The organism is Streptomyces sp. NPDC012935 (assembly GCF_042900345.1).
Classification (GTDB): domain Bacteria; phylum Actinomycetota; class Actinomycetes; order Streptomycetales; family Streptomycetaceae; genus Streptomyces.
In genome coordinates this window covers 1-56,973 of the sequence record NZ_JBIBBC010000001.1, presented here as the reverse complement: position 1 = coordinate 56,973, position 56,973 = coordinate 1, and the positions used below count along the sequence as shown (strand labels likewise).

Below are 56,973 nucleotides of genomic sequence, written 5' to 3'. Positions count from 1 at the left end.
GTGCCGAGCAGGCTGCCCGGGAGGGACAAGGTGCGCCAGTCCGTGCTCAAGGGAGCGGACCGCTATCTGGCCACCCTGAAGTCACAGGCGTACGGCATGCCCTACGACCCGCCCGAGAACCTCTACGACTGGGGATCCAACCACCAGATCCTGCACAACGCCGTCGTCGTCGCGACCGCCTACGACATCACGGGTGACTCGAAGTACCGCGACGGCGCCGTGCAGAGCATGGACTATCTGTTCGGCCGCAACGCGTTGAACATCTCGTACGTGACCGGCTACGGCGAGGTCAACTCCCGTAACCAGCACGCCCGTTGGTACGCCCGTCAGCTCGACCCGAGCCAGCCGAACCCGCCGGTCGGCACACTCGCAGGCGGGCCGAACTCGAGCATCCAGGACCCCTACGCACAGAGCAGACTCCAGGGCTGCGTCGGTCAGTTCTGCTACATCGACGACATCCAGTCCTGGTCCACGAACGAGCACACGATCAACTGGAACTCCGCCCTGGCCCGGATGGCCTCCTTCGTGGCCGGCCAGGCCTAGACCGACGCGAGAGCCGTGAGCCCGCCGCCGCACCTCGCGGCGGCGGGCTCACGGCAGTGGCCGGCGGCTGTTACCGGGTGATGTTCTTGATCGGGAGTTCCTTGGTCACGCCGGACATGTAGTAGTCCTTGGGCGCCGAGAAGAGCACGAACTCGTTGTCGTAGCCGCGGACCGTGGTGTTGATCGTGAAGTTGCCGTCGGCGTCCGTGGTGGCCTGCGCGTTGTACTCGGTCTCGAAGTACTGCCGCAGGAACACCCGGGTGCCCTCGACCGGGCCGTGCCCGGCGGGCCAGGCGACCTTGCCGGTGACGGTCAGGCGCGTACCGGCGTGCACGATGATGTTGCTGACCCGGTAGGACAGGGAGCTCGCGACGGGCTGGACGCTCACCTCCGCGTCCGCGAACGCCATCTGGCCGTCGGTGGGGTTGTCCGTGTCGTACATGGCACGGAACATCACCTCGTGGCGGGGGTTGAGGTAGGGGCTCGGCCGGCCGTCCCAGCGGTCCGCGGGCACGTCCTCCAGCTTGAAGCGCCCCTCGGAGTCCGTACGGACGGTGCCCAGGCTGCGGGTCTCCCATTCCGTCGGGTCGATGGGGTCGCCCCACGGGTTCCAGGTCCTGAACAGTACGGACTGCTCGAGCTGGACCGGGTGGTTCGCGGCGGGCGTCCCGTCCGGACCGGTCAGGGTCCCGGTCAGGTCGACCGTGCGGTGGTCGAAGTCGGTGGTGTCGGTGCTGGTGGTGAGGGTCACCGTGTAGTCCCGGTCCGCCGAGTGGGCGGACGGTACGACCACCGCGCTCGCAAGCACGGTGAGGGCCGCCACGGCGATCGGTCGAGCGGCCAGTAAGCGCATACGCACGTGAACTCCGTTGTGGTGAGGCGTGATGTCGTGCCGGGAGCATGCGGGGGTGTGTGCCGGCATGGGTGTGACACCCGGGACATCACCGGAGGTTGTATGGCATTTCAGATATACATCGCCGGTAAACCCGGAGTTCGGTGGCAGGTCACCTACTGGTTCCTTCGCGGCTCGTGCTCCACGAGTTGGCCAGGCCGCTCGTGGGCGGTCAGCGTGTGCAGTGCGGCCTGGTCCAGTGGCTGGTGCACCTCGACGTACTCGCCGTGCGGGAGCCGCTTGATCACGCCGGTCTCCCGGCCATGCAACACCCGTTCCCGGTCCTGGAGTTGCAGCCCCAGGCAGATGCGCCGGGAGACGATGAACACGAGTACCGGGACGGTCAGCGCCGCGATCCGGATCGCCCAGGTCACCGCGTTGATCGACAGATGGAGCCGGGTCGCCACGATGTCGTTGCCGCCGCCGGCCAGGAGGATCAGATAGAGGCTGATCCAGGCCGCGCCGATGCCCGTGCGGACGGGGCGGTTGCGGGGGCGGTCGAGGAGGTGGTGCTCGCGCTTGTCGCCGCTGATCCACGCCTCCAGGAAGGGATACACGCCGATGAACACGAGCAGCAGGGGGAAGACCACGACCGGGATCAGCACGCCGAGGACGAGCGTGTGGCCCCACAAAGTGATCTCCCAGCCCGGCATGATGCGGACCAGCCCCTCGGCGAAGCCCAGGTACCAGTCGGGCTGCGCGCCGGTGGAGACCTGGTCCGCGCGGTAGGGGCCGTACGACCAGACCGGGTTGATCGACGCCACCGCCGCGATCACGGTGAGAGCACCGAAGACCAGGAAGAAGAAGCCGCCCGCCTTCGCCAGGTACACCGGCATGAACGGGGCGCCGACGACGTTGCGTTCGGTGCGCCCGGGACCCGCGAACTGCGTGTGCTTGTGGTACACGACCAGCAGGACGTGCGCCACGACCAGCGCCGCCATGATGCCGGGGATCACGAGGATGTGCAGCGAGTAGAACCGGGCCACGATGTCATGGCCCGGGAACTCCCCGCCGAACAGGAACATCGACAGATACGTCCCGACGATCGGCACGGACAACAGCGCCCCGTTCACGAACCGCAGCCCCGTCCCCGACAGCAGGTCGTCCGGCAGCGAATAGCCGAACAGGCCCTCGAACAGGCCCAGGAACAGCAGGCTCCAGCCGAACAGCCAGTTGATCTCCCGCGGCTTGCGGAACGACCCCGTGAAGAAGTGCCGCATCATGTGCGTGAGCATCCCGGCGACGAAGACCAGCGCCGCCCAGTGGTGCAGCTGCCGCATCAGCAGCCCGCCCCGCACGTCGAAGCTGATGTCCAGCGTGGACGCGTACGCCTCGGACATGCGGACGCCGTTCAGCGGCAGGTAACTGCCGTGGTACGTCACCTCGTTCATCGACGGATGGAAGAAGAGGGTGAGGTACACGCCCGTCAGGATCAGGACGACGAAGCTGTAGAGGCAGATCTCACCGAGCAGGAAGGACCAGTGGTCCGGGAAGACCTTGCGCAGGTACTTCCGGCCGAGCGAGTGGATGCCGAGCCGCCCGTCGAACCAGTCCGCCACCCGCTCGCCCCTGCCGGGCAGCTCCCGGGCGCTCACGCGTCCTCCCGGTGCACATGCGTCAGCTTGTCGGGGTTGCTCACCACGTAGACGCCGGACACCCGGTCGCCGTCGGGTGTGAGATCCAGGACCAGGACGGCGTACGGCTCCTCGCCCTCGAACAGCACCACCGCGTCGTCGCCGTTGACGCGCCGGTAGCGCAGCTCCAGGCTGCCGCCCCCACCGCCCCGGCGCGCATACGAGCCGAACAGCCGGACCGCCTTGTCCCGGCCGTGCACCGGACGCAGCCCCGCCGGCTTCCGCTTGCCGCCCGCGTCCGTCCACACCGTCACGTCCGGCGCGAGGATCTCCATCAGCGCGGCGAGGTCCCCGCCCACCGCGGCCCGCACGAACCGTTCCGTCGCCTCCCGTCGCACCCGTGGATGCGCCTCGTACAGCGGCCGCCGCGCATGCACGTGCCCTCGCGCCCGATGGGCCAGCTGCCGTACGGCCGCCGGGCTGCGGTCGATGATCTGCGCGATCTCCGTGTGCGGGTATCCGAACACCTCGTGCAGCACGAACACCGCGCGTTCCAGCGGTGTCAGCGACTCCAGGACGACCAGCATCGCCAGCGACACGGACTCGGTGCGCAGGGCAGGATCGTCGGCGCCGTCCTCCTCGCCTGCCGCGACCAGCGGCTCGGGCAGCCACGAGCCGACGTACGTCTCCTGGCGGCGGCTGATCGCCGCCCGCCGCGTCAGCGCGTGGTTGACGGCGATCCGCACGAGGTACGCCCGCGGATTGTCGACCCCGTCGAGCGGCGAGCCCTCGTTGCGCGCCGTCCACGACAGCCAGGTCTCCTGCAGCACGTCCTCGGTGTCGGCGACGCTGCCGAGCATGTTGTAGACGACGCCGAACATCAGCTCGCGATGCTCGACGAAGACGCCGGTCGCGTCGTCGGTGACGGGTACGGGGGTGTCGGACATACGTGGGCCTCCCAGTGCGCGCTCACTACTGCGAGGTCCGGCGGGGGCCGGAATGTGACATCCCACGGTCGAATGTGACCCAGGTCTCGGTCGCGTGGCGGGCAGCGCGTAACGGACCGGGGGTTCCACCCCTGCCTGGTACCGGCGTAGATCACACCTGACCTGCGGGAATTTACGGGTAAGTACCCGAGCGGTACCGTGAACGCATGCCAGCTCTCAATGTGGAGTTCAGCGACCGCGAGCTAGAGGACCTGCGGCAGATCGCCAAGGAACGCGGTACGTCGATGAAGGCGCTCGTGCGGGAGGCCGCCGCGGCCGACATAGCGCGGCACCGGGCGCTGCAGGAGGGCGCCGAGGCCTTCCGCCGGTTCTTCGCGTCGCACGCCGACGAATTCGCGGCCGCCTTCCCCGACGACGAACCGTCCGCCAAGGGCGCGGGACGGGCCGCCTGAGCGATGGCACCCGTCATTCATATCGACGTGCCCTGGCTGCTCCAGCGGCACGAAGAGGTCCTGCCGGACCAGCCCACGGTCAACGACTTCTCCGCGCTGGTCGCCGCCGTCGCCCGCCATCGCGTGGATCCGCCCCGCCTGGGCGTCGACTCAGACCCGGCCTGGCGGGCCGCGGCCCTGCTGCACACCCTCGCCCTGCTCAAGCCGCTTCCCTCGGCCAACGCCCGCTTCGCCTGTGCGTCCGCGGTGGCCTACATGTTCGTCAGCGGCGTCGGCATCGACCCGCCCTACGGCGCCCTGGTGGACCTCGCGCGTGACCTGATCTCCGGCAAGGCCGACGTGTACGGCGCCGCCGACCGGCTGCGCTCCTGGCAGATCTGAGGCCGGCCGGTCCCCGTTCTCCCCGCCGCCGGGGGCCGCCGACCGAGGGCGGGGAGAACGGGGTCGGCGGCCCCGTGGCGCACAGGAGAGCCTCCCCCAGGTCGCGGCTTCGCTCGAACCGGGGGACCCCCACCCCGCGCGGGGCCTTCCGAGAGGGCCGCTCCCAGTGGACTACGCCGGCGTGCGCGCCGGGGAGCGCGCGTGGTGCTCCGGCGCGTGCAGGAGATTCACACGGGGCGCATGGAATGTCGAAAGCTCACGCAGGTGCGGCCAGTTGCCGATGTTTCTGACTTTCTTTCAAAGGGGCGGATGTTGCCCGAGTGCCTTGTTGGCCATCCGTGCGCTGTGCAAGGGTGAACCACCCGTGGGGGTGGAAAAGGCCGGGGCTCATACGTTCCGTGGGGAACCGGAGCGGGTGGGCTCTGGTGAATTCCCGCTCCTCGCGCAGGTGCCGAAGAGGTACACACCAAGTCGCTCGGTCCTTTTCGGCGATCAGAACTTCTCAGTCATGAGCGTGGGAAGGAATCCGTTCAGTGCCCACCCCCCACCCCCCTCGCCCTCCTTACCCGCCGCCCGGCGGGGTTCCGGAGGAATCCGACGAAGGTCTCGCCGGCCGGCTCCGGGGCCGTCCGGACGGCGAGGCCGCACCCTTGGTCGCGCTGCTGATGGCGCGGCACTGGCAACCGGCCCACGAGTACGCGGTGATCTGCCTCGCCTCCCCGGGCACCACCGCCGACATGGTCACCGCCGCCGCCTTCCACCAGGTTCTCGACCGCCTGGCGCTGGGTGAGCCGGCCACCGCACTGCGACCTCGGCTCCTCGTCGCCGTCCGGGACGTGGTGCGGCAGTGGTCGGCCGACGAGCGAATAGCGAGCGTTCTGCCGGCGCTGGGGAAACCCGCCGGCGGCCGCGGTATGCGTACCGCGAAGTCCATGACGCCCGAAAATCGCAAGCTCGCCGATCGGTCATTCCAGGCACTTCCGGGACTTGCCCGATGTCTGCTCTGGCATAGCGAGGTGGAGGCCGAGCCGGTAAGCGTGCCCGCCGGTCTGTTGGGCATGGATACCGTTACCGCCTCGGCCGCGCTCGAACAGGCGCGTGATAAATTCCGCGAAGGTTGTGTACATGCTCATCGAGAACTCGCGCCGACGAAGGATTGCCGGTTCTACAACCGCCTCCTCGACGTCCCGATTCGCCGGGGCGGGGCCTTGCTGCCGGATGTCCAGCAGCATCTGGCGGAGTGCCGCTACTGCCGTAACGCGGCCGAACAACTGAGCCATTTCGAGGGCGGGCTGGGCGTACTCATCGCCGAGGCGGTGCTCGGCTGGGGCGCGCGCCGCTATCTCGACACCAGACCGGGGCGCGCCAAGTCCGACGGACCCCGCGCACGCGGCTCCGCCCGGCACGGCGCCGGACGACGGGGTCTCCTGTCGCGGATCCCCGCGCAGGTGCGCAGGCCGCCCGGTGGACCGCGTGCCTCGCGGACGCTGCTCACGGGAGTGGGCCTGGCCTCTGCCGGGCTGATCGCGATCATGCTCGCCGCGGGTCTGCTGTCCGACGACGACGGGGTCGACCCGGCCGCCTCTGCCACCGGCGGCGGCACCGCATCCCCGCCGCCCCCGACCGTGTCCTCCGCGCCGCCCGGCACGGCCCAACTCCCCAACGCCCCGCGGCAGACCAGGTTGCGCAACGCCGACGCCGACCTGTGCCTCGACATCCGGGGTGAGCCGAAGGAGGGGGCCGGGACCAGGTTGGCCGACTGCTCGGCCGACGACACCCAGCAGTGGACGTACGAGAAGGACGGCCGGCTGCGCAGCGTGGCGGACCCCGACCTGTGCCTGGACTCTCACGTGGACGCCGGCGTGGTGATCCTCGGCAAGTGCGCCGACGAGGATTCCGAGCGGGCCGACGACGTGCGCTACGACCTCACCGTCCGGGGCGAGTTGCTGCCCCGCTGGGACGAGCAGCTCGCCCTCGCGGCCACGACGGCGGACGACGGCGCCGAGATCGTCGTCAAGGTCCGCGAGGGTACCGGCGCCCAGCGCTGGCTCACCGATCCGGCGACATCGGCGAGCCCCGGATCGCTGTCGGGCGAGCAGGCCGGGACGCCTGCGGCGCGGTCGGTGCGCATGGGGGAGGAGAAGGCGTAGACACCTGGGGGCGGCCCCGAGCCCCCAGGTGCCCGCGAGGCCGGCCTAGTTCACGACATCCCGCGGTGTGCCGCCCGAGAGGAAGTCCGTCACGTTCTGGACGGCGGCCAGGGCGATGCGGATGAGGGTTTCGCGGGTGACGCCGCCGACGTGGGGGGAGAGCACCACGTTCGGGGCGCGGAGCAGGCGCAGGGCCGGGGTGGGCGGTTCGGGGTCGAAGACGTCGATGCCCGCTCCGGCCACGGCGCCCTTCTCCAGCGCGTCCGCGAGGGCGTCCTGGTCGATCAGGGCGCCCCGCGCGGTGTTGATCACGAACGCCGTCGGTTTGAGAAGCGCCAGCCGCTCGGCGTTCAGCAGGAGCCGGGTCTCGGCGGTGAGCGGGGTGTGCAGGGAGACGTAGTCGGAGGTGCTCAGCAGTTCGGCGAGCGGGACGTGGCGAGCGCCGCCGAACTCGGCCTCCGTCTCGGGCGGCAGTCGGCGGCGTCCGGCGTAGACCACGCTCATGTCGAACGCGGCGGCGCGGCGCGCGACTTGCCGGCCGATCTGGCCCAGGCCCACGATGCCGAGCGTCTTGCCGGACAGTTCGGTCAGCGAGTGCTGGAGCCGGGGGAGTGCCCAGTCGGCCTCGACGAGCGCGGTGTGGGCGGGCACGATCTGCTTGGCCAGCGCGAGCATGAGGGCGAAGGTCTGCTCGGCCACGTTCTGCGCCTCGGCGCCGCTGGAGCCGATGTTGCACACCCGCACGCTCCGCTCGCGCGCCGCCTCCACGTCGACGTAGTCGAAGCCGTGGCTCGCGCACTGCACGAGCTGCAACTTGGGTGCGGCGGCGAGGTGTTCGCCGGTCACCGGGGCCAGGGCGGTGATGACGACGTGTGCCGAGCGCAGCGCTGCCGGGTCCTCGTCGGCCGCCTCGACGACGGTGACCCTCGCTCCCTCGGGGAAGAGGGTGGCCAGTCCGGCCCCGATGTCCCGCCCGCCCACGTGGGGCGAGATGACGGCGAGGACGTTCTTCGTGAGGGTCATGCGGTTTCCTCGATGAGGTCGGCGGGGCCGATCGTGGCGGGCGTCGCGTGCCCGGACAGGGCGAGGGTGAGGTCGAGTTCGGCCAGCAGACAGCGGATGACGTGCTCGACGCCCGCCTGTCCGTCGAGGCCGAGCCCGTACGCGTACGGCCGTCCGACGAGCACCGCCCGCGCGCCGAGCGCGAGGGCCTTGAAGATGTCGTCGCCGGTGCGCACGCCGCTGTCGAACAACACGGCCAGCCGGTCACCGACTGCCAACACCACCCGGGGAAGAGCGTCGGCCGCCCCGACGGAGCCGGCGACCTGGCGGCCGCCGTGGTTGGAGACGACGACGCCGTCCATCCCGGCGTCGGCCGCCGCGCGGGCGTCGTCCGGATGCACCACGCCCTTCAGGACGATCGGGCCGTCCCAGTTCTCCCGCAGGAACGCCAGGTCCGGCCAGGTCTTCGCAGGGTCCGAGAACATGCCGACGAAGTGCATGACGGCCGCGTTCGGATCCTCGTGCACGGGCTTGGCCAGACCCGCCTGGAAGGCCGGGTCGCTGAAGTAGTTGGCGGTGCCCACACCGTGCAGGAACGGCAGATACGCCTGATCGAGGTCGCGTGGCCGCCAGGCCAGCATCGGCGTGTCCAGGGTGACGACGAGGGCGGTGAACCCGGCCGCCTTCGCCCGGTTCAGGAAACTCCGGGCCACCTCCGGGTCCTTCGGCCAGTACAGCTGGAACCAGCGCTCGGCGTCCCCCATCGCCTCCGCGACCTGTTCCATGGGGGTGCTGGACGCCGAGGACAGGGTGAACGGCACGCCCTGTGCGGCGGCGGCCCGGGCGGCCGCACACTCGGCGTCCGGGTGCATGATCGACAGCACTCCGACGGGCGCCAGTGCCAGCGGAGCGGGCAGGGCGCGCCCCAACACCTCCACGGACAGGTCACGTTGGTGCACGTCCCGCAGCATGCGTGGCACTATCCGGCGCCGCCGCAGCGCCTCCCGGTTGGCGCGGGCGGTGCTGCCGTCGCCCGCACTGCCCGCCACATAGCCGACAGGACCGGGACCGAGGCGCTGCTCGGTGAGCTCCTCCAGCCGGGTCAGATCGGTGGGGAGCCGGGGTACGGCGCCCGTCATCCCGTTCAGATAGATCTCGTACTGGAAGTCCGCCCAGTGCTTGCCCATGCGTAGGCCCCGCCTCTCGTCACTGAGAACGCGCTGTACGCCGACCATACCGACCGGTAGGCGGGGGAGTGGATCAGGGGCTCGCCACTGACTCGTGCAGGATGCGAGCCAGTTCGCGCGGCTGGGAGAACATCGGCCAGTGACCGGTGTCCATGGTCACGAGCTCCCAGCGGTCGCTCTTGAGGAGTTCGGCCGCGGCGGGCATCGGCTCGTCGCCGTCGAGCAGGCACTTGATGTAGAGGCCCGGAAGCTCACTCAGCGGGCGTGGCATGACCGCCGGTTCGGTCAACGTGGCACCCGGGTGCGGGGTGGCGCCGTCGACGAGGCGGGCGATCTGCTCGTCCGTCATCCCCTGGCCCGCGAAGTCGGCAGCTGAGAGCGGCGGCCACACGCCGCCGTTGTCCTCGATCGCCGTCCGCACCTCGTCGCTCAGCCAGCCCGACAGGAACGACTCCCCGTCGACTGCGGCATTCGCGTCGACCAGCACCACGCGCCTGAGCCGGTCACCGATCCGCTCGGCCGCCTGCCCGACCGGAATGCCGGCGTAGCTGTGCCCGACGAGGACGACGTCCCTCGGGTCGAGGCGCTCGACCTCCGCCACGATGTCCTGGACGTGGGTCTGCTGTCCGGCGCTGACACCGCGCTTCTCGGCGAGTCCGGACAGCGTCAGCGGATGGACGTCGTGCCCCGCAGCGCGCAGTTCGCCCGCCACCTCGTCCCACACCCACGCCCCGAGCCACGTCCCTGCCACAAGTACGAAGTTGGTCATGCTCGCAACGTAGCCGACGGGTCTGACAACGGCTCCTCGTGACCCTTCGCGCCGGGCCCGGTGACCGGCGGTACGGCCACCTCGACCGTCCGGGCCAGCCGCGCCCCCTCCGGCCCGTACACCGCCCTCGGCTCGGGGAACACCCGCAGCAGCGCCACGAACACCGCGGCCGCGACGACCAGCGACAACGGCAGGCTGATGTCCACCCCGCCCGCGAGATCGCCCAGCGGGCCGACGAACTGGCCCGGAATGTTGGTGAACAGCACGCCCAGCAGCGCCGCCACCCACCACGCGGTCATGCCCCGCCAGTTCCAGCCGTGCGCGAACCAGTAACGGCCGCCGCGCTGACGGCGGTTGAAGACCTGCAGGGCGTCGGGGTCGTACCAGCCGCGCCGGGTCCAGTAGCCCAGCATCATCACGACCATCCAGGGCGTGGTGCAAGTGATGATCATCGTGGCGAAGGTCGAGATCGACTGCACCAGGTTCAGCCCGAACCGTCCGATGAAGATGAACGTGATCGACAACGCGCCGACCAGCAGCGTCGCCTGCACCCGCGACAGCCGCGGGAACACCGAGGAGAAGTCGAGCCCGGTCCCGTACAGCGCGGTCGTGCCTGTCGCCATGCCGCCGATCAGCGCCAGCAGACACACCGGCAGGAAGTACCAGCCGGGCGAGATCGCCAGCAGGCCGCCCACGAAGTCGGGGGCGCCCGGGTCGACGTACTCAGGGACCTTCGTGGCGATGATGCTCGCCGTCGCCAGGCCGAACACGAACGGCAGCAGCGTCGCGATCTGCGACAGGAACGCGGCGCCGATCACCTTGCGGCGCGGGGTGCTCGCGGGGATGTAGCGCGACCAGTCGCCGAGGAACGCCCCGAAGGAGACGGGGTTGGACAGCACGATCAGAGCCGCGCCGATGAAGGACGGCCAGAACAGCGACCGGGTCGCCGCGTCCGCGGAGTCGGTGAAGACGCCTGTGTACGACGGGTCGAAGTCACCGGCGAACGCGACCACACCGAGCAGGAACAGCACGCTCGCCGCGGGCACGGCGACCTTGTTGACGAACAGCATGAAGCGGAACCCGTACACGCACACCGCGAGAACCAGCCCCGCGAACAGGGCGTAGGCGACGACGTACGACAGGTCGCCGCGCGGCAGGCCGAAGAGCTGGTGCGCGCCGCCGACCAGGGCGTCGCCCGAGCTCCACACCGAGATGGAGAAGAACGCGACCGCCGTCAGTAGGGACAGGAACGAGCCGACCACGCGGCCGTGCACACCGAGGTGCGCGGAGGAGGAGACGGCGTTGTTGGTGCCGTTGACCGGTCCGAACACCGCCATGGGGCACAGGATCAGCGCACCCGCGACGACCCCGAGGAGCGTGGCCGCGAGGCCCTGCCAGAAGGAGAGGCCGAACAGGATCGGGAAGGCCCCCAGGACACAGGTGGAGAAGGTGTTGGCGCCACCGAAGGCGAGGCGGAACAGGTCCAGCGGGGAGGCGCTGCGTTCGGCGTCGGGAATGCGGTCGACGCCGTGGGTCTCGACCTCGGTGAAGGAGGGAGCGGGGGAGGGGCGTTGGGCCTGGGAGGCCGCTGGGAACTGCGAGGACAAGGGAGGGCTCCAGCGTGGGCGGGCGGTGGAGCGCGTTGTGGCGCGGCGGGGACGACGGCCGGTGCCTGCCGCTGCCGCTGGGGTGTGCGGGCAGCGCGGATGCCGTCCTCTCGGGGTCTGCAGACCGTAAGGCGGTCTGCGGGAGCCGCACCAGAGGACGGTTCATCCACCTTCGGTGCCGTGAATGGACGAAACCTCCATCAGTCGGTGTCCTTGGGTGCCTCCTGCGTGTCCGTGTCCGGTGCGTCCGGCCCCTGTGCCCGCACCCGTTGGACGTTCTCAAGTGACTCGCGCAGTTCGGTGAGCCAGTCGTCCGTGTGCCGCTGGACGAGCCGTACGCACCAGGCGAGGGCGTCGCTGCGGCTGCGGGCGACCCCGCCGGCGATCAGGGTGTCGAGGACCTGGCGCTCGGGCTGCCGGAGCCGGGTCATCACGGGTGCGGCAATGTGCGTGAACATGGCGCGCTCACCGTCGCACTCCACGCCCCAGGAAACCTTTCTGCGGAATCGGTGCTCCGCCTCGCGGGCCACCTCGATCCGGGTCTCACGGGTGCGCTCCCGGAACTCCTGGATCCGGCCCTCCACGGCCGCCTCCCGCTCCGCTGCCGAGCCGCCCTCGGCGAGGTGAGGTGCGGGAATGCGGCCGATCACGGTGATCTCCTCGCGGTCGACCGTGACCTCGGTCAGCTCCTCGAAGAGGTCGTCCGGCAGGCGGCCGGCGAACCAGCCGCGCAGCTTCTGTCGTTGTTCGCTGGTAATCATGTAATCACGATTACTCGGGACAGCCATGAACACAAGGGGCGTCGGGGCGTGTCAGCCGAGGGCTCAACCGGAATGTTTCAGGCCTATTAATGAGCGTGCGAGATCCGGCCACTCGGCGACTTGGAACGATCAAGAGCCGCCAGGTTTCGGCGTTGGAACGTTCGAAGTCCGTTACTTCACGCCACTGCTTCAATACGCAAGGTTACTGAAACCCGTGGTGTCGATGTGAGTTTCGGCGCCGGACTCGGCAGACTCCCGCTCGTCGCTCCGGCACCGATCGCGTCGGAGTCGACACACCCTGTAACTCAAGCGGAAGGATGCACACAATGCGGAACACCGCGCGCTGGGCAGCGACCCTCGCTCTCACGGCCACCGCCGTCTGCGGACCCCTCACCGGATCCGCCCTGGCTGCCCCGGACCCTGCGCCCGCCTCCCTGTACGCCCCGTCGGCCCTGGTGCTCACCCTGGCCCACGGCGACGACGCCACCATGACGACACCGGTGCGTGCCGTCACCCTGAGCTGCGCCCCGACCTCCTCCGGCACGCATCCCGACGCCGCCTCGGCGTGCGGTGAACTGCGCAGGGTCGGCGGGAACTTCGACGCCCTCGGGAGTAGAGACGGGGTGCTGTGTACCAAGCAGTACGATCCCGTCGTCGTCACGGTCGACGGGGTCTGGCAGGGCCAGCGCGTCTCCTATCAGCGCACCTTCGCCAACGAGTGCGTGAAGAGCTCCTACGGAACGAGCCTCTTCGCGTTCTAGGGACCGGGATCGCACGGCCTCGTGCAGTTCGGCAGCGGCTCGCGGATGGGGAGTGCGAGCCCTGCTGAGGGGGCCCCGGCGATCTCGCACCGGGGGTCGGCCGGGCGGAGTGGGGCCGCCCGGTCGGCACCTCGGATCGTCGCCGATCAACCGACTTCCCGGGGGATACGGGTCACCGTTGCCGTGGGGGCATGCGGATCACCCGTCTTCCCCGGGGACTCCCTCTTCCCCTGGGACTCCCTCTTCCCTGAGGATCCCCTCTTCCCCGGGGATCCTCGGCAGGAGCGCAAACCGGTCCAGCAGCCCCGCACCGCGCAACAGTCGCCGTATGCGTGGGTCGGACACGACCCGCAGACGCCCGCCGCGGTACCTGGCGCGCGTTTCGGCCCGGCACAGGACACGCAGTCCCGAGCAGTCGAAGAAGTCGACCCGCCGCAGGTCGACCAGCACATCCGACTCCGGTCGTGCCGTCGCCGCGTCCAGGTGCTCGGTGACCAGCGCCGCCGTCGCCAGATCGATCTCGCCTGTCACCTCGACCACGGTGAACGGGCCGTGCCTGCGGGTGCGGGCATGGGTGTTCGCCGGGGGCGGCACGGACCGGGACGATTCCGCGGCCTGCTCCTCGGTCGGATGGGGGGCGCGGTCGTCGGCGTCCGGCGTCATGTCCGCTCCACCTCGGCAAGGGACGCATTGATCAGGGTTGTTACCCGGTGCCGAGCGTGAGCATCCCTGTGGCGCCGCGCGCAAGACGCGGTTCACTCGACGTGCTGAATTTCGTCCAGAACGGTTGACTTCGCGTGGGTGGGCTCAGCGCTCCCGGGTCCGATCGCGATGGCTGGTGTCGCACCACGGGTAGCGTCGGCTGCGCCGGCAGGTGCACAGGGCCACACGGAAGCGGTCGGAGCGGACGACCGAGCCGTCCTCCAACTCCACCTCGACCGGGCCCTCCACCAGGAGAGGGCCCTGGCGCTGGACTTTGATCCGGCGCGGCTCGTCAGACCGGGAGTTCGGCACGGACGACCACCAGCTCTTCCCTCTGATCCGGGGCGGACAGCAGGCCGCGCTGCCGCAGCCAGTCCTCCCGCGTGCGCAGCACCGGGCCGAACGGGACGACGCGACGCCGGGTCACGGATGCCTTCAATCCCGCGTCGCGCAGATTCGACACGGTCCGCCCGGGGCAACTGAGTGCCGAGTGCACGACCAGGAGGACCCCGCCGGGACGCAACAGAGCGGGCGCCTCCAGACAGATCCGGTCGAGGACGAGCCGTCCGTCCCGGCCCGCGTCCCAGGCGCGCGCCGCACCCTGCGGCGCGCGGCCCGTGTCGGGTGCGGGGACATACGGCGGATTGGCCAGGATGAGGTCGAAGGACTGCCCGCGCACCGGTGTGAAGAGGTTGCCGTGCAGGATGCGGACATGGAGCCGGGCCAGCCAGGCGTTGAGCTGTGCCGTGCAGACCGCCCGCCACGACACGTCCACCGCCGTCACCCGTGTGCCGCGTCGCGCGGCTTCGATCGCCAGTGCGCCCGAGCCGGTCCCCACGTCGAGGACGTCCGCGCCGTCCGGCAGCGGCTCGTCGAGCAGGGCGTCGACGAGCAGGTCAGTGTCTTCCTGAGGGGTGTACACACCCGGGGGCACCAGTGGTTTCACGGCGCCCGGGTACCCCGGCATTCAGGAAATAAGTGGGATTCCGGACGGATGGTGGGGGTCGCGGAGCGACGATCGTCCCGCACGCCAGGCGTCCAGCAGCCGGTCGGCGAAGCGGTCTTCCAGGTAGCCGGTGACGTCGATGCCGAAGGCGACATCGGCGGCGAGGTGCGGCTCCTCGGCGAGCAGACCTGCTATGACGTCCTGACGCACGACCTGTTCGTGCACGGCGTCCGCCTCGACATGCTCGTCGTAGAAGTGCTCCGCGGCGGGCCCGGCGCCCGTGCGGCGCATCGCTTCTGCCAGCCGCCGGGAGGCCGGCGACGAGGTGATCTCGACGGCCGCGAAATGACCGACGAGCGCGCCCCGCAGCGCCCGGTGCAGTCCGAGCAGGGACATCAGGTTGACCGTGGCCAGGGCCGGCGCGGTCGCCTCGTCGAGATACCGGCCGTACGTCGTGTCCAGGCCGAGGTCCGTCATCAGGTCGGCGAAGAGGCGTGCGTGCACACGGTCGGGCCGACCGCCGCCGTACTCGTCGAACTCCACCGCCGCCATGCCGGCCTTCGCCCTGCCCCACAGCCGGGGCAGCACCCAGGCGTGCGGGTCCGCCTCCTTGAGGTGGTACAGGGAGCGCTGAGCCGCGTATTCGCGTACCTGCCACAACTCGCCCTCCGCGCAGAGGTAGTGGCTGACGCCGGTGCCGTCGACGGGTTCGACGAGGAGGTCGGCCAGGGCGTCCTCGACGCTGTCGTGGGCCGGGGCGTCCGCGCGCAGGGCGGTCAGGAAGCGGTGCTCCAGTGCCGCGCGGACACGCAGCAGCTCGGGGTCCCACTCGCGGTCCTCGGGTACTCCGGCGAAACCGCGGTAGTGCAGCTCGTAGCAGAGGTAGAGGGCCAGCTGAAGGTCGTCGCCGTAGACGTCCGTGCGTGCGACGTCCAGGCGCCGGGGCGGAGGCCCGGCACCCCGCAGATACTCCTTCACGGCGGCGGAGACGCTGCCCCGCGCGGACGGCAGCCTGGGTTCCTCGCCGCCGGGTGCCCTACGGACGTCGTGTGCCATGGCTGCCGAGTACCCGTCGGATGCGCGGCCACCCGTGCGGCCACCCGTGCGGCCACCCGTGCGGCCACCCGTGCGGCCACCGTGTGGCCACCCGTGCGGCCAACCGTCCGAGCAGGCAGGCCGAGCCGCGAGATGCGCCCGCGAGGGCCACGGTCGGGACCAGCCCCCGTCACTCGCCCTCGGACTCCTCCTGGGCGCGTCGGCTCGGGGTGATGTCCTCGCCGGCCTCGCCGCGGCGGCGTTCCTCGTCCGGGTCCCGGGTGCGGTGGGCGGCGTCCGACATCTCCTGCAGGGCCTCCTCGAGCGCCGTGTCCGGCTGCTCTCGTGACTGCTTCCTGTCGTCCGGCACAGGTGTCTCCTGATCCCTCGTCTCGGTCAGCTGGTCACGGGTGCGATCCGTAGGGGCACCGGGTCGGCGGGGGCGTCCTCCTCGCCGAGGCGGGAGACCTCCGCCCACCAGGACGCGCCGTCCTCTATGTGCCGCAGCATGATTCCCTCGCGGATCGCCCACGGGCAGACAGTGACCGTTCTCAGGCCGGTCAGCTTCATCGCCGTGTGCGCCACGACCGCGCCGGCCAGGCTCTGTTCGGCGCGCGGCGCGGAGATGCCGGGGAGCAGAGCGCGCTCGGCGGTCGGCAGCGCGGCCAGCCGGCCGACGGCCTCGCGCAGGGCGGAGCGTTCCAAGCGCCTTTCCACGAACGGCCCGTGACGGCCGGGTGCCGCCCCGCACAGCCGGCCCAGCTGCTGGAACGTACGGGAGGTGACCGCCGCCGTGTGCGGTCCCTCCCAGCGGATCCGGGCCGCGACGTCCCGGAGCTGATGGCGGACCTTGCGGCGCAGTGCGCGTACCTGGGCTGCCTCCGGGGGGTCCTCGCCGGTGAGGAACTCATGGGTGAGCCGGGCTGCGCCCAGCGGCAGTGACGCCACGAAGTCGGGCAACCGGCCGCGGCCGAAGGCCACTTCGAGCGAGCCTCCGCCGATGTCCAGCAGCGCGAGCGGCCCCGACCGCCAGCCCATCCACCGTCGCGCACCGAGAAACGTGAGCTCGGCCTCCAGCTCGCCGGGCAGGGTGCACAGGCTCACCCCCGTCCGCGTCCGCACGGTGCGCAGTACCTCCTGTCGGTTCGGGGAGGCACGCACCACGGCGGTCGCGAAGGCCAGGGGCGCGGTCGCACCCCATCTGAGCGCAGTGCGGTGCGCCGCCTCGACGGCGTCGACCAACCGCTCGACGCATTCCTCGGGGACCACCTCCCCGGGCCTGACCTGCTCCGACAGCCTCAGCCGCCATTTGGCGGTGTGCACCGGCAGCGGCACCCCGTCCGCCGCATCAGCCACTACCAGCCGCACCGTCTTCGACCCCACGTCCACCACGCTGATTCGCATGAATGCGCAAGTACCCGTTTCCCCGCCCCGGCAACGGTCTCAGCCACCGTGCGCCGTCGCCACGACACGAGCGCCGCACTCCCGGGCCGGCGTATTCGCCGCCGTGGGCCATTGTATTCCTTGACAGGAATATAACCGTCGGGGCATATTGAATCCATGGCCGACGCCTCACTCTGGACCGCCCTCGCCGATCCGCACCGACGGGCCATCGTCGCGCTGCTCCTGGAGCGGCCCCGGCCCGTCGGCGAGATCGTGGATGCATGCGGGCTCAGCCAGCCGAGCACCTCCAAGCACCTGAAAGTGCTGAGGGAGGCGGGCCTGGTGCAGGTCAGGCAGGACGCGCAGCGCCGTGTCTACGCCCTGAATCCCGCGCCCATCGCCGAGCTCGACGCCTGGCTGGACCCGTACCGAAGGCTCTGGAACACCAGCCTGGACAGGCTGGGCCGCCGCCTCGAGGAGACGTCGGTCGGCCCCGAGGAACCCACCGCGAAGGACTGATCCACCATGACCGCCGACCTCACCGGCAGCTTTCTGACCCTGGACGACGGCCGACCGGCCGTCCGCTTCAGCCGTACCTACGACCATCCCGTCGAGCGCGTCTGGCAGTTCGTGACCGACGCCGACGAACTCGCCCACTGGTTCCCCTCCCGCGCCGAGATCGAGCTGCGCCCCGGCGGCACCATCAAGTTCAGCGGCGACCCGAACCTCGAGGACTCCACGGCCCGGGTGATCGCCGTCGACGAGCCCCGCCACCTGTCCTTCGAGTGGGGCGGCGACGAGGTGCACTTCGACCTGGAGGCCCTGGGCGAAAGGCGCACCCGTTTCACGCTCACCAACGTCCTGGTCGCCGAGAACACCGCCGCCCGCAACGGCGCCGGATGGGAGGTCTGCCTGGCCGCCCTCGACGCGCTCGCGCGCGGGGAGCGTTTCGAGGGGGCGCACGCCGGGGCCGAAGCGCCCTGGAAGGAGTTCTACGACGGCTATGTGGCCGCCGGCCTGCCCTCCGGCGCCCCGGTCCCGGGCCTGGACACCTGAGAGCGATCAGCTCGTGGTGGCAGGGGCGCAACTGCTCCCGGCTCTTGGGACCTTCAGCTCCGTGAGGTAGTCGTCCACGGCGTCACGTGTGCAGTCGCTGCGGCCGTGGACACTGTGTCCGGCGCCTTCGTACGGCAGCAGGACGGTCGTCCCGCGGGTCTGGCGGTGCACCTTGGCCGCCCACGAGAAGTGGTTCGCCGGATCGTGCCGCGAATGCAGCATGAGGATCCTGGGCGCCTCGGTCATGCGCAGACGGTGCTGCGGGTTGTTCACCTCGTCGGGCCAGCCGATGCAGCCGGCCACCGCGGGATGCACGCGTGGTGACCCGCGCATGTGCGGTGCGGCCCGCATCTCGGCCCCGGACGTGAGACGGCTCCGTGCACACCGCGGATCACGCCATCTGGCGCCGCACCAGCTCGTGCAGCCGCCCGTGCGTGTCCGCCAGCAGCTGTGCGGGCGGACCCTGCTGGGCGACCTTGCCGTCCTCCATCACGATCACTCGGTCGGCGTCCAGCACCGTGGACAGCCGGTGCGCGATGACGATGCGGGTGGCGTTGAGGGCCTTGGTGCTCTCGATGACCGTGCGCTGCGTCTCGTTGTCGAGGGCGCTGGTCGCCTCGTCGAAGAAGAGGATGCGCGGTCGGCGGATCAGGGCCTGGGCGATCATCAGCCGCTGTCGCTGCCCGCCGGAGATCGCGCCGCTGCCCGAGACGATGGTGTGCAGTCCCATCGGCATCCGCTTGATGTCCTCGGCGAGTCCTGCCATCTCGGCCGCCGCCATCGCCTCTTCCGGCGTGTACGGCTCCGTACCGCAGATGACGTCCAGGATGGACCCGGTGAACGGCTGCGCGTGCTGGAGCACGACCCCGCACTGCCGTCGTACGGCCGACTGGTCGAGCGCCGCCAGGTCCTGACCGTCGTACAGCACACTGCCCGAGACCGGCTTGTCGAAGCCGATCAGCAGCCTGAGCAGCGTCGACTTGCCGCAGCCGCTGGGGCCGACGATCGCCACGAACTCGCCCGACCGCACGTCGAACGAGACGTCGTCGAGGACGAGGGGGCCGTCGTCCGAGTACCGGAAGGACAGGCGGCGCGCCTCGATCGAACCGGTCAGCGGGCCCGGCCGGGTGCTCGCCGTGCGCACCTCGGGCGTGGCCTCCAGCACCGGCTTGATCTCCTCGAAGAGCGGCAGCGCGGCCACCGCCGAGACGAACGCGCCGGTCAGCTGGGTGACCGCGGTCAGCAGCATCGTCACCGAGGTGCTGAAGGTGAGGAACGCCGCCGCCGACATCGAGCCACGCGCCGGACCCGCGAGCAGCATGAACATCAGCAGCGTGCACAGCGGCAGATACACCGCACCCAGCACCGTGGTGAGGTTCTTGATCCGCCCCACCTTCTGCTGGAGCTCACGGCTGCGGGCGAACTGGTCCGCCCACGCCCCGTACGCGTAGTTCTCGGCCGCCGCGACCCGCAGCTTCGGCAGTCCGCGCAGCGTCTGGAACGCCTGGTTGTTCAGCTTGTTGCTCAGCACCACCAGTCGCCGCTGCCAGCGCACCTGCCACAGCCCGAGCCCCAGGAACACCGCCGCGATGACGACGAGCATGCCGATCGCCGCCAGCGCCATCGGCACGCTGTACCAGAACAGCAGCGACAGGTTCATCGCGCCGACCGTCACCGACTGCGCGACGACCGGGCCGACCCCGGCCATCAGACGGCGGATCGAGCTGATGCCCATGGCCTGGCTCGCCAGCTCGCCGGTCGAGCGCTCGGTGAAGAACTTCGTCGGCAGGCGCAGCAGCCGGTCCCACAGGGCCGGTTGGAGCGTGGCCTCGATACGCCCCTCCAGGCGCAGGATCGTCAGGTTCTGCAGCAGCATGAACGCCGCTGCCACAACACTGCTGATCATCACGGCCATGCAGAACTGCACGATCAGATCGGTCTGCGCCTTCGGCACGAACTCGCCGAGCACCTTGCCCGTCGCGATCGGCACCAGCGCGCCGATCGCGACCGTGACCAGGCCGCTGATCATGAGGTTCGTGAGGTCGCCGCCCGTGCCCCGCATGCTGAACCGCAACAGCCGCAGCGGGCTCAGCGCGCGATCGGGCAGCGGGCGGTAGAACATCACCGCACGCGGCTCGAACTCCTCGGCGTTGGCCTTCTCGATCGGCGTCTCACGGCCGGTCGCCGGATGGACGGCGACATAGCCGCCGCGCCGCCACAGCAGCGCCACCGGCGCACCCGACAGTGCCCGGTGACCCACCAGCGGCCCCACGTTGTCCCGCCACCAGGGCCCGTCCAGGCGTACGGCCCGGGTGCGCACGCGTGACGCGATGGCCACGCGCTCGACCGGGTCCAGCCGGTCGCTCTCGGTGCCGCTCTGCGCGGGCTCGGCCAGCGTGATGCCGGCCGCCTGGGCGACCAGCTTGCAGGCCGCGTAGCTGGCGTCCGCGTCGGCGGCCGTCGTGCGCTTGTCGCTGCGCTTGCCGATGGACGCCAGCAGCGTCCGGTCGGCCTGGGCGCGCACCGCCTCGCCGGCCTTGATGCCCTCCGCGGTGCGTGACTCGTGGGTGCGCTCCAGCTGCTCGATCCAGCGGTCCAGCGTCGTCAGCAGGCGGTACTGCTGGTCGACCATGGACTGCCAGACCGCCGGGTCCATCAGCAGATCGGCGGCGGCCTCGGCGCCGTACAGCGAGCCGTACTGCACACTGCCCGGCGGCACCTGCATCCAGAAGACGTCGTCGTCGGTCAGCTCGGCCGCCCGCTCGTTGGCCATCGGCGCCTGGAAGAGGATGGACAGGCTGCGGCCGACGCCGAGTGCGAGGGCGTACTCCAGCGGGCTCGTCTGCGGCGGGACGTACTGCGGGTTGCCGTACTCGTCGTAGGACCAGGTCTGCGTGTTCGCGGGCTGGTACAGCTCGCGCAGGCCGATGCGGTGCACGACACAGTCCCTGAGCGGGCGGGCCACCAGCGTGTGCTGAGGTCCCGGGACCGGGCCGAGCAGCAGCGAACCCGGCTCCAGACGGCCGAGGTGATGCCAGTGGCCCTGCTGCCCGGCGTCGACCGCGAACAGGTCGACGGCGCCGGACACGACCAGCCACAGCACCTGCGGGCCTTCGAGGTCGAGTCGGTTGTGCCCGGTGCAGTCGATGCGCGTGCCCATCTGCCCGAGCGCGTTCAGAACGAGGTCACCCTCGTGGACGGCAGTCATCTCACCGCTCCTTGACCAGGGCCGCGTACGCGCCGCCGCGCGCCACCAGGTCCTCGTGCCGGCCGCGTTCCACGATCGTGCCGTGCTGGAGCACGACGATCTCGTCGCTGTCGCGCACGGTGCTGAGCCGGTGCGCGATCACCACACAGGCACAGCCGCGCTTGCGCAGGTTGTCCATCACGATCTGTTCGGTCTCGGCGTCGAGCGCGCTCGTCACCTCGTCGAGGACCAGGATGCTGGGGCGGCGCACCAGCGCCCGCGCGATCTCCAGGCGCTGGCGCTGCCCGCCGGAGAAGTTGCGGCCGTCCTGCTCGACCCTGCTCCGGATGCCGCCCGGGCGGCGCATCACCATGTCGTACAGCGCCGCGTCGCGCAGGGCGTCCACCACCGCCTCGTCCGGGATCGACGGGTCCCACAGCGCCACGTTGTCGCGGACCGTGCCCTCGAACAGGAAGACCTCCTGGTCGACGAAGGAGACGGAGGCGGCGAGGGCGCCGCGCGGGATGTCCTCGATGCGCTGGTCGTCGATGCGGATGACGCCCTCCCAGGGGGCGTACAGACCCGAGATGAGGCGGGACACCGTGGACTTGCCGCTGCCGGAGCCGCCGACCAGGGCGACCTGCCGGCCGGGGCCGACGGTGAGGTCGAAGCCGGTGAGCAGGGGCTTGTCGAGCGGGCTGTAGCCGAAGGTGATGTTCTGCAGCTCGACGTGGCCGTGCAGCCGGCGCGTCGAATCGCCCGCGCCGGGGCGGCCGTAGAGCGGGTCCGCCTCGAAGTTCTCGACGTCCTTCAGCCGGGCCACGTCGGCGGCGAAGTCCTGGATGCGGCCCGCGACGCCGTTGAGGCGGGTGATCGGGGCGGTGAAGCGGGTGACCAGCGCCTGGAAGGCGACCAGCAGGCCGACCGATATGCCTCCCTCGATCGCGCGCATGCCGCCGATCCAGAGGATGAGCGCGCTGTTGAGCGTGGCGAGCGTGGGGGCGACCACGCCCAGCCAGGCGCTCGGCACGCCGAGGCGCTGCTGCTCCTCCAGCGTGGTGGCGTGCTGTCCGGCCCACTTGCGGAAGTAGCCGTCCTCGCCGCCCGTCGCCTTCATCGTCTCGATGAGCTGAAGGCCGGTGTAGGCGGTGTTGGTGAGCCGGGCGCTGTCCGCGCGCAGCTTCGCCGTACGGGTCGCGCGCAGCCGGATCACGACGCGCATGGCGACGACGTTCAGCAGGGCGACACCGATGCCGACGAAGGTGAGCTGTGGGTCGTAGGTATAGAGGAGGATCGCGTAGAGGACGACGACCACCGCGTCCACGCCCGCCGCCGCGAGGTCGCGGGCCAGCGTCTCCGACACCGCGTCGTTCGACTGGAGCCGCTGCACCAGGTCGGCCGGGCTGCGCTGGGAGAAGAACGTCACGGGCAGCCGCAGCAGATGGCGCAGGAAGCGGGCGCTGGAGAGGGTGGAGGAGATGATCCGGCCGCGCAGCAGGTTCGCCTGTTGCAGCCAGGTCAGCACCACGGTGAGCGCGACACAGGTCCCCATCGACGCGAACAGAACTCCCAGCAGGGAGGTCTGGCCGCCGATGAGGAACATGTCGATGTACGTGCGGCTCAGCGCGGGCACCGCCGCGCCGACCACCACCAGCAGGAGGCTCGCCAGGACCGCGGCGGGCATCGTGCCCGCGGTGCCGCGCAGCCGGGCCGGCATCGCGCCGAGCACGCCCGGCTTACGTCCGCCCTTGCTGAAGTCCTCGCCGGGCTCCATGACCAGGACGACGCCGGTGAAGCTGCCGTCGAAGTCCTCCATGGGTACGAAGCGGCGGCCCTTGGCGGGGTCGTTGATGTAGACGCCCCGGCGGCCGAAGCGGCGGCCCATGCCGTCGTAGACGACGTAGTGGTTGAACTCCCAGAACAGGACGGCCGGCGTCTTCACCTCGGCGAGGGCGGCCGTGTCCATCTGCATGCCCTTGGCCGTCAGTCCGTAGCTGCGGGCGGCCTTGAGGAGGTTGCTGGCGCGCGAGCCGTCGCGGGAGACACCGCACGCTATGCGCAGTTCCTCCAGCGGGACATGGCGGCCGTAGTGGCCCAGCACCATCGCGAGGGAGGCGGCGCCGCACTCCACGGCCTCCATCTGGAGCACGGTGGGTGTGCGGACGGTCTTCGACCTGCCCTTGGGCACGGGGCGCTTCGGCGGTGCGGCGCGGCGCCTGCTGCGCGTCTCCTGTGCGGCGCTCACGGCAGCAGCCAATCGACGGGACGCTCGTCGGCCAGCTTGATCGAGGCGTCGGCCATGGTCATGGAGGTGAGGGAGAACGGCGGCCCGTCCGCGGACGACCACTTGTAGCCGCTCTCGGTGCTCGACTTCTCGTCCAGCTTCACCAGTACGGCGACCGGCCTGCCGTCCTTGGTGAACTGCTCGCCGAGCTGGTTGTCGCCGAGGAACGCGGCGATCTGCTGCGCCGACTGCGCGGAGCGGTCCACCGACTTCACATGGCCGCGCAGGACGCCGTACTCCTGGGTGGGCACCGACTGGACGGTGAGGTCCACGGCAGCCTTGTCGGGGATGGACGCCGCGTTCTCGGCGGGCACGTACACCGTCGCGTACAGCGGGTCCTCGGTGCGGGCGACCTTCTCCACGGCGGCGACGTTCGCGCCGGTCTGGATGATCTGCCCGATGGTGGCGGCGAGCCCGGTGACCCGGCCCGCGGCGACCGTACGCACAACCGTCTCGCCCTCGGCCGTACGGACTTTCAGCACGGGAGAGTTGGCGGGCAGCCGCTGGCCCTGCTTGGCGAGGACCGACGTGACCTGACCGGCGACCGGGCTCTGCAGGATGTAGCTGCCCTGCCCGTGGGTGAGGATGGCGGGCGCGCCGACGGTGGAGGCGACCGAACCGGTCACCGCCCATACGGATGCGGCGGCCATGACGACCACCGTCACGGAGAGGACCAGCCAGCCCTGGGGGCGGGCGAAGCGCACCGGAAGGTCGAGCTCCTCCGGTGACTGGAGCTTGGCGAGGGCCTGTTGGCGGAACTGCACGGGACTTTCCCTCACCTGAGGATGAGTGGAGACCGGCGCGCACGGGCCGGTCGTGGTGCGGACGGTGCCGAGCTGTTTTCCCAGCTGTTCTCAGGCACCCAAGAGCCCCGGAGCCGGGGAATGGCTCCGGGACTCAGAGGTATGAAAGGTGCGATCAGAGACCGGCAACCAGGCCCGAGACCGGGGCGGTGTTCAGGCCGGTGACACCCTCCACGGTGCCGACGACCGTGTCGACCAGGCCGGAAACCGGGGCGATGCCGTTGACAGCGTCGAGGGCGCCGTTCACGGCGTTGACCTGCAGGCCGCCGGAGACGCTGTCGAGCTCGGCGTCGGAGATCTCGACGGTCGCAACCTGGGGGGTGGAGTTCATGATGGAACTTCCCTTCCTAATGGATATCTCACAAGGGGGAGCGGCCCCCTCTGGGGACAGATGACGGCCGCGACCGCAGGCGTCCGGCGCCCGTTTCCGGGAACCGATCACGACCCCTGCGGTGCGATGGATCAAAGCACGCTGCGGGTACGGGCTTCCAATCAAACTTCGGCCTCACCAGGGCACTTTGATCTCAGCGGCATCGATCCGTGCAGAAGTGGCCACGTCTTGTCGGCGACTTCTTCACATGCGTCACAGCATCGGCTCGGACGAGCTGTTGCGTCGCCTCGCAGGGGTGCGGTGAACGTGGCGGCGAATCCGACACTCCGGCCTCAAGGGGGTGACCGCCGGTAGCGCCCCTGTGCAGAACCTCGGCTCCCGGTGACTTCGTTGAGTATTGAATGTGTAGATTCGCTGAAGCATGGATTCCGCTCCACTTTCTCAACCGACCGTTACTGATCGGTAGCGGATCGTGTCGGTCGGCTCTTGTCGGCTCGCGTCAGCCCAGAAGCGCGTACACCGTGCTCGCCCGGGCCGCGATCTCCCCCGACCCCTCGTCGGTCATCGCGATGTCGGCGAACGCCATCCGACGGCCCAGCTTGGTGACGATCGCCTCGATCAGGACATCCGAACCGATCACCGCGCGCTGGAAGGACGTCGACTGCTGGACCGTCGTCATCGGCCCGTACGCCCCGCGCGCCGCCGACACGGCGATCACGGTGGCGGTGTCCGCGGCGGCCATCAGGGCCTGGCCCGACAGGGCGCCGCCGTCCCGGGCCAGCCCGTCCGACCAGGGCAGTCGCAGGACCGCGCGGTGGCCCTCCACCGCCTCGACAGACAGGCCCAGTTCGAGGACCCAGGGGGCGAAGTTGGCGGAGAGGATCTTGTCGGCTTCGGCGGTGGTCATCGTCATATGGGGGATTGTTCCCGCCGCCGGACCGTCAGGCGCGGTCCTTGGCCGATTCGGTGTTGCGAACGCGACGCGCTGAAACGGAATTGAACGCCCCGCGCGGCCCTTGCGTACCAACTGCCAACCAGGCGCCCCGAAAAGCTGCCGCACAAGGCGGCACAGACCCCGTCCCCCAGGAGGTCGAGAAGTTTGAGTCACAAGCGAATTCCGAAGCGCAAGGCCGCGATAGCAGCGGGCAGCGTGGTGGCGCTCGGAGCGGCCGCGATCCTGCTGCCCAACGCCAACGCGTCGCAGGACGCCGCGACGGACAACGCCGCCGCTCCCAAGACCCTGAAGGCGGCGGACGCGTCGGATCTCGCCTCGCAGCTCGCGGGAATGCTGGGCGACGCCTTCGCCGGTTCGTACTACGACGCCGAGAGCCAGCAGCTCGTCGTCAACGTCATCCCCGGCGACAACAACAACGTGATCGTCCAGGCGAAGCAGGCCGGCGCGAAGATCCGCGAGGTCGAGAACAGCCTGAGCGAGCTCGCGTCCGGCGCGCAGACCCTGAAGTCCGAGGCGACCATCCCGGGCACGGCGTGGTCGGTCGACCCCAGAACGAACAAGATCCTCGTCACCGCCGACAGCACCGTCACCGGCGACAACTGGGACCAGCTGGAGTCGACCGTCGACAGCCTCGGTTCGGGCATGGCGACCGTCAAGAAGTCGGCCGGCACCTTCAAGCCGTTCCTCTCCGGCGGCGACGCCATCTTCGCCGGCGGCTCACGCTGTTCCGCGGGCTTCAACGTCACCGCGGGCGACGGCACCCCCGCCTTCCTGACCGCCGGTCACTGCACCCTCGGCGGCAACGAGTGGTCGGACACCGAGGGCGGCCAGCCGATCGCCACCGTCGACCAGTCCACCTTCCCCGGCGACGGCGACTTCGCGCTCGTGAAGTACGACGACCCGGCGACCGAGGCGCCGAGCGAGGTCAACGTCGGCGAGCAGGCCGTCCCGATCAGCCAGGCGGCGGACGCCGAGGTGGGACTCCAGGTCCTGCGGATGGGCAGCACCACCGGACTGAACGAGGGTCAGGTCACGGGGCTCGACGCCACCGTCAACTACCCGGAGGGCACGGTCACCGGGCTCATCCAGACCGACGTCTGTGCCGAGCCCGGCGACAGCGGTGGCTCCCTGTTCACCCAGGACGGTCTGGCGATCGGCCTGACCTCCGGCGGCAGCGGTGACTGCACGGTCGGCGGCGAGACCTTCTTCCAGCCGGTGACCACCGCCCTGGAGGCGGTCGGCGCGACCCTCGGCGACGGGGGCGCGGGTGCCGGTGAAGAGGCCGGTGCGGGCGAGGAAGCGGGCGCGGGCGAGGAAGCCGGCGCGGGTGAAGAGGCCGGTGCCGGTGAAGAGGCCGGTGCGGGCGAGGAAGCGGGCGCCGGCGAGGAAGCCGGTGCGGGCGAGGAAGCGGGCGCCGGTGAAGAGGTCGGCGGCGGCAACGCCGAGGGCACGGGCAACGGCCTCGGCGAGATCGTCGGAAACGGCGTCGGGAACTGACGCCCTGACACCGGCACACGGATCCGAGTGATCCGGACGGCAACACGGTCCGGCCCTCCGGCGGGAGGGCCGGACCGCTGTCGTGTCCCGAGCCGTCAGTCGACCGCCGTCAGTCGACCGCCGTCAGCCGCGCGCCCGCAACAACAGCAGCGCCACGTCGTCGACCCGCTCGTGCCTGGACGCGCTGTGCTGCACGAGCAGATCGGCGAGTTCGTCCAAGGGCAGCTCCCCGGCCTCGGTGAGCAACAGCCCGAGCTCGGCGAGCGCGTCCTCGATGTCGACGCCGGGGGACTCGATCAGCCCGTCGGTGTAGAGGACGAGCACACAGCCGGGCGTGAGGTCGACCTCCGTGGTCGGATACGTGGGCGAGCCGTCGATGCCCAGCAGCGGCCCGCCCGCGAGGTCGAGCACCCGCACGCGGCCGTCCGGCCGTCGCAGCAGCGGCGGCGGATGCCCGGCACGGGCCATCACCGCCCGCCCGTGCGCCGGATCGAGGCGCAGATACAGACAGCTGGCGAACAGGTCGGAGCCGAGGTCGAGCAGCAGCCGGTTGGTGCTGCGCATGACCTCCTCCGGGGCCTGACCGACGGTCGTGTACGCCCGTACGGCGGTGCGGATCTGGCCCATCAGGCCGGCCGCGGTGACGTTGTGCCCCTGCACATCCCCGATCACCGCCGCCGTCAGGCCGTCCTCCGTCGGCACCAGGTCGTAGAAGTCGCCGCCGATCTCCATGCCCTGGGTGGCGGGCAGATAGCGGGCGGCCGCTTCGACGCCGGGCAGCGGTGGCAGTGAGTGCGGGAGCAGGGCGGCCTGCAGTCCGTGCGCCAGCTGGTGCTTGACGTCGTAGAGCAGGGCCCGCTCCAGCGCCTGCGCGATGAGCCCGCCGAGGCTGGTCAGGACCGCCCGCTCGTCCGCCGGGAAGGGATGCCGCTCCGAGTAGGCGAGCACACAGGTGCCCACCGGTCGTCCCGAGGCGATCAGCGGCAGGTACGCCCAGGCCGCGAAGCCGTCGGGCGTCGAGTGCCGCGTCGGATACAGGCGCTCGAGCTCCTGCTGGGAGTCGAAGAACGCGGGCACACCGGTGGTCAGCGCGTGCGTGCCCGGGGTCTGCTCGGTCAGCGGCATCCCGTCGAACCGCTCCACGATCTGCGGATCCGCATAACCGCGGTGACCGAGCACGTGCAGCCGGCCCGCCCGCGACCCCAGCACGACCAGCGCCTGGCTGCCGACGGCCGGGACGATCTCGTCCGCGACCAGCTGCACCACGTCCTGCACGCTTGCCGCCTCGGTGAGCGCGCCGGCCAGGCTGAGCACCTGGGAGATGGTCACCAACCGGCCGGGCGCGTCGTCCTGCCGCGGTCCACTCCGGCCCATCTCCGCCACCGCGCGGGCCCTGCTGATCCGCACGCTCAGACCGGTCGTGCTCGGATACATACGGAACGACAGCCAGTCGCCGGGCGGGCGCAGCGCCAGGAAGGACGTGGTGTGCTGGCTCATCAGCGCGGCCCGGTAGCGGTCCTCGTACACCGGGTCGTTCAGCCAGGGCACCGATGCCCACAGCTGGTTGCCGAGCAGCCGGTTGACCGGGACGCCGATCAGCTCGGCCGCCGCAGGGTTGGCGAAGCCGACCCGGCCGTGCAGATCGAGCGAGCACAGCCCGTACGGCAGCCGCGACACCATGCGTGCCGCCTCCACCGTGCCGAGCGTGCCGGCGGCGCCGCTGAACGCCGGCCCAGCGAGCAGATCGGGTTCCGGGAGCGGCGGAAGGCTCTCCTCCAGGGCGCGTTCCAGCCGTACCGCGAGCCGTCGGCAGGCGGCGGTGAGATGGTCGCGCTCGCGTTCCGACAGCTCCGGGGGGTGTGCGCCGGGCCAGGTCACGAAGATCGCGCCGTAGGCGGTGGTCTCGGTGGCCACGGGCAGCGCGGCCAGCGCGAACGGATAGGGCAGCACGACGGCGATCCGCGGATAGCGGGCCGCCATGTCCTCCTCGCCCTTGACCCAGACGAGCCGTCGCTCGCGCACCGCCTCCGCGACCGGGATCGGCGCGCTCAGCCCGACCCGTTCCCAGGGCGCCGCGAACGCCCGGGGCAGGCCCGCCATCACCGCCATCTCCAGCACGGGCTCGTCGGCCGCCAGCAGATACACCGCACCGGAGTGGGCGTGCACCTCGTCCATCATCGAGGCGAGTGCCAACGACAGGAGCGGCCGGCCGACCCGTGTCCGCGCGGCCGCCGGCGCCTGGGCGGACGTCTGCCCGTCGGACACGCCGACCACCTCCTCCGCAGGGCCGCGCGACGGGTCCCAGGGCTCAAATCTCCCTCCTCACGGCCCGACGCGCACGGCGAGCGGCGCCGAGTTCCGCCGGACCGCGCGCACTGCGAGCGGGGGCGCGTACCCCATGGCCGTGAGCTCATGCCCCCACAGTCGATGCGCGACCCCGGCGTACGGGCGCCTCGCGTGCGCCCCCGCGCACCCTGATGGCTGGATCTTCGCGCCCGCAGACGGTCATGGACGCCAACAATGGGGCACGCGCTCACACCATGAGAGCGACGAACGGCGGGGTGGAGGGGCGGCAGGTGATCCGGGTCCTTGTGGTGCATGACGCGTGTCTGGTGCGATCGGTGCTGGCGGAGTGGCTGCGCCGAGATCCAGGCCTGGAGGTGTACGACGCCCCGTGGCGCAGCGCGCCCGCACGCGTGCGTACCGCGCGACCGGACGTCTGCGCGGTGGACCTGGAGTGCACGGACTCCTACGGCATACCCCCGCTCGCCGAGCTGCGATTACGGGACGCGGGCCGCACACCGCCACATCTGCTGGTGCTGGCGAGCGCTCACCGGCCGGGGCTGCTGAAGCGGGCCCTGGAGGCGGGGGCGCTCGGATACGTCGACAAGGAGGGCTCGCCGGACCGGCTGGTGCGCGGAATCCGGCGCGTCGCCGAGGGGGAACGTTTCGTCGACGATTCGCTGGGCTTTGCCTTCCTCAAGGCCGCCGAGATGCCGCTGACCCGGCGTGAGCTCAGCGTGTTGTCCCTCGCGGCGGAGGGAGCCTCCGTCGCGGAGATCGCCGGGAGCCTGCACCTGTCCCACGGGACGGTGCGCAACTACATGGCGGCCATCACCCGCAAGACCGGGGCCCGCAACCGCATCGACGCGATCCGGATCTCCCAGGGCGAGGGCTGGCTCTGACCACTACTGCGGCACGGGCGTCCAGCCGCCGACGAGTTCGCGATAGCGCGCCGAGCGCCGGACGAGCTCGTCGTGCGTCCCGTACGACGTGTCGCGGCCGTCCATCATCAGGACGCGGTCGGCACGGCGGGCCGAGCTGATGCGGTGGGCGACGACGACCAGCGTGCCGCCGGGGCGGGCCGCGAAGGCCTGCTCCGCCCGCTCCTCGGCCCGCGCGTCGAGGTGACAGGTCGCCTCGTCGAGGAGCGCGACCGGGGCGCGCGACAGGTGGGCCCGGGTCAGCGCGACCAACTGCCGCTCGCCCGCGGACAGTGTCCCGGGGTCCACCCGGCCCTGCGGTCCGCCCAGCGCGTCGAGCAGCGGCGCGAGCCCGACCGCCTCGGCGGCGCCCAGAAGCTCCGCCTCGGAGACGGGGTCGGGCCGCAGCAGGGTGAGGTTCTCGGCGAGGGTGCCGGTGAACACGTACGCCTCCTGCGGAATGAGCACCCGCCGTGCGAGGGCGCCCGCCCCCGGCACCACCTCCCCGCACACGCGAATGGTGCCGCAGCGGGGCTCCAGCAGCCCGGCGACCAGCGCCGTCAGCGTGGACTTCCCGATTCCGCTCGGGCCGACGACGGCCAGGTGGGAGCCGGACGCGAGGGTGAGGTCGAGGTCGTCGATCACGGGGAGTGCGGCGGGGCCGTAGGCGAAGGTGACGGAGGTGAGAGTGAGGGCGGGGGGCTCGGGGGCGGTGGGGCGCGGGACCTTGGCGGCCGGTCGCGGGGGGCCGGCGTGGTCCGGGGACGGAGCGGGTGTGCCGGCGGGAGGCGGGGGCGGTGCCGGAGTGCCGTCCGGGTGAGTTCCCGATGTGCGAGGGCCGGTGGCCACGGGTGCGTCGGCTTGGCCGGCCGGCCCATCGGTCGCGCCGAGCGTGCCCCGGCCCGTCGCCGCGCCGGAGGCAGCCGGGTTGCTCCGCCCACTGGCCACGCCGGACGCGCCTGCCGTGCCGAGCCTGTGGGCCCCGTCCGGCTCGATGTTCTCCGGCACCAACCGCCGTATCACCACCGCCAGCCGTGAGCCGCTCGTGCCCAGGCCGTGGACCAGGTTGTGCAGGGCGGGGAGCAGCGACTGGGTGACGTAGGCGAGGGAGCCGACCAGGGCGCCGGTGGTGACGCCGTGGCGGAGGAGCCAGGGCGCGGTGGCGAGGAGAAGCACGATCGGGAGCTGTCCGCCGAGGGCGAGGGCGGCCACCCGGAGCACACCGAAGCGGGCGAGGGAACGAGCGGCCCGCAGCTCGGCGTCCACCCGCTCCCCGGCGTCGGCGCGCACCCGCGCCTCGGCGCCGGCCGCCGTGATGTCCCGCAGCCCGGGGCAGACGACGCCGAGCCGGTCGGCCAGGTCCTCGTCGGCGGCGAGGAAGGCCTCCTGTCTGCGGGCCAGCGGACGCAGCGTCGCCGCGAACAGGCCCACCCCCGCGGCCAGCGGCGGCAGGACGACGAGCAGCAGCAGCGGAGCCAGCGAGAACAGGCCGGCCAGCGCGCCGGCCGCGGTGAACACGAACGACCGCGACACCATGACCAGCCCCGCGAAGGTGTCCCGCGCGATCTCCACCTGCTGGGTGAGCCCGGACAGCGCCCCGCGGTCCGCCTCCCGCACCCCGCGCTCGACCACCCGCTTCACGAGCCGGTCCCGCAGCGGCTCGACCAGCGCAGCGACGGCCCCGTACACACGAGCGGTGCCGTACGCGCCGACGACGACCCCGACGCCGGCGGCACCGAGCCACCCGAGCCCGACCTCCGTACGGCCCTGGAGGAACCCGTCGTCCAGGGCGCGGGCCGGGGCGTATCCGATGAGGAAGCTCTGTCCCGTCTCCAGCACCGACCAGAGGGCGAGCCGTACGAGGACGGGCCATCGGGCCCGCAGGAAGCGCAGCCCGCGCGGGTACAGGCCACGGGTCACGCCGCTTCCTCCCCGGTGAATGCCTCCCGGTACTCCCTGATCTCCCACAGCTCCTCGTGCCGCCCCACCGCGCGCACCCGCCCGCCTTCCAGCCATGCCACCGCGTCGGCCCTGGCCGCTGTCGCCGCCCGGTGCGCGACCAGCAGGCGGGTGGCGGACGAGCCGCCGGTCAGGGCCTCGGCGATGCGGGCCTCCGTCACGGTGTCGAGGCTGGACAGGGCGTCGTCGAGGATCAGCAGGCGGCCGTCGTGGGCGAATGCCCGGGCGAGTCCCAGGCGTTGGGACTCGCCGCCGGAGCGCGGGGCGGCGGCGAGTGCGGTGCCGTAGCCGTTGGGCAGGCGGCGTATGAAGTCGTCGGCGTGGGCCGTGCGGGCGGCCTCCCGGATGCGGGCGGGGGAGGGGTCCGGCAGGCCAAGGCCGATCGTGTCCTCGACGGTGCCGTCCAGCAAGGCTGGGCGTTCGAAGGCGTAGGCGACGGCGCGGCGCAGGTCGTGGTGGGTCAGCTCGGTCAGTGGCACTTCGTCGAGCAGGACGTCGCCTTCGTCCGGGTCGGCCAGGCGCCCGGCGAGCGCAGCGAGCAGTGACTTGCCCGCGCCGGAGCGCCCGACCACGGCCAGGGTGGTCCCGCCGGGGACGACCAGGTCGATCCCGTCCAGCACGGTGTGTCCGCCGCGCCGGGCGGTCACGCCGCGCAGCTCCAGGCGGCCTGGGCCGGGAGGCAGTCTGCGCCCGCCATGGGCGGTGGCGGGCTCGGCGACGACCTCGCCGAGGCGTCCGGCCGCCGCGCGGGCCCGGGCCAGGCTCGCGAGCTGGCTGACCAGCACGCCGACGCCGGTCGCGAGCACCGCGTAACGGGAAGCGGCGAGCATCTCGCCGACGGACAGCCGGTGCCGGGTGAGCAGGACGCCGGCGACGGCTATGACACCGAGTTGCAGCAGCGGGGCCACGGTGACGGCCTGGGCGGCGGCCCGCCCCTGCACCCGCCACATCCGGTGCCCGGCGCGGGAGAGTTCGGGCAGCGGCCGCAGGATCCGTGCCGTCTCCCGGTCCGTCGCACCGGCCGCGTGGATGGTGCGGTGGCCGTCGACGGCCTCGGCGAGCGCGGCGGCGATCCGGCCCTGTTCCTGCTGGTAGCGCGTCACACAGCGGGAGGTGTCGCGGGCGAAGGTCCGCAGCAGGGCAGCCAGTAGCGGCGCCCCGGCCAGGAACACGGCCGCGAGCCACAGGTCGATCAGGCCGAGGGCGACGATGCCCCCGACCGGTCCGGCGAGCGCGGCGAGCAGCGCGGCACGGGCGGCCGGTGCCGTGCCGGCCTGCGCGGCGTTGCCGACGAGCCGTGCGACCAGGTCGCCGGCCCCGAAGCGGGCGGTGGCCCGTGGACCTACGGCCAGGACATGACCGGTCAGCCGCCACCGGAGCCAGGCGGTCGTGCGGGCGTCGACGGTGCCGACGAGGACGCTCTGGCATCCGTCGAGCAGGGCGAGCAGAGCCACGAGTCCGGCGCAGCACAGGACCCAGCCCGTCGCCGGTGCCCGGGCCAGCAGGAGGTCCAGGGTCCGCCCGAGCGCGGCGGGCAGCAGCAGCCCGGCCCCGGTCGCGGCGGTGGCAACCAGGCACAGGGCCGCCGTGCGGGTCCCGCTGTGCCGGGTGGCCGCACGCAGCAGCGCGCGGGAAGCGTCGTCGGCAGGAGTCGTCGTGCGCCTCATACGGCTGCGGCCTCGCTCCCTCGTCCGGGCAAGGGCCCCGGGCGGCCCTCCCGTGAGGGAGGGAACCACCCGGGGCCGCGGATGCGCGATGTCCGTCAGAGACAGAGCGCGATGCTGGCCTGGCTGGCGCACAGAAGGAGGCTGACCATGCTGCCGCCTCCGGTGTACTCCTCGGTCTCCATCGTCTGCAGGTCGAGCAGTGCCATGTCAGGTCCTCTCATTGGTGGGGACGGGGTTGTGTCACGACTCCGTCAGGTGGCGGAGCCGCGTTCCGGGTGCCGCCTCGGCGGCGGGAGGAAGGGCAGGTGGGCCGGGGTGGCGCTCGCCGCGTCGGCGCCGAGGGCGGCTCCGAGCGCGAGCAGACAGCCGGCCGTTCCGGTGCCCAGGTCCATGGAGAGCCGCATCATCTGGTGTCCGGGGAAGGCCAGTTGGCCCTGGTAGGACATCGCGTACCAGCCGAGCCCGGCGATCTGTCCGGCCAGCCGGTCCGCGTCCGCGCCCGGTGTCGTCGTGCGGCTGAGGTGCAGGATCATCCCGGCACGTCCCTGGAAGAGGCCGGGCTGAGCGTAGAAGCGTGAGGTGGCGGCGGTGAGGATGCCGGCGCGGGCCCGCTCGAAGGCGTCCGTGTCGACGCCGGAGTCCCGCGCGGACCGTCCGGCCCCGCTGTCGTCGGCGTGCGCGAGGTAGTCGTCGACGACCATGCCCACCCCGACGCTCCCGTCGCCCAGATACGGCATGGTCCGCCAGCCCTCGTCGACCTCCAGCGAGCCGCCCTTCTGCTCCACGCAGCACGCCAGGTCCTGGCGCAGCGCCTCGCCGGCCGCGTCCAGCAGCCGCCGGTCGCCGGTCCGTTCGTACTGGCGCAGCAGGAACAACGCGGGTCCGCTCGCGCCGCGCAACAGTCCGGCGCGGGGCCGGGCCCCGGACGGGGGCGGTGCGGTCAGCCGCCGTACGAGGATGTCCGCGGCCTCCGCCGCCCGCTCGCGCAGCTCCGGCTCGCCGGTGGTGTCGGCGAGGGCGCCGAGGACCAGCCCCAGGCCGGCCAGCCCGCCGCGCAGGTCGGAGGACAGGCGCTGCCACCTCTCGCGCAGAACCGTGTCGATCAGGTCCAGGGCACGCTGCCGGTGGCCGAGCATGTCGAGGACATGGGCCACGCCCGCGAGACCGTCGTACAGGCCCAGCGGAGTTCCGACCGGCGGTGGGGCGGTGCGGTCGAGCAGCCAGCGTTCACCCTCGTCGTAGCGCTCGGCGCCGGTCGCGGCCAGGGCGTACAGCACGCCGGCCGCACCGTGGGCGAGGCCGAGTCCGCCGCCGTCGGAGAACTGGCCGACGTCGCCCGGGAAGAGCCGGTCCTCGCGCTCCGGGGTGGCCGAGGCGAGCAGCGCCTTGACCATCGAGTCGCGGCTGTAGGGCCAGTCGCCGGGTTCCACGAAGGACGCGGAGCGGGCCCGGGCCGTGTGCGCGGCACGGTCGGGAACGGCCACGTCCCGGCAGATCTCGGCGACCGCCTCGTCCAGGAACTCCCGCGGCACGTCCGGGAACTGCCCCGCGATCACGTCCGCCAGGTGCGCCGCCTTGTCGCGGTCCACCACGAACAACGAGGTGATCGGCAGGAACATCGCCAGTCTCAGGCAGGCCAGCGCATAACGGTCGACATCCACGCCCCTGCGGTCGGCCGGGGCCAGAAAGCCGGGGTGGGCGACGACCTGACGGCCGTTCTCGCCGACCGGGGCCGCCGCTTCGAAGTCGAGCAGGGACACCGACTCCTCGTCGGGGGCGACCATGATGTTGAAGACGTGCAGGTCGTTGAAGACGATCCCGCGCGCGTGCACCGTCTCCACCGCGCGCTCCACGGCCCGGTGGATGCGCAGGGCCCAGGCCGTGTAGCCGGCCACGGCGCCCGGATCGGGGTCCGGGCCGATCAGCGGATGTCGTTCGGCGAAGAAGGAGTTCAGGGGGCGCCCCGCCACGAAGTCCATGACCAGGAAGCGGTGATCGCCGAGCAGGAACCAGTCGCGCACCTCGGGCACCACACCGGTCCCCGCCAGCTGCTCCAGCGCCTGCCGCTCCCGCTCCAGCCGGGTCACGGCGTCCGCGCCGTCCGCGGCGAGGCCCGCGTGCGGCCGGCCCTCCTTGAGGACCACCTTGCGTCCGTCCCGCGTGTCGGTGCCCGCGTACACCCCGCCGCCGTTGGAGAAGTGCAGCGCCTTCTCGATGCGGTAAGGCAACTCGCCGACCGTCGTGGTGTTGCGGGCCGCCAGCTGCGGTGCGAGGAACTCGGGCAGCGTCACCCACTCCGGCACCTGGAACGACGGTGCCCGCCGGTCCGGCACCAACTGGCCTTCCCCGTCCCGCACCGCCGGCACCAGCGAACCGCGGTCGTCGACCACGAAGAGACGCGCGAAGGCGCCGTAGCGGACGTACAGCGGACCGTCGTCCCACCGCAGATCGGTGAGGATGTACGGACCCTCGAACCCCTCCAGCAGCCGGCCCAACTCGAGCAGCACCGTGTGGAGCTGCTGCTCGCCGGCCGGGTAGACGGTGACGAACTTGCCGCTGGAGTCGCGGCCCGCGTACTTGGCGTTGCGCAGATGCAGCAGCTGCGGGCCGGGCACGAACTTGAACGGGATGCCCCTCGGCACGCAGTAGTCCCACACGATCCGCGCGATCTGCTCCGCGTTCGCCAGGGTTGCCGAGGCATGGACCTTCCAGCCCTGCGCGGGGCCCGGCACCGGGGCGCCGTCCGGGCCGAGTGGCGTCAGGGTCAGCCAGTCGCCGATCCGTGCCGCCGTCCAGCCGTCGGGTACCTCGTCCCGCGCCGCCTCGTACAGACGCGAGGCGCCCTGCGTGCCCGTGGACAGCCGGTCCGGCGTCTCGTAGAAGTGCCTGTCGGCGAGCGCGTACACCTCGTAGCGCTTGTCCATGCGTCCCCCCTCAGCTCGTCCGGCACCGAGGCTTCCAGCGATGCAGCGGCTACGGACAGTCACGACTGTCACGAGATCACTGTGCGGAACGCATGCGTAAAGACATGTTCGGGCCCTTTCGAGCATCGGAATCCCGCCCGCACCACGGAACGCGCCACAGGGGCTGCGCAGGTGTCTGATAAGCGCTGTAATGGCGGACGTGGTCGGAGAGGGCGCCGCGGAACGCGGAACGAGAAGGCTGCGTGCCGAAGTTGCCGTCAAGACGGTCGCCGCCGATCCGGACTCACCGGACCGACTGCGACGCGTCCTCGAACAGGCCCTCGTCTTCGGCGGAGCGACCCTGGCCGCCGTATACGCGCCGGGCGAGGACGAGGACCTGCTGTGCCTGGTCGAGTCCGCCGGTGTGCCGAGGACCTTCTACGGGCTGCGCGACAGCTACCCGCGCTCCGGCCGGTCCGCGGTGGCCGGTGCCCTGCGCACCGGAGAAGCACGGTGGCTCGGCCCGGCGGAACTGGCCGCGCGAACGGAGTCCCGACGGGCACCCGGACGGGACTTCTTCCTGGCGGCCTTGCCGACCCACGGCGACGAGGGCGCCGGCTGTCTGCTGGCCGTCAGCGAGCGCGCCGACGGCTTCGACTCCGGCGACCGGGAGTGCCTGGAGCTGATCGCCGAGGCCGTCGCCTTCCCCACCCGGCCCGCAGCCACGGACGGGGGCGAGCTGCCGCCCAACGCCTTCAGCCTCGCCATGGACACCGGCCGCGTCGAGGTCGGCGACGACATCCTGGCCCTGTTCGGTCTCGGCCCGGACGACTTCGACGGCAAGGTCGAGACCCTGCTGGGCCTGACCGTCCCGGAGGACCTGCCGTCGCTGATGTCCGTCGTCGAGGCCGACCACACCGCCCTCGGCGACCGCGACCTGGAGTTCCGGGTCCTGCAGCCCACCGGCCCGCCCCGATGGCTCAGGCTGCGCGGCCGCCTGCTGCCCGGCGGCGAGGGGCTCCCGGCCCGCATCGTCGGCACCGTCGCCGACGCCTCCACCCTGCGCGCCGAGGTCACCGACGTGGCCCGCGTCCAGCGCCTGGCCGCCGCGCTCGCCACCGCAGGCACCGTCCGCGACGTCAGCCAGGCCGTGGTCACGGCCCTGCGCAAGCCGCTGCGGGCCGACCGCATCGCCCTCGCCGAACTGGAGAACGACCGCCTCGTCGTCACCGTCCTCGACCCGCCCGACCCCGAGTCCTGGCCGCAGCTGTGGCGCGTGGAGTGGCGTACCGAGTGGCCGGACGCGCCCGTGCGCGCCATGCCCACCCTCGCCGCCGCCCTGCGCGAGGGCCGCGCCCAGATCTGGCCCGCCGGCAGCCTGCTGGAACCGGCCCTGGCCGACGTCGGCCCCGGCGGCCTGGCCGTTCTGCCGCTGCCCGCCGGCGGCCGGATGGTCGGCGCCTGCCTGATCGGCTGGGACGCCCCGCACGACTTCGGCCCCGACGAGCGCGCCCTGCTCACCGCCTCGGCCGGCCTCGCCGGCCAAGCCCTGCTGCGCGCCCACGCCTTCGACGCCGAGCACGAACTCGTCGGCATGCTCCAGCGCCAACTGCTGCCGCGCCGCCTGCCCCGGCTCCCCGGCGCGGAGGCCGTCGCCCGCTATCTGCCCACCACAGCCGGACTGGAGGTCGGCGGCGACTGGTACGACGTGATCCCGCTGCCCGACAACCACGTAGCCCTGGTCATCGGCGACGTCCAGGGCCACAGCGCGGCCGCCGCCACCCTCATGGGCCAGATGCGCACCGCCCTGCGCGCCTACGCCGCCGAAGGACACCCTCCGGACGTCGTCGTGGACCACGCCAACCGCCTGCTCATGGACATGGAGACCGACCTCTTCGCCACGTGCTGCTACGTCGACGTCGACCTGGAGGAGGGCTCCGCCTGGTGCGTGCGCGCCGGTCACCCCCCGCCGGTCCTGCGCCACCCGGACGGCAGCACGGAGATCGCCGAGGTGGAGGGCGGCCCGCCGCTGGGCGTGGTGCGGCAGGCCGGCTTCCCGATGAGCCCGCTCGGGCTGCAGCCCGGCACGGTGGTCGCCCTCACCACCGACGGCCTCGTCGAGTCCGCGGACGCCGACATCGACACCGGCATGGCCCGGCTCGCCCGCGACCTTGCCGGCTCCGACCCCGCCCACCTCGGCCTCGTCGCCGACGCCCTGCTCGTGGACGCCCGCCGCAGCGACGACATCGCCCTGCTCCTGATGCGCTACGACGGCATGGCCGTACGGCCGCTGCGCGAGAGCTGGACCGTCTGGCGCGTCCCGCAGGCCGTCGGCCACGCCCGCCGCTTCACCCGGCGCACCCTGCGCGTCTGGGGCGTGCCGCCGCAGGACATGGACGCCGTGCTGCTCGTCGTCTCCGAACTCGTCACCAACGCCCTTGTGCACACCGACGGCCGGGTCCGCCTCGACCTCACCCTCGTCAACCACCGGTTGCGTGTGGCGGTCGCCGACTCCTCGCCGCGCACACCGGTCAAACCCGCCAGCATCAGCTGGGAGGCCACCGGCGGGCGCGGCATCCTCCTCGTCGAGGCCATGGCGGCGACGTGGGGAACCGTGCCGGTCAGTGGCGGAAAGCAGGTCTGGAGCGAGATCGCCCTGGGCGGCTGAGACCGCGCTCCGGTGAACGGCCGGTGGCATGGAAGTTGCGAGCGTGCCAATCCCGGCACCGTCAATTTGGCCGAATCGGGGCTAAGGTGAACCGATGAAGGCTCTCGTGCTGTCCGGTGGCGCCGGTACGCGCCTGAGGCCGATCACGCACACTTCGGCCAAGCAGCTCGTGCCGGTGGCGAACAAGGCCGTCCTCTTCTACGGGCTGGAATCCATCGCCGCGGCCGGGATCACCGAGGTCGGTGTGATCGTCGGTGACACCGCCCCGGAGATCCAGGACGCCGTCGGAGACGGTTCCAAATTCGGCCTGGAGATCACCTACATCCCCCAGGAACGGCCCCTGGGGCTGGCCCACGCCGTGCTCATCGCCCGTGACTATCTGGGCGACGACGACTTCGTGATGTACCTCGGCGACAACTTCATCGTCGGCGGAATCGCAAGCCTCGTCGACGAGTTCCGCAGCAACCGCCCCGACGCCCAGATCCTGCTCACCCGCGTTCAGGACCCGCGCTCCTTCGGCGTCGCCGAACTCGACGACGCGGGCCAGGTCGTCGGCCTGGAGGAGAAACCCGAGCACCCCAAGAGCGACCTCGCCCTGGTCGGCGTCTACCTCTTCACCCCGGTGATCCACGACGCGGTCCGCGCCATCACACCGTCCTGGCGCGGCGAGTTGGAGATCACCCACGCCATCCAGCACCTGATCGACGCCCGCGCCGACGTGCGCTGCACGGTCATCAAGGGCTACTGGAAGGACACCGGGAACGTCGCCGACATGCTGGAGGTGAACCGGACCGTCCTGGAGGGCCTCACGCGCCGCATCGACGGCGACGTCGACGACGCCTCTGAGACCGTCGGACGCGTGGTCGTCGAGGAGGGGGCACGCATCGTCAACTCGCGCATCGTCGGGCCCGCCGTCATCGGCGCCGGCACCGTCGTCGAGGACTCCTACGTCGGCCCCTTCACCTCCATCGCGCAGAACTGCCGTATCAGCGACAGCGAACTGGAGTTCTCCATCGTGCTGCGGGACGCCTCGATCCAGGGAGTGGGCCGGATCGAGTCCTCGCTCATCGGCCGGCACGTCGAGGTCACGCCCGCGCCCAGCGTCCCCAGCGCCCACCGACTCGTCCTCGGAGATCACAGCAAGGTGCAGATCCACACATGAACCTTCTCGTCACCGGCGCCGCCGGATTCATCGGCTCGACCTACGTCCGCACGCTGCTCGCCCGCGACGCACCGGACGCGCCCGAGGCGCCGCGGATCACGGTGCTGGACAAGCTGACGTACGCAGGCACCCTGGACAACCTCGAACTGGGCCATCCCCGGCTGGAGTTCGTGCAAGGCGACATCGGCGACGCCGAACTGGTCGACAAGCTGATGGCCGGGGCCGACCAGGTCGTGCACTTCGCCGCAGAGTCCCACGTGGACCGCTCGATCGCCGGCGCCGGCGACTTCGTCCTCACCAACGTGGTCGGCACCCAGACCCTGCTGGACGCGGCCCTGCGCCACGGCGTCGCACCCTTCGTGCACGTCTCGACGGACGAGGTCTACGGCTCGCTGGAGACCGGCTCCGCCACCGAGACGGACATCCTGCGGCCCAGCTCGCCGTACTCCGCCTCCAAGGCCTCCTCCGACCTGCTCGCGCTCGCCTACCACCGCACCCACGGCCTGGACGTCCGCGTCACCCGCTGCTCGAACAACTACGGCCCGCACCAGTTCCCCGAGAAGGTCGTCCCGCTGTTCATCACCAACCTCCTCGACGGCGAGCGGGTACCCCTGTACGGCGAGGGCCTCAACGTCCGCGACTGGCTGCACGTCGACGACCACTGCGCCGGCGTCGAGCTCGTCCGCACCGAGGGCCGCCCCGGCGAGGTCTACAACATCGGCGGAGGCACCGAGTTGAGCAACAAGGAACTCACCGCCCTGCTCCTCGAGGCCTGCGGCGCCGACTGGGACATGGTGGCGCACGTCGAGGACCGCAAGGGCCACGACCTGCGCTACTCCGTCGACTGGAGCAAGGCCCGCACCGAACTCGGCTACCGGCCCCGCCACGACTTCGCGTCCGGCCTCGCCGACACCGTCGCCTGGTACCGCGACCACCGCGACTGGTGGGAACCCCTCAAGCGCCGCGTCGGCAAGGAGCACGGATGAGGTGGCTGGTCACCGGAGCGGGCGGCATGCTCGGCCGCGACCTGGTCGGGGAACTGCGCACCCGCGACGAGGAGGTGACGGGCCTCGACCACCTCGCCCTCGACATCACCGCCCCCGACGCCGTCGACCGTGCCCTCGCCGCACACCGCCCCGATGTGGTCGTCAACTGCGCCGCGTACACGGCCGTCGACGACGCCGAACAGGACGAGGAACGCGCCCTGCACGTCAACGGCGACGGCCCGCGCCTCCTCGCCCGGGCCTGCGCCGCGCACGACGCCCGCCTGATTCAGGTCTCCACCGACTACGTCTTCGCCGGCGACGCCCGCACCCCCTACGCCGAGGACGCGGCGCCCGCCCCCCGCACCGCCTACGGTCGCACCAAACTGGCCGGTGAGCGGGCCGTACTGGACGAACTCCCGGACGCGAGCGCCGTCGTGCGCGCCGCGTGGCTCTACGGCGTCCACGGCCGCAGTTTCGTCCGGACGATGATGGAACTCGAAGCTCGCCGGGACACCGTGGACGTCGTGGACGACCAGCGCGGCCAGCCGACGTGGAGCGCCGACGTCGCCGCGACGATCGCCGACCTCGGCCCGCGCGTCGGCCGCGACATGACCGGCGTACTGCACGCCACCAACTCCGGCGAGGCCACCTGGTACGACCTGGCTCGCGAGGTGTTCCGGCTGCTCGGCGCGGACCCCGGCCGGGTGCGTCCCGTCACCAGCGAGGCCTTCCCGCGACCCGCGCCCCGCCCCGCCTACAGCGTCCTCGCGCACGGCCGTCGGCAGCGGCTCGGCCTCGCGCGAGCGCGTGACTGGCGCACCGCCCTGCACGAAGCAATGCCCCGGATCCGCAAGGAGACCCTTCGTGAAACGCCATGAGTTCCTGCGGGAACTGCACAAGGTCAGCGGCAACCGCAACTACCTGGAGATCGGCGTCAACGACGGCCGCAGCCTCCGGCTCTCCCGCGTGCCCACGATCGCCGTCGACCCCGCCTTCAAGGTCGTCACGGAGATCCGCTGCGACGTCCACCTGGTCAAGGCCACCAGCGACGACTTCTTCGCCCGCGACAACCCGCTCATCCACCTCAGGGGCGGCCGTCATCCCCTGCGGAACCTGCGCCGCGGCCGCAAGCCGTTCGGGTACTGGCGGCGTACCGTCCTCGACCTGTCGTTCATCGACGGCATGCACCTGTTCGAGTACGCGCTGCGGGACTTCATGAACATCGAGCGGCACTCCGACTGGACCAGCGTGATCGTCTTCGACGACATGCTGCCGCGCAATGTCGACGAGGCGGCGCGCGACCGGCATACCGGGGCGTGGACCGGTGACGTGTACAAGCTCGCCGAGATCCTCGGGCGCTACCGGCCCGATCTGGTGACCGTTCTGGTCGACACCCAGCCCACCGGGCAGCTCGTCGTGTTCGGGGCCGATCCCCGGAACACGGTGCTGCGGGACCGGTACGACGAGATCGTCGCGGAGTACGAGGTGCCCGATCCGCAGAAGGTGCCCGAGGCCATCCTGGACCGGGCGTCCGCAGTGGCGCCTGAGGCGTTGCTCGGGGCGGGCTTCTGGCGGTCGCTGGCGCGGGCACGCAGGCTGGGTGTGCGGCGTGGGCGGGCGTGGGTGCCGTTGCGGGCTCAGATCGCGGGGGTTGCCTCCGGCGGTTGAGCGGTAGTGCCGGGTTCTGGAGTCGCATGTCTGCGGGCTCGTCGTCGCTGGTCGCGCAGTTCCACGCGCCCCTCAGGGCGTTGCCGAACCGCCTCCCGTGCGTAGCCGGTCGTAGTGGGCGCTGCAGGTCTCGTACGTCGGCAGCAGGCCCGCCTCTCGTGCCTCGGACAGTGACGGTGCCTGCGCGTCCTTGGGGGACAGGACCGGTGGGATGTCCTCGGGCCAGGCGATGGCCAGGTCCGGGTCCAGGGGGTGCACCCCGTGTTCGCGCTCGGGGGCGTAGCCGGTCGAGCAGAGGTAGACCACCGTGGCCTCGTCGGTGAGTGCCATGAAGGCGTGGCCGAGGCCCTCCGCGAGGAACAGGGCGTGGCGGCTGTCGTCGTCGAGGCGCAACGCCTCCCAGCGACCGAAGGTGGGGGAGCCGAGGCGGATGTCGACGACCACGTCCAGGATGGCGCCGCGCACACAGGTGACGTACTTGGCCTGGCCGGGCGGCACGTCCGAGAAGTGCACGCCCCGCAGTACGCCCCGGCGGGAGACCGAGCAGTTGGCCTGTGCCAGGGACAGGCCGTGCCCGGTCGCCTCGCGGAACTCCGTGCCCCGGTACCACTCGTGGAAGCTGCCGCGGTCGTCCGGGAAGACCTTGGGCTCCAGTGCCCAGGCGCCTTCGATGCCGAGCCCTCGCATGCCGTCACCGCCTCCTCAGGGCCCGCAGCCGGGCCGCCGTCCGGCCCAGGGCCGTACCGAGCCTGCGTCGTGCCCTACGCGCGAAACGCCGTAGCGTACTGGGACGCGGCGCCTGCACCACGTGCACCGTGCCGACCCCGCAGCGCAGCGCGAAGGGCAGCGGCAGGAACCGTGGCCCCGGCACGCCGAGCGCTGCCCGCCAAGTCGCCCCTCCCAGCTCGCCGAGCGGCAGCACGGCCTCCAGCAGCGCCGCGGACCCTTGCGGGGACAGCGTGGCGGGCACGTCGAGGGTTGTGCCGGACGCGGTGAGCCGCAGTGTCACCTCGGTGCCGTCGTCGGGGACGTGCAGGGGGAGCCGTGCGTGCAGGCGGGCGCCCGAGAGGGTGATCTCGGGCGTGGTGAGCGTGCCCAGGCCGACGCGGTGGGTCGCGCGGTCGACGTCGAGGGCGAGATGGGCGTGCGGTGACGTCCAGTACGGCAGGACGAGGTGCCCGCCGGTCACAGCGGCGGACGGCGTGGGGCGGTTCCCCCGCGGGGCGGGGCCCAGGCGGCACTCCTTGGTCCAGCCGCCCAGCTTGACGCGGACCAGGGCGTCCCACAGGCCGTCGCGGGTGAGGCCGGCGGGGTCCACGGTGGCGGTCGCCCGCAGTACCAGCCGGACCCGGCCGTCGTCGCCGGCCGGCACCTCCTCCCGGGCGAACTCCACCGGCTGGAAGTACTGGGCGGCACTGGCGCGCTCGCGCACCAGCAGGTCCGCGGTGGCCTTGCCGAACCGGTCGACGGTGTCGGCGCCCACCCATGCGACGGCCGCGGCCAGGTCCTCGGGCGGGCCGTCGAGAGGCGTACGGGCCGTCCCGGCGGCGAAGGTCATCGGCTCGCCGGCAGACGCGAACTCGGCGGTGAACGCGACCCGCAGCGTGCCGTTCTCCCACGCCACGCGCTCGGGGACGGCCGTGAGGGCGATGCCGGCCTCCCACTCGGCGAACGCCTCGACGTCGTCGTACCGGTCCGCGGCGATCAGCGCGGCGACGACCTGCTGCGTCGGCTGCAGCCCGGCCGCGACACCGGGCCCGAAGCGCTCCACGACGACCTGGTGGATCTCCTCGAACAGGTCCCGCCGATAGTCCGCCGGCAGGGCCAGCAGCCGCCGCGCGCGCATCCGCTCGACCATCTCGACCCGCAGCCACCGCCTGAAGAGCCGGTCGCGCAGCGGCCCGGGTTCGGTGTACCGCTCGACGACGTCCAGGGCCTCGCGGAGGTTCTTGAAGTAGCCGCCCGGGTCGAAGCGCTGGAAGCCGGCGTTCGAGGCGTCGTCCCGGCGGACGTGGTAGTAGCAGACGTAGTCGCTGAGCACCGAGACGTTGCTCGCGCGCAGGTAGGCCTCGGTGACGAAGACGTGGTCCTCCAGCCGCCGCCTGCCCTCGGGGAAGCGCAGGCCGATGTCGTCGAGGAAGACGCGGCGGAACATCTTGTGCGGGGTGAGGCTGTCGATCAGCGGCGCGTTCTCGACGGTGGCGCGCGGGTGGTTGCGGCGGAACAGCTCCACCGGCACCCCGCGGCCCTTGCCGGCCATCTTGCCGACCACGACATCGGCGCCGTTGGCGACGCCGTAGTCGTACATCCGTTCCAGGGCCTCGTCGCCGAGGTAGTCGTCGTTGTCCACGAACATCACGTACTCGCCCCGGGCTGCGCCGATGCCGACGTTGCGGGGTTTGCCGGACCAACCGGAGTTCACCTGGTGAACGACGCTCACCCGGGGCTCCGCAGCGGCCAGCGCGTCGAGCCGGGCCGGCGTGCCGTCGGTGGAACCGTCGTCGACGAAGATCACTTCGTATTCGTCGGGAGGCAGCGACTGCCGCATCAGCGACTCGATGCAGTCCTCGACATAAACCCCCGGGTTGTACACGGGTACGACCACGCTGACCTTGACCGGCATCGGTCTCCGAGCCCCCTAGGGGTCACTGGGCGTTTGCGTCGAATTACGGCGCTCGTGGCCAAATGCTAACCCTGACACCGAGTTTGTCCACCGCTCAACCGTGGCGACCACGCGCCGCTACCGGGCCGAAGATCGTCCGCGCCGGTAGCCTGAGGGTGTGCGCCTGCTGCTGATGTCCGACACTCACCTGCCCAAACGCGCCAAGGCACTGCCCGGACCGCTGCTCGCCGAACTCCCGCGCGCCGACGTCGTGTTCCACGCCGGGGACTGGGTCGATTCGGCCACGCTCGACCTGCTGGAGAGCCGCTGCACCCGCCTCATCGGCGTCCACGGCAACAACGACGGACCGGACCTGCGCGCCCGGCTGCCCGAGGTGGCATACGCCGAGCTCGGCGGCCTGCGCTTCGGCGTGGTCCACGAGACCGGGCCCGCCCAGGGGCGCGAGGCGCGCTGCGCGGCCAGGTTCCCCGAACTCGACGTCCTGGTCTTCGGCCACAGCCACATCCCGTGGGACACCACGGCCGCCACCGGTCTGCGCCTGCTCAACCCGGGCTCACCGACCGATCGCCGCCGCCAGCCCCACTGCACCTACATGACGGCGACCGTGACCGAGGGCGGGCTCGGGGACGTGGAGCTGCACCGGCTGCCGCCGCGCTGAGCTCAAAAAGATCCGGGCCGCTCCGTGTGCAGGGAAGCGGCCCGGGCGCTGCGATGCGCTGTCATGGACCTCCTTCCCGCTCAGAGGCGTTGTTCGGGGGCCCGTAGGCCTCCTTGAGTCGCCCCCTACCCCTTCGCGTCCGCCTTACACCCCTGATTTCGGGCCGCGCGCGAGTCGATCGACGCCTGAGATCACCTGCGCCGCGCCCGCCGCCCCCGCAACAGGCGCACCAGCACCAGCACCACCCCGGCCGCCGCCACGGCTCCCGCCATGGCCGCCCCCACCCGCTTCGCCACCGGCACTCCGGCCGTGCGGAGCAGATCGAGCGGCTGGTCCGGCTCCTCCTCGGCAACCGGCGCACTCTGCGGGGGCTCGGTCAGCTGCTGCGACAGAGCCGTGGCGAACTGCCCGACCAGCCGGTCGCCCACCTCGGCCATCACCCCGCGCCCGAACTGCGCAGGCCGCCCGGTCACGGTGAGGTCGGTGTCCACCGACACGGCCGTTCCGCCGTCGCGCTCGCTGAGTGTGCCGGTCATCGTGGCCCGTGCGGTGCCCTGCCCGCGCGTCTCGCGGCCGCTCGCGGTGAGCACCATGCGGTGCGCCGTCTCGTCCTGTTCCTCGAAGACCGCGGTGCCCTTGTAGGCCACGGTGATCGGGCCCACCTTGACCTTGACCGCACCGGCCACGGTCCTGCCGTCGTACTCCTCGACGCTCGCCCCGGGCATGCAGGGCGCGATGCGCTCGATGTCGAGGAGCGTGTGCCAGGCCTCGTCGACCGGGACGGGGACGGTGAACTCGTGGTGCAGCTCCATGACTTCCTCCTACCGGGTGCTACGACGATGGATGGATCGCGCCCGCCGTGGCCGTCAGCGGGGCTCCCGTGCCGCCCCACCGCAGGGCGACGATCTCGGCGGCGACGGACACGGCGACCTCCTCGGGCGTACGGGCCCCGAGGTCGAGCCCGACGGGGGAGCGCAGCCGGGCCAACTCGGCCTCGCCGACCCCGGCTTCGGTCAGCCGCTGCATCCGGTCGTCGTGGGTACGGCGGCTGCCCATCGCCCCGATGTACGCGGCCGGGCGGCGCAGCGCCTCCTGAAGCAGCGGCACGTCGAACTTCGGATCGTGGGTGAGCACACAGATCACCGTGCGTTCGTCGGTGTCGGTGCCGCTCAGATAGCGATGCGGCCAGTCCACGATCACCTCGACGCCCGCCGGGAAGCGCTTCGGGGTGGCGAAGACCGGGCGGGCGTCGCACACCGTGACCCGGTAGCCGAGGAAGTCGCCGATGCGGGCGACCGAGGCCGCGTAGTCGATCGCGCCGAACACCAGCATCCGCGGCGGCGGTGCGAAGGAGTGCAGGAACACGGAGACCGCGTCCTCGCGGCGCTCGCCGTGCGGGCCGTAGTGCCTGAGGCCCGTTGCACCGAGGGCGAGTTCGCCGCGGGCGTCGGCGGTGACGGCCACGTCCAGGCCGGGCGTGCCGAGCGTGCCCGCGACGCGGTCCGGCCACACGGCGAGCGTCGCCCCGCGCGGCGCGGGACCGTCGGTCACCGTCGCCACCGTGACCGGTCGCCCCGCCGCGACCGACTCGGCGACCTCGCCGAAGGCCGGGTCCGAGGCGGCCGTCACGGGACGTACCAGCAGGGTGATCTCGCCGCCGCAGGTGAGCCCGACCTCGAAGGCGTCCTCGTCGCTGTAGCCGAAGGTCTCCAGCCGCGCCTCGCCGCTCGCCACCACCTCCTGCGCGAGTTCGAAGACGGCCCCCTCGACGCAGCCGCCGGACACGCTGCCCACGACCTCGTCGTCGGGGCCCACCGCCATCGCGGCCCCGGGGTCGCGCGGGGCGCTGCGGCTGGTGGCGACGACAGTGGCGAGTCCGAACGGCACCCGGGCCGCATACCAGGGGCTGATCACCGGGAGAATCTCACGCATCGACCGCTCCTCTCACCACCGTCGCCAGCCGCTCCAGGGCGGCCAGGCTGTGCCCCTCGACGAAGGCGTCCACGCTCGGCAGGGCCGCCGCCATCCCGGCCGCCACGGGTGCGTAACCAGGGCGCGCCTTGCGGGGATTGGCCCAGATCACCCGGTGCGCCAGCCGGTGCAGACGGCGCATCTGGGCCGCGAGCAGCTCCGGATCGCCACGCTCCCAGCCGTCGGACAACAGGACCACGATCGCACCGCGCGCCATGCCGCGCTGCCCCCAGCGGTCCAGGAACGCCCGCAGCAGCTCGCCCAGCCGGGTACCCCCGCGCCAGTCGGGCACCGCGGCCGCGACCGCCGCCATCGCCAGGTCGGGGTCCCGGTGCGACAGCTCCCGGGTCACCCGCGTCAGCCGGGTGCCGATCGTGAACACCTCCGTACGGCTGTTTCGGGCGGCCGCGTGCGCGAAACGCAGCAGCGCGTCCGCGTACGGCGACATGGAGCCGCTGACGTCCACGAGCAGCACGACCCGGCGGGGCCGCTCGGTGCGGGCGTGCCGCCGCAGCCTCGCGGGCTCCCCGCCGCGGCGCAGCAGCTCCCGCACCGTCCGGTGCGGATCGACCTCGCCGCGCCTGGCCGGACTGCGGCGCGCGGAGCGCCGTGCCTGGCCGCGCAACGCGAGCGCGGACAGCAGCCGGCGCACCTGCTCACGCTCCACGGCGTCCAGGTCGGCGACATCGCGGTGGCGCAGGACCTCGGCGGCGCTGGCGAGAGAGGCCGCTGGCGGCGCGTCGCGCTCACGCTCGGCACGTGCGGCGGTGCCGGTGCCGCCGCTGACGACCAGGCGCAGGCGAGGCGGGGGAGGAGCGGACGCCGTACGGCCGGCCCGCCCACCGTCACCGAAGTACGCGGTGAACACCCGCTCGTAGCGCTCCAGGTCGTCGCGGTCCCCGCACAGCGTCAGCCGCCCCGCCCAGTACACGTCCGCCCGTATCCCCGGCCGCAGGGCGTCCACCGCGGACAGGAAGGCGTGCACGCGCTCGGCGTCGGCGTCGACGCCCGCCGCGCGCAGGGCACGGGCGAAGCCGAGGAGCGCGGCGTCCGCGGCGAGTACCCCGGTCACGTCCCGCACCGCAGTCACGCCCCTCGTGTCGCGAGCACCGCCGCGAGGTCCATCCCCCGTGCCCGTTCCGCGTCCTCCCGGTACTTCAGCACCGACCCGAGCGTGGCCACGGCCAGCTCCGCGTCCACCTCGTCCGCGCCGAGCGCGTCCAGGGCCTCGGCCCAGTCGATGGTCTCGGCGACACCGGGCGGCTTGAGCAGGTCGTGCCCGCGCAGCTCCTGCACGAGCGCGGTCACCTGCTCCGCAAGGCGGGCCGACACGTCCGGCAACCGACGCCGCACGATGGCCAGTTCGCGGGCGAAGCCAGGATGCTCGAACCAGTGGTACAGGCAGCGCCGCTTCAGCGCGTCATGCACCTCACGCGTGCGGTTGGAGGTCAGCACCACCACCGGCGGCTCCTCGGCCCGCAGGGTGCCGAGCTCGGGGATCGTGACCGAGAACTCCGACAGCAGCTCCAGCAGGAACGCCTCGAACTCGTCGTCGGCCCGGTCGATCTCGTCGATCAGCAGCACGGACGGAGTTGTCTGCAGCGCCCTGAGCAGCGGCCGTGCCACCAGGAACCGCCGGTCGTACAGCTCGCCCTCCAGCCGGTCCGCGTCGGTCACCCCGACGGCCTCGGCGGCCCGCAGATGCAGCAGCTGACGCGGGAAGTCCCAGTCGTACAGGGCCTGCGAGGCGTCGATGCCCTCATGGCACTGCAGCCGGATCAGCGGCGCGTCGAGCGCCTCGGCGAGGGCGGCGGCGAGCGCGGTCTTGCCGACACCCGCGTCGCCCTCGCAGAACAGCGGCCGGCCGAGCCGCAGGGCCAGGAAGCAGGCGATGGCCAGCCCGTCGTCGACGAGGTACCCCGTCTCCTCCAGCCGCGCCCGCACCTGCTCCGGGCCGTCCAGTGCGGTGATCGTCGCTCACCCCATCCCGGCGGCCGCCAGCACCGCCCGCTTGGTGAGGACCTGGGCCAGATGCGCCCGATACTCGGGCGAGGCCGAGGTGTCCTGGGACGGCCGGGTGCCCTGCGCCGCCTCCTGGGCGGCCCGCGCGACGTCGTCCGGATCCCCGGCGCCGGACAGCGCCTCCTCGGCCGCCGAGGCCCGCAAGGGGGTGGTGCCCATGTTGGTCAGCGCGACCCGTGCCTCGGCGATGTGCCCGTCGTCGCGCCGCACCAGCGCGGCCACGCCGACGATCGGCCAGGCCTGGGCGATCCGGTGGAACTTCTCGTAGCGGAAGCCCCAGCCGGCCGCCTTCGGGATGCGGACCTCGACGAGCAGTTCGTCGGGCTCCAGCGCGGTCTGCAGGTAGTCGACGCAGAACTCCCGTGCCGGGATCGTGCGCCGCCCTCGCGGCCCCTGCGCCACCATCTCGCCGTTCATCACCAGCACCACCGCCGGCAGGTCACCGGCCGGGTCGGCGTGCGCGAGCGAGCCGCCGAGGGTGCCGCGATGCCGTACGGCAGGGTCGGCGACCGTCGAGGTGGCGGCTGCCAGCAGCCCGGCGTGCCGCCTGACCAGTGGATCCGCGATGACGTCGTGGTGGGTGGTCATCGCGCCGATGACCAGCGTGTCGCCGTCCTCCCGGACGCCGCGCAGCTCGGGGATCCGGTTGACGTCCACGACCAGTTCCGGGAAGGCCAGCCGCAGCCTCATCAGCGGCAGCAGGCTCTGCCCGCCGGCCAGCACCTTGGCGTCCTCGCCCGCGTCGGCGAGCGTACGGACCGCCTCGTCGACGCTGCTGGGACGGGCGTAGTCGAATGCGGGGGGAATCATGCCGACGCCTCCTTCGCGGAGCGAACGGCCTGCCAGACCCGTTCGGGAGTGCACGGCATCCGGATGTCCTGGACGCCGAAGGGACGCAGGGCGTCCACGACCGCGTTGACCACGGCCGGCGTCGAGGCGATCGTGCCCGCCTCGCCGACCCCCTTGACGCCCAGCGGGTTGGAGGTCGCCGGTGTCTCGGTGCGGTCGGTGACGAACTCGGGCAGGTCGGGGGCGCCCGGCACGAGATAGTCGGCCAGCGTGCCGGTGACCAGGTTGCCCTCCTCGTCGTACACGGCCTCCTCGTACAGTGCCTGCGCGATGCCCTGGGCGATCCCGCCGTGCAGCTGCCCGTCGACGATCATCGGGTTGATCACCTTGCCGACGTCGTCGACGCACACGTACGACCGGATGTGCACGGCGCCCGTCTCGGTGTCGACCTCCACCGCGCACAGGTGGGTGCCGTGCGGGAACGAGAACGTGTCGGGGTCCAGGACGTGCTCGGCGTTGATCGACGGTTCCATGCCGTCGGGCAGGTCGTGCGAGGAGAAGGTCGCGAAGGCCACCTCCTGGATGGTTTTGCTCGCCTCGGGTGAGCCCTTGACGGTGAAGGCGCCGTCCTTGAAGTCGAGGTCCGCCTCGTTGGCCTCCAGCAGGTGGGCCGCGACCTTGCGGGCCTTGTCCACCACCTTGCGCGCCGCCTCGTGGACGGCGACGCCCCCGATGACCAGCGAGCGCGAGCCGTAGGTGTCCATGCCGTGGGTCGCCAGCACGGTGTCGCCGTGCATCACCTCGATGTCGTCGAACGGCACCCCGAGGGCGTCGGCGGCGATCTGGCTCCAGGACGTCACATGGCCCTGCCCGTGCGGGCTGGTCCCGGTGATGATCTCGACCTTCCCGGTGGGCAGCACCCGGATGTTGGCCGCCTCCCAGCCGCCCGCCGCGTAGTTCATCTCGCCCAGCCAGCGGCTCGGCGCGAGGCCGCACATCTCGGTGTACGTGGAGACGCCGATGCCGAGGCGGACGGTGTCCGCGTGGTCGACGCGGTCCGCCTGTTCGGCGCGCAGCTTGTCGTAGTCGAACAGGGCGAGCGCCTTGTCGGTGGCGGCCTCGTAGTTGCCGCTGTCGTAGGTGAGCCCCGCGATCGTCGTGTACGGGAACTCGTCGTGCCGGATCCAGTTGTGGCGCCGCAGGTCGACCGGGTCCACGCCGAGTTCGGCGGCCAGGTCGTCCATGATCCGCTCGATCGCGTACGTCGCCTCGGGGCGGCCGGCGCCGCGGTAGGCGTCGATCGGGGTGCGGTTGGTGAAGACGCCGGTGCAGGAGAACTCGTAGGCGCCCATCTTGTAGATCGCCGGGTACATGGAGGCGCCGAGGATCGGGATGCCCGGGCTGAGCAGCATCAGGTAGGCGCCCATGTCGGCCAGCAGTGAGACCTTCAGGCCCAGCAGGGTGCCGTCGCTGCGGGCGGCGATCTCGATGTCCTGGACCTGGCTGCGGCCGTGGTGGGTGGCGACGTTGGCCTCGGAGCGGGACTCGGTCCACTTCAGGGGCCGGCCGAGGCGCTTGGCCAGCACGAGGGCGATCACTTCCTCGCCGTACACCTGGAGTTTCGAGCCGAATCCGCCGCCGACGTCGGGGGCCACGACGCGGATCTTGTTCTCCGGGATGCCGGTGGTGACGGCGAGCAGGACCCGCAGGACGTGCGGGACCTGGGTGGAGGAGTAGAGGGTGAAGTCGCCGGACGCGGCGAGCGGGGTGACCACGACCGCACGCGGCTCCATCGCGGTGGGGATCAGGCGCTGCTGGTGGTAGCGACGGGTCAGGACGATGTCCGCCTTGGCCTTGGCGGCCGCGTAGTCGCCGTCGGCCGTGCGGTAGTCGTAGCAGCGGTTGGTGCCCTTGTCGGAGTGGACCAGCGGCGCGCCGTCCGCGAGCGCCCCCTCGATGTCCAGGGCGGCGGGCAGCGGGGTGTACTCGACCTCGATGGCCTCCAGCGCGTCGGCGGCCGTGTACCGGTCGCGGGCCACCACCACGGCCACCGGGTCGCCGGCGTAGCGCACCTCGTCGACCGCGATCGGGGGATGGTCCGGCACCACGGTGCCCTCGGCGACCGGCCAGGCGCACGGCAGCGAGCCCATCGCCTGCGCGACGTCGCGCCCGCTGAACGCGGCGATGACGCCGGGGCGTTCGAGGGCCGCCGAGACGTCGACACGGTCGATGCGGGCGTGGGCCATCGGGCTGCGCAGGATGGCCAGATGCAGCAGTCCGTTGACGCTGATGTTGTCCGTCCAGTTGGTCTGCCCGGTGATCAGGTGGGCGTCCTCCTTGCGGTACCGGGCACGGCCGACCTCGCGTTCGACGGTCTCGCTCATGCCGTGACCTCCTCCTCGGAGGCGTCCAGGACGGCCCGGACGATGTTCTGGTAGCCGGTGCAGCGGCAGATGTTGCCCTCCAGGCCGTGCCGCACCTCGTCCGGCGTGGGGTGCGGGTGTTCGCGCAGCAGATCGCGGGCCGCCATGATCATTCCCGGCGTGCAGTAGCCGCACTGCAGCGCGTGCCGCTCGTGGAACGTGCGCTGCAGGGCCGTCCACTCGCCGTCGTGGGCGAGCCCCTGGACGGTGGTCACCTCGCTCCCGTCCGCCTGGACGGCGAGCACGGTGCAGCTCTTGACCGCCGTGCCGTCCAGTTCGACCGTGCAGGTGCCGCAGTTCGAGGTGTCACACCCGATCGGGGTGCCGGTCAGACCGAGACGGTCGCGCAGGTAGTGGATCAGGAGGAGGCGGGGCTCCACGTCGTCCTCGTACGTCGTGCCGTCCACCTTCACCGAGATGTGAGTCATGTGCCCTCCAGAGGCCGAGTGGAGTGAGAGAGGGGAAACATCGGCCGGGCGTGATGTACGTCACTCTATGGCGGCTGCGGTGTCACGGCGAGTGCTGCGGTGGCGTTCGTTGAGCGTTAATCCATTGCCGGTGCGGGGGCGATCCTGCTGCACTGCACGTGACCCGTCGTCACGCGAACGGGGCCCGTTCGTCACGCACAGAGGAGCCGCAATGCGCACTGCGTTCATGTCCCCCCAGGAAGGAACGACCCCCTCATCGAAGGACATGACGCTTCGTGCATTTGCTCAACCTCGGGATCCTCGCCCATGTCGACGCCGGTAAGACCAGCCTGACCGAACGCCTGCTGCACACGGCGGGCGTGATCGACGAGATCGGCAGCGTCGACGCCGGGAACACCCGGACCGATTCCCTCGCGCTGGAGCGCCGGCGCGGCATCACGATCAAGTCCGCCGTCGTCTCCTTCGCGCTCGACGACGTGACGGTCAACCTCATCGACACCCCCGGCCACCCGGACTTCATCGCCGAGGTGGAGCGGGTGCTCGGCGTGCTGGACGGCGCCGTGCTGGTCGTCTCCGCCGTCGAAGGCGTCCAGCCGCAGACCCGCGTCCTGATGCGCACGCTGCAGCGGCTGCGCATCCCCACGCTCGTCTTCGTCAACAAGATCGACCGCCGCGGGGCGCGCCACGACGCCGTCCTGCGGGCCATCTCGGAGCGCCTGACCGCGGCCGTCGTACCGATGGGGACGACCGACGGCCTCGGCACCCGCGAGGCCCGCTTCCTCCCCGGCCTCGACTCGTCGGCGCTCGACGTCCTCTCCGACCATGACGACGCGTTGCTGACGGCGTACGTCGAGGACACCGTCTCCTGCGACCGCCTGGGCGCCGCCCTCGTCGAGCAGACCAGGCAGGCCCTCGTGCACCCGGTGTACTTCGGCTCCGCCATCACCGGCGCCGGGGTCGGCGCGCTGATCGACGGGATCAAGCAGCTGCTGCCCGCCGCCGACGGAGACCCGGACGGGCCGGTCTCGGGCACCGTCTTCAAGGTCGAGCGTGGGCCGGCGGGGGAGAAGATCGCCTACGCGCGGCTGTTCTCCGGCACCCTGCGCACCCGCGACCGGATCCGTGTCGACGAGGCGGGCGCCGAGGGCCGGGTCACCGCGATCAGCGTCTTCGACCAGGGCGCCGACGTCCGGGACGACTCGGTGCCGGCCGGCCGGATCGCCAAGCTGTGGGGGCTGGCCGACATCAGGATCGGTGACGTCTTCGGCGAACCCCGCAAGGCGTACGGGCACTTCTTCGCCCCGCCCACCCTCGAAACGGTCGTCGCCCCGGCCGGTGACACGGACCGGCGGGCCCTGCACCGCGCGCTCACCCTGCTCGCCGAACAGGACCCGCTCATCGGCCTGCGCCACGACGAGGTGCGGCAGGAGACCTTCGTCTCCCTCTACGGCGAGGTGCAGAAGGAGGTCATCCAGGTCACGCTCGCCGAGGAGTTCGGCCTGGACGTCACCTTCCGTCGGACGACACCGCTGTGCGTCGAGCGGCCGGTCGGCCCGGGCGCGGCGGTCGAGTTCAACAAGAAGGACGGCAACCCCTTCCTCGCCACGGTCGGCCTGCGCGTCGACCCCGCCACGGCCGGCGCCGGAGTGTCCTTCCGGCTGGAGGTGGAGCTCGGCTCGATGCCGTACGCCTTCTTCAAAGCCGTCGAGGACACCGTCCGCGAGACCCTCGGCCAGGGCCTGTACGGCTGGCAGGTCCCCGACTGCACGGTCACCATGACCCACTCCGGCTACTCGCCCCGGCAGAGCCACGCCCACCAGGGCTTCGACAAGAGCATGTCGAGCACCGGCTACGACTTCCGCGGCCTCACGCCACTGGTCCTGATCGAGGCCCTGCGCCGGGCGGGCACCGAGGTCCACGAGCCGATGCACCGCTTCCGTATCGAGGCGCCGACCGACACCCTGGCGGCCCTGCTGCCGGTGTTCGCCAGGTTGCGCGCGGTCCCGCAGACGACTCGGACCCGCGGCGCCTCCTGCGTCCTGGAGGGATCGGTGCCCGCGGCCCACGTGCACGAGCTGGAGCAGCAACTGCCCGGCCTGACACGCGGCGAGGGTGAGCTGGAGAGCGCCTTCGACCACTACGCGCCGGCCGCGCGCGGCACGCTCCCGGAGCGCCGGCGCACCGACCTCAACCCGCTGAACCGGAAGGAGTACCTGCTGAACCTGACCCGCCGGACGGGAACCTGACCCGCAACGGGCCCGGTTGACCCTTCCCTTACGTCAGGCCGCAGGCTGTACCCGAGGGAAAGGGCAGGTGGATGAGCTATTCCGTGGGGCAGGTCGCCGCGTTCGCCGGAGTGACCGTGCGCCGGCCTCACGGAGGAGCGGCTGGCGGGCGCGCTGGAGCGCGTGGTGCGGCAGCAGTCGTACGCCCGAGCCGCCTCGGTCGCCGCGCGGCACATGGCGACCGAGGACGGGGTGGGCGCGGTGCTGAAGGCCCTGGGCTGATCAGCGGGCCGCCGGACTCGTCCAGCCGGACTCCACATGGCCCAGCCGGACCCGCTGGGGATGGTCGCCGACGGGGACGGACACCTGCTTGCGCCCGGTGGCGAAGTCGATGGCGGTGACCTGGTCGGTGC

At 71.8% G+C, this 56,973-nt stretch carries 50 protein-coding genes (1 of these 50 only partly in view); 16 read left to right on the top strand and 34 right to left on the bottom strand.

The window, feature by feature from the left end; genetic code table 11:
• Nucleotides 1–543, top strand: partial view of a glycoside hydrolase family 9 protein gene (locus tag ACFY5C_RS00250; protein ID WP_389438811.1) — the 3' end only. The gene continues 1,701 nt to the left of window position 1, outside the view; the window shows 543 of its 2,244 coding nt (coding positions 1,702–2,244); its start codon lies off the left edge, out of view; its stop codon occupies nt 541–543.
• A 70-nt stretch (nt 544–613) separates the two neighbouring features.
• On the opposite strand, the gene ACFY5C_RS00245 is transcribed toward ACFY5C_RS00250, so the two are convergent.
• The 3 genes from ACFY5C_RS00245 to sigJ all read right to left on the bottom strand — a co-directional run bounded on the left by ACFY5C_RS00245 (nt 614) and on the right by sigJ (nt 3,956).
• Nucleotides 614–1,402: an acyl carrier protein gene (locus ACFY5C_RS00245; protein WP_389438809.1), complete on the bottom strand. Its 789-nt coding sequence runs from the start codon at nt 1,400–1,402 to the stop codon at nt 614–616.
• 149 nt (nt 1,403–1,551) lie between these two features.
• Nucleotides 1,552–3,030 carry a cytochrome bc complex cytochrome b subunit gene (locus ACFY5C_RS00240; protein WP_389438807.1) on the bottom strand — a complete coding sequence of 493 codons (1,479 nt, stop codon included), beginning with the start codon at nt 3,028–3,030 and terminating at the stop codon, nt 1,552–1,554.
• Entirely contained in the window at nt 3,027–3,956 is a 930-nt protein-coding gene (sigJ, locus tag ACFY5C_RS00235) for an RNA polymerase sigma factor SigJ (RefSeq protein WP_389438805.1), read from the bottom strand. Before sigJ ends, ACFY5C_RS00240 begins: the two co-directional genes overlap by 4 nt.
• Nucleotides 3,957–4,162: 206 nt before the next feature.
• Between sigJ and ACFY5C_RS00230 the strand changes: the two genes are divergently transcribed.
• The 3 genes from ACFY5C_RS00230 to ACFY5C_RS00220 all read left to right on the top strand — a co-directional run bounded on the left by ACFY5C_RS00230 (nt 4,163) and on the right by ACFY5C_RS00220 (nt 6,939).
• Nucleotides 4,163–4,408 (top strand): hypothetical protein, encoded by a 246-nt coding sequence (locus ACFY5C_RS00230; protein ID WP_093909931.1) that lies wholly within the window; start codon nt 4,163–4,165, stop codon nt 4,406–4,408.
• Nucleotides 4,409–4,411: 3 nt separating this feature from the next.
• Nucleotides 4,412–4,789, top strand: a complete 378-nt coding sequence (locus ACFY5C_RS00225; protein WP_369275183.1) for a toxin Doc — start codon at nt 4,412–4,414, stop codon at nt 4,787–4,789.
• Nucleotides 4,790–5,322: 533 nt separating this feature from the next.
• Nucleotides 5,323–6,939: an RICIN domain-containing protein gene (locus tag ACFY5C_RS00220; RefSeq protein WP_389438803.1), complete on the top strand. Its 1,617-nt coding sequence runs from the start codon at nt 5,323–5,325 to the stop codon at nt 6,937–6,939.
• A gap of 45 nt (nt 6,940–6,984) precedes the next feature.
• Here ACFY5C_RS00220 and ACFY5C_RS00215 read toward each other — a convergent pair whose 3' ends face one another.
• The 5 genes from ACFY5C_RS00215 to ACFY5C_RS00195 form a co-directional block, all read right to left on the bottom strand.
• Nucleotides 6,985–7,962 carry a 2-hydroxyacid dehydrogenase gene (locus tag ACFY5C_RS00215; protein WP_389438801.1) on the bottom strand — a complete coding sequence of 326 codons (978 nt, stop codon included), beginning with the start codon at nt 7,960–7,962 and terminating at the stop codon, nt 6,985–6,987.
• Entirely contained in the window at nt 7,959–9,128 is a 1,170-nt protein-coding gene (locus ACFY5C_RS00210; protein ID WP_389438799.1) for a lactate 2-monooxygenase, read from the bottom strand. The genes ACFY5C_RS00215 and ACFY5C_RS00210 overlap by 4 nt, the downstream gene beginning before the upstream one ends.
• Before the next feature lie 73 nt (nt 9,129–9,201).
• Nucleotides 9,202–9,897, bottom strand: coding sequence for an alpha/beta fold hydrolase (locus tag ACFY5C_RS00205; RefSeq protein ID WP_389438797.1), 696 nt, complete (start codon nt 9,895–9,897; stop codon nt 9,202–9,204).
• Nucleotides 9,894–11,504 carry a purine-cytosine permease family protein gene (locus ACFY5C_RS00200; protein ID WP_389438796.1) on the bottom strand — a complete coding sequence of 537 codons (1,611 nt, stop codon included), beginning with the start codon at nt 11,502–11,504 and terminating at the stop codon, nt 9,894–9,896. Before ACFY5C_RS00200 ends, ACFY5C_RS00205 begins: the two co-directional genes overlap by 4 nt.
• A gap of 200 nt (nt 11,505–11,704) precedes the next feature.
• Nucleotides 11,705–12,265 carry a hypothetical protein gene (locus ACFY5C_RS00195; protein WP_389438794.1) on the bottom strand — a complete coding sequence of 187 codons (561 nt, stop codon included), beginning with the start codon at nt 12,263–12,265 and terminating at the stop codon, nt 11,705–11,707.
• A gap of 326 nt (nt 12,266–12,591) precedes the next feature.
• On the opposite strand from ACFY5C_RS00195, the gene ACFY5C_RS00190 reads away from it, so the two are divergent.
• Nucleotides 12,592–13,026 carry a protease inhibitor gene (locus ACFY5C_RS00190; protein WP_389438792.1) on the top strand — a complete coding sequence of 145 codons (435 nt, stop codon included), beginning with the start codon at nt 12,592–12,594 and terminating at the stop codon, nt 13,024–13,026.
• Nucleotides 13,027–13,224: 198 nt separating this feature from the next.
• On the opposite strand, the gene ACFY5C_RS00185 is transcribed toward ACFY5C_RS00190, so the two are convergent.
• From ACFY5C_RS00185 to ACFY5C_RS00160, 6 genes are all read right to left on the bottom strand, one after another.
• Entirely contained in the window at nt 13,225–13,689 is a 465-nt protein-coding gene (locus ACFY5C_RS00185; RefSeq protein WP_389438790.1) for an STAS domain-containing protein, read from the bottom strand.
• Between the two features lie 144 nt (nt 13,690–13,833).
• A complete protein-coding gene (locus ACFY5C_RS00180) occupies nt 13,834–14,040 on the bottom strand; it encodes a CDGSH iron-sulfur domain-containing protein (RefSeq protein WP_389438788.1) in 207 nt (68 codons plus the stop codon).
• On the bottom strand, nt 14,021–14,695 hold the full coding sequence (locus ACFY5C_RS00175) for a HemK2/MTQ2 family protein methyltransferase (protein ID WP_389438787.1): 675 nt from the start codon (nt 14,693–14,695) through the stop codon (nt 14,021–14,023). Before ACFY5C_RS00175 ends, ACFY5C_RS00180 begins: the two co-directional genes overlap by 20 nt.
• Nucleotides 14,696–15,730 carry an iron-containing redox enzyme family protein gene (locus tag ACFY5C_RS00170; protein ID WP_389438785.1) on the bottom strand — a complete coding sequence of 345 codons (1,035 nt, stop codon included), beginning with the start codon at nt 15,728–15,730 and terminating at the stop codon, nt 14,696–14,698.
• 169 nt (nt 15,731–15,899) lie between these two features.
• Complete coding sequence (locus ACFY5C_RS00165) at nt 15,900–16,079, bottom strand: hypothetical protein (protein ID WP_389438783.1); 180 nt, start codon at nt 16,077–16,079, stop codon at nt 15,900–15,902.
• Nucleotides 16,080–16,105: 26 nt separating this feature from the next.
• Nucleotides 16,106–17,113 (bottom strand): Ppx/GppA family phosphatase, encoded by a 1,008-nt coding sequence (locus tag ACFY5C_RS00160; RefSeq protein ID WP_389438781.1) that lies wholly within the window; start codon nt 17,111–17,113, stop codon nt 16,106–16,108.
• 156 nt (nt 17,114–17,269) lie between these two features.
• Here ACFY5C_RS00160 and ACFY5C_RS00155 point away from each other — a divergent pair, with 156 nt between their 5' ends.
• Nucleotides 17,270–17,611, top strand: coding sequence for an ArsR/SmtB family transcription factor (locus tag ACFY5C_RS00155; protein WP_389438779.1), 342 nt, complete (start codon nt 17,270–17,272; stop codon nt 17,609–17,611).
• Nucleotides 17,612–17,617: 6 nt separating this feature from the next.
• A complete protein-coding gene (locus ACFY5C_RS00150) occupies nt 17,618–18,148 on the top strand; it encodes an SRPBCC family protein (RefSeq protein WP_389438778.1) in 531 nt (176 codons plus the stop codon).
• Nucleotides 18,149–18,154: 6 nt separating this feature from the next.
• On the opposite strand, the gene ACFY5C_RS00145 is transcribed toward ACFY5C_RS00150, so the two are convergent.
• The 6 genes from ACFY5C_RS00145 to ACFY5C_RS00120 all read right to left on the bottom strand — a co-directional run bounded on the left by ACFY5C_RS00145 (nt 18,155) and on the right by ACFY5C_RS00120 (nt 25,666).
• Nucleotides 18,155–18,463: an alpha/beta hydrolase gene (locus tag ACFY5C_RS00145; RefSeq protein WP_389438776.1), complete on the bottom strand. Its 309-nt coding sequence runs from the start codon at nt 18,461–18,463 to the stop codon at nt 18,155–18,157.
• 76 nt (nt 18,464–18,539) lie between these two features.
• Entirely contained in the window at nt 18,540–21,356 is a 2,817-nt protein-coding gene (locus ACFY5C_RS00140; protein WP_389438774.1) for an NHLP bacteriocin export ABC transporter permease/ATPase subunit, read from the bottom strand.
• A 1-nt stretch (nt 21,357) separates the two neighbouring features.
• A complete protein-coding gene (locus ACFY5C_RS00135) occupies nt 21,358–23,580 on the bottom strand; it encodes an NHLP family bacteriocin export ABC transporter peptidase/permease/ATPase subunit (protein ID WP_389438772.1) in 2,223 nt (740 codons plus the stop codon).
• On the bottom strand, nt 23,577–24,383 hold the full coding sequence (locus ACFY5C_RS00130; RefSeq protein WP_389438770.1) for an HlyD family efflux transporter periplasmic adaptor subunit: 807 nt from the start codon (nt 24,381–24,383) through the stop codon (nt 23,577–23,579). The genes ACFY5C_RS00135 and ACFY5C_RS00130 overlap by 4 nt, the downstream gene beginning before the upstream one ends.
• Nucleotides 24,384–24,537: 154 nt before the next feature.
• Nucleotides 24,538–24,753: a type A2 lantipeptide gene (locus tag ACFY5C_RS00125; RefSeq protein WP_389438768.1), complete on the bottom strand. Its 216-nt coding sequence runs from the start codon at nt 24,751–24,753 to the stop codon at nt 24,538–24,540.
• Between the two features lie 499 nt (nt 24,754–25,252).
• Complete coding sequence (locus ACFY5C_RS00120; RefSeq protein WP_389438765.1) at nt 25,253–25,666, bottom strand: PaaI family thioesterase; 414 nt, start codon at nt 25,664–25,666, stop codon at nt 25,253–25,255.
• Nucleotides 25,667–25,852: 186 nt separating this feature from the next.
• On the opposite strand from ACFY5C_RS00120, the gene ACFY5C_RS00115 reads away from it, so the two are divergent.
• On the top strand, nt 25,853–27,205 hold the full coding sequence (locus ACFY5C_RS00115; RefSeq protein ID WP_389438763.1) for a S1 family peptidase: 1,353 nt from the start codon (nt 25,853–25,855) through the stop codon (nt 27,203–27,205).
• 123 nt (nt 27,206–27,328) lie between these two features.
• On the opposite strand, the gene ACFY5C_RS00110 is transcribed toward ACFY5C_RS00115, so the two are convergent.
• On the bottom strand, nt 27,329–29,479 hold the full coding sequence (locus tag ACFY5C_RS00110; protein WP_389438761.1) for a SpoIIE family protein phosphatase: 2,151 nt from the start codon (nt 29,477–29,479) through the stop codon (nt 27,329–27,331).
• 266 nt (nt 29,480–29,745) lie between these two features.
• On the opposite strand from ACFY5C_RS00110, the gene ACFY5C_RS00105 reads away from it, so the two are divergent.
• Nucleotides 29,746–30,390: a LuxR C-terminal-related transcriptional regulator gene (locus ACFY5C_RS00105; protein WP_389438759.1), complete on the top strand. Its 645-nt coding sequence runs from the start codon at nt 29,746–29,748 to the stop codon at nt 30,388–30,390.
• 3 nt (nt 30,391–30,393) lie between these two features.
• Here the strand turns inward: ACFY5C_RS00105 and ACFY5C_RS00100 are convergent, their stop codons facing one another.
• From ACFY5C_RS00100 to lanKC, 4 genes are all read right to left on the bottom strand, one after another.
• Nucleotides 30,394–32,328, bottom strand: coding sequence for an ATP-binding cassette domain-containing protein (locus ACFY5C_RS00100; RefSeq protein WP_389438756.1), 1,935 nt, complete (start codon nt 32,326–32,328; stop codon nt 30,394–30,396).
• On the bottom strand, nt 32,325–34,034 hold the full coding sequence (locus ACFY5C_RS00095) for an ATP-binding cassette domain-containing protein (RefSeq protein WP_389438754.1): 1,710 nt from the start codon (nt 34,032–34,034) through the stop codon (nt 32,325–32,327). The genes ACFY5C_RS00100 and ACFY5C_RS00095 overlap by 4 nt, the downstream gene beginning before the upstream one ends.
• A gap of 95 nt (nt 34,035–34,129) precedes the next feature.
• Nucleotides 34,130–34,240 (bottom strand): SapB/AmfS family lanthipeptide, encoded by a 111-nt coding sequence (locus ACFY5C_RS00090; protein ID WP_389438752.1) that lies wholly within the window; start codon nt 34,238–34,240, stop codon nt 34,130–34,132.
• Between the two features lie 45 nt (nt 34,241–34,285).
• Entirely contained in the window at nt 34,286–36,958 is a 2,673-nt protein-coding gene (gene lanKC / locus ACFY5C_RS00085) for a class III lanthionine synthetase LanKC (RefSeq protein ID WP_389438749.1), read from the bottom strand.
• Nucleotides 36,959–37,148: 190 nt separating this feature from the next.
• Between lanKC and ACFY5C_RS00080 the strand changes: the two genes are divergently transcribed.
• From ACFY5C_RS00080 to ACFY5C_RS00060, 5 genes are all read left to right on the top strand, one after another.
• Nucleotides 37,149–39,605: a SpoIIE family protein phosphatase gene (locus ACFY5C_RS00080; protein ID WP_389438747.1), complete on the top strand. Its 2,457-nt coding sequence runs from the start codon at nt 37,149–37,151 to the stop codon at nt 39,603–39,605.
• A 94-nt stretch (nt 39,606–39,699) separates the two neighbouring features.
• Nucleotides 39,700–40,767 (top strand): glucose-1-phosphate thymidylyltransferase, encoded by a 1,068-nt coding sequence (locus tag ACFY5C_RS00075; protein ID WP_389438745.1) that lies wholly within the window; start codon nt 39,700–39,702, stop codon nt 40,765–40,767.
• A complete protein-coding gene (rfbB, locus tag ACFY5C_RS00070; protein WP_389438743.1) occupies nt 40,764–41,753 on the top strand; it encodes a dTDP-glucose 4,6-dehydratase in 990 nt (329 codons plus the stop codon). The genes ACFY5C_RS00075 and rfbB overlap by 4 nt, the downstream gene beginning before the upstream one ends.
• Entirely contained in the window at nt 41,750–42,631 is an 882-nt protein-coding gene (gene rfbD / locus ACFY5C_RS00065; RefSeq protein ID WP_389438741.1) for a dTDP-4-dehydrorhamnose reductase, read from the top strand. The genes rfbB and rfbD overlap by 4 nt, the downstream gene beginning before the upstream one ends.
• Nucleotides 42,618–43,421 carry a class I SAM-dependent methyltransferase gene (locus tag ACFY5C_RS00060; protein WP_389438740.1) on the top strand — a complete coding sequence of 268 codons (804 nt, stop codon included), beginning with the start codon at nt 42,618–42,620 and terminating at the stop codon, nt 43,419–43,421. Before rfbD ends, ACFY5C_RS00060 begins: the two co-directional genes overlap by 14 nt.
• Nucleotides 43,422–43,493: 72 nt before the next feature.
• Here ACFY5C_RS00060 and rfbC read toward each other — a convergent pair whose 3' ends face one another.
• Nucleotides 43,494–44,108, bottom strand: coding sequence for a dTDP-4-dehydrorhamnose 3,5-epimerase (rfbC, locus tag ACFY5C_RS00055; protein WP_389438738.1), 615 nt, complete (start codon nt 44,106–44,108; stop codon nt 43,494–43,496).
• 4 nt (nt 44,109–44,112) lie between these two features.
• A complete protein-coding gene (locus ACFY5C_RS00050) occupies nt 44,113–46,044 on the bottom strand; it encodes a glycosyltransferase (protein WP_389438735.1) in 1,932 nt (643 codons plus the stop codon).
• A 157-nt stretch (nt 46,045–46,201) separates the two neighbouring features.
• On the opposite strand from ACFY5C_RS00050, the gene ACFY5C_RS00045 reads away from it, so the two are divergent.
• Entirely contained in the window at nt 46,202–46,702 is a 501-nt protein-coding gene (locus ACFY5C_RS00045; protein ID WP_389438733.1) for a metallophosphoesterase family protein, read from the top strand.
• Nucleotides 46,703–46,893: 191 nt separating this feature from the next.
• Here the strand turns inward: ACFY5C_RS00045 and ACFY5C_RS00040 are convergent, their stop codons facing one another.
• From ACFY5C_RS00040 to ACFY5C_RS00010, 7 genes are read right to left on the bottom strand one after another with little or no spacing between them, the layout of a single operon-like run.
• A complete protein-coding gene (locus ACFY5C_RS00040) occupies nt 46,894–47,514 on the bottom strand; it encodes an SRPBCC family protein (protein ID WP_389438730.1) in 621 nt (206 codons plus the stop codon).
• 19 nt (nt 47,515–47,533) lie between these two features.
• Nucleotides 47,534–48,634 (bottom strand): XdhC family protein, encoded by a 1,101-nt coding sequence (locus tag ACFY5C_RS00035; protein WP_389438727.1) that lies wholly within the window; start codon nt 48,632–48,634, stop codon nt 47,534–47,536.
• Nucleotides 48,627–49,745 carry a VWA domain-containing protein gene (locus tag ACFY5C_RS00030; RefSeq protein WP_389438724.1) on the bottom strand — a complete coding sequence of 373 codons (1,119 nt, stop codon included), beginning with the start codon at nt 49,743–49,745 and terminating at the stop codon, nt 48,627–48,629. Before ACFY5C_RS00030 ends, ACFY5C_RS00035 begins: the two co-directional genes overlap by 8 nt.
• Nucleotides 49,746–49,759: 14 nt before the next feature.
• Complete coding sequence (locus ACFY5C_RS00025; protein WP_389440596.1) at nt 49,760–50,644, bottom strand: AAA family ATPase; 885 nt, start codon at nt 50,642–50,644, stop codon at nt 49,760–49,762.
• 6 nt (nt 50,645–50,650) lie between these two features.
• Complete coding sequence (locus tag ACFY5C_RS00020; protein ID WP_389438721.1) at nt 50,651–51,505, bottom strand: FAD binding domain-containing protein; 855 nt, start codon at nt 51,503–51,505, stop codon at nt 50,651–50,653.
• Nucleotides 51,502–53,868, bottom strand: a complete 2,367-nt coding sequence (locus ACFY5C_RS00015) for a xanthine dehydrogenase family protein molybdopterin-binding subunit (RefSeq protein WP_389438719.1) — start codon at nt 53,866–53,868, stop codon at nt 51,502–51,504. The genes ACFY5C_RS00020 and ACFY5C_RS00015 overlap by 4 nt, the downstream gene beginning before the upstream one ends.
• A complete protein-coding gene (locus ACFY5C_RS00010) occupies nt 53,865–54,335 on the bottom strand; it encodes a (2Fe-2S)-binding protein (protein ID WP_328877441.1) in 471 nt (156 codons plus the stop codon). Before ACFY5C_RS00010 ends, ACFY5C_RS00015 begins: the two co-directional genes overlap by 4 nt.
• A gap of 275 nt (nt 54,336–54,610) precedes the next feature.
• On the opposite strand from ACFY5C_RS00010, the gene ACFY5C_RS00005 reads away from it, so the two are divergent.
• Nucleotides 54,611–56,581 (top strand): GTP-binding protein, encoded by a 1,971-nt coding sequence (locus ACFY5C_RS00005; RefSeq protein ID WP_389438717.1) that lies wholly within the window; start codon nt 54,611–54,613, stop codon nt 56,579–56,581.
• The last annotated feature ends 392 nt before the right edge of the window (nt 56,582–56,973 follow it).

What these genes read in the sequence shown, in the direction of transcription:
- ACFY5C_RS00050 (WP_389438735.1), bottom strand. Translation starts at nt 46,044, where the DNA reads ATGCCGGTCAAGGTCAGCGTGGTCGTACCCGTGTACAACCCGGGGGTT.
- ACFY5C_RS00155 (WP_389438779.1), top strand. Translation starts at nt 17,270, where the DNA reads ATGGCCGACGCCTCACTCTGGACCGCCCTCGCCGATCCGCACCGACGG.
- ACFY5C_RS00215 (WP_389438801.1), bottom strand. Translation starts at nt 7,962, where the DNA reads ATGACCCTCACGAAGAACGTCCTCGCCGTCATCTCGCCCCACGTGGGC.
- ACFY5C_RS00185 (WP_389438790.1), bottom strand. Translation starts at nt 13,689, where the DNA reads ATGACGCCGGACGCCGACGACCGCGCCCCCCATCCGACCGAGGAGCAG.
- rfbC (WP_389438738.1), bottom strand. Translation starts at nt 44,108, where the DNA reads ATGCGAGGGCTCGGCATCGAAGGCGCCTGGGCACTGGAGCCCAAGGTC.
- ACFY5C_RS00205 (WP_389438797.1), bottom strand. Translation starts at nt 9,897, where the DNA reads ATGACCAACTTCGTACTTGTGGCAGGGACGTGGCTCGGGGCGTGGGTG.
- ACFY5C_RS00095 (WP_389438754.1), bottom strand. Translation starts at nt 34,034, where the DNA reads ATGAGGCGCACGACGACTCCTGCCGACGACGCTTCCCGCGCGCTGCTG.
- sigJ (WP_389438805.1), bottom strand. Translation starts at nt 3,956, where the DNA reads ATGTCCGACACCCCCGTACCCGTCACCGACGACGCGACCGGCGTCTTC.
- lanKC (WP_389438749.1), bottom strand. Translation starts at nt 36,958, where the DNA reads ATGGACAAGCGCTACGAGGTGTACGCGCTCGCCGACAGGCACTTCTAC.
- ACFY5C_RS00210 (WP_389438799.1), bottom strand. Translation starts at nt 9,128, where the DNA reads ATGGGCAAGCACTGGGCGGACTTCCAGTACGAGATCTATCTGAACGGG.
- ACFY5C_RS00195 (WP_389438794.1), bottom strand. Translation starts at nt 12,265, where the DNA reads ATGATTACCAGCGAACAACGACAGAAGCTGCGCGGCTGGTTCGCCGGC.
- rfbD (WP_389438741.1), top strand. Translation starts at nt 41,750, where the DNA reads ATGAGGTGGCTGGTCACCGGAGCGGGCGGCATGCTCGGCCGCGACCTG.
- ACFY5C_RS00040 (WP_389438730.1), bottom strand. Translation starts at nt 47,514, where the DNA reads ATGGAGCTGCACCACGAGTTCACCGTCCCCGTCCCGGTCGACGAGGCC.
- ACFY5C_RS00125 (WP_389438768.1), bottom strand. Translation starts at nt 24,753, where the DNA reads ATGAACTCCACCCCCCAGGTTGCGACCGTCGAGATCTCCGACGCCGAG.
- ACFY5C_RS00105 (WP_389438759.1), top strand. Translation starts at nt 29,746, where the DNA reads ATGAGAGCGACGAACGGCGGGGTGGAGGGGCGGCAGGTGATCCGGGTC.
- ACFY5C_RS00160 (WP_389438781.1), bottom strand. Translation starts at nt 17,113, where the DNA reads ATGCGAATCAGCGTGGTGGACGTGGGGTCGAAGACGGTGCGGCTGGTA.
- ACFY5C_RS00035 (WP_389438727.1), bottom strand. Translation starts at nt 48,634, where the DNA reads ATGCGTGAGATTCTCCCGGTGATCAGCCCCTGGTATGCGGCCCGGGTG.
- ACFY5C_RS00010 (WP_328877441.1), bottom strand. Translation starts at nt 54,335, where the DNA reads ATGACTCACATCTCGGTGAAGGTGGACGGCACGACGTACGAGGACGAC.
- ACFY5C_RS00075 (WP_389438745.1), top strand. Translation starts at nt 39,700, where the DNA reads ATGAAGGCTCTCGTGCTGTCCGGTGGCGCCGGTACGCGCCTGAGGCCG.
- ACFY5C_RS00015 (WP_389438719.1), bottom strand. Translation starts at nt 53,868, where the DNA reads ATGAGCGAGACCGTCGAACGCGAGGTCGGCCGTGCCCGGTACCGCAAG.
- ACFY5C_RS00140 (WP_389438774.1), bottom strand. Translation starts at nt 21,356, where the DNA reads ATGACTGCCGTCCACGAGGGTGACCTCGTTCTGAACGCGCTCGGGCAG.
- ACFY5C_RS00170 (WP_389438785.1), bottom strand. Translation starts at nt 15,730, where the DNA reads ATGGCACACGACGTCCGTAGGGCACCCGGCGGCGAGGAACCCAGGCTG.
- ACFY5C_RS00120 (WP_389438765.1), bottom strand. Translation starts at nt 25,666, where the DNA reads ATGACGATGACCACCGCCGAAGCCGACAAGATCCTCTCCGCCAACTTC.
- ACFY5C_RS00080 (WP_389438747.1), top strand. Translation starts at nt 37,149, where the DNA reads ATGGCGGACGTGGTCGGAGAGGGCGCCGCGGAACGCGGAACGAGAAGG.
- ACFY5C_RS00225 (WP_369275183.1), top strand. Translation starts at nt 4,412, where the DNA reads ATGGCACCCGTCATTCATATCGACGTGCCCTGGCTGCTCCAGCGGCAC.
- ACFY5C_RS00020 (WP_389438721.1), bottom strand. Translation starts at nt 51,505, where the DNA reads ATGATTCCCCCCGCATTCGACTACGCCCGTCCCAGCAGCGTCGACGAG.
- ACFY5C_RS00175 (WP_389438787.1), bottom strand. Translation starts at nt 14,695, where the DNA reads ATGCCGGGGTACCCGGGCGCCGTGAAACCACTGGTGCCCCCGGGTGTG.
- ACFY5C_RS00090 (WP_389438752.1), bottom strand. Translation starts at nt 34,240, where the DNA reads ATGGCACTGCTCGACCTGCAGACGATGGAGACCGAGGAGTACACCGGA.
- ACFY5C_RS00190 (WP_389438792.1), top strand. Translation starts at nt 12,592, where the DNA reads ATGCGGAACACCGCGCGCTGGGCAGCGACCCTCGCTCTCACGGCCACC.
- rfbB (WP_389438743.1), top strand. Translation starts at nt 40,764, where the DNA reads ATGAACCTTCTCGTCACCGGCGCCGCCGGATTCATCGGCTCGACCTAC.
- ACFY5C_RS00150 (WP_389438778.1), top strand. Translation starts at nt 17,618, where the DNA reads ATGACCGCCGACCTCACCGGCAGCTTTCTGACCCTGGACGACGGCCGA.
- ACFY5C_RS00230 (WP_093909931.1), top strand. Translation starts at nt 4,163, where the DNA reads ATGCCAGCTCTCAATGTGGAGTTCAGCGACCGCGAGCTAGAGGACCTG.